The sequence below is a fragment of the Allobosea sp. GW822-FHT05A11 genome (assembly GCF_058800455.1).
Window position 1 is genome coordinate 168,928 of record NZ_JBXAMI010000003.1, and the last position, 56,100, is coordinate 225,027.

Below are 56,100 nucleotides of genomic sequence, written 5' to 3' on the forward strand. Positions count from 1 at the left end.
GAGCAGGCCAAGCAGGAGTGGAAGACCGGCCGCTTCGACACCGTGCCCGGCGACGAGAGCGAGTTCATCCCCCTGCCCGAGGGCTGAGGCCGCCTCAGACGGCCTCGGAGATGTCCCGCAGTTTCGGGACCCGCGAGAAGCCGATCACCAGCAACTGGATCAGGAAGCCTGTGGCCGCGAGGCCCAGGCAGGCCGCGATGCCGAGTTGCGCGGCCACGGAAGCGCCGATGGCGGCGCCGATCGGCCTGGCGCCGAAGGTCGCAGTCATGATCAAGGCAGAGACGCGACCGAGCATGGCGTTCGGCGTCACCGCCTGACGCAATGTCATCGTCGAGATCGTCCAGATGATCGGCCCGACGCCGAACAGGAAGAAGCTCGCCGCGACCAGATAGACAGAGGGCATCCAGAGCGTCGCGAACATCACGCCGGCTGCGCACAGCCCCGCGAAGGGGCCTAGCAGGATCAGCGTCCCGAAGGTGACCTGCTTCGCGATGGCCGGCGCGAGGACAGCGCCGACGATCATGCCCGCGCCGTAGATTCCGAGCGTGACGCCGACCTGCGTGGCGCTCAAGCCCAGATTCTGGACGGCATAGGCGACGTAGACTGCCTGGAAGATGAACCAGGAGACATTGAAGAACACGGCCGTCATCAGGATCGGCCGGAGCAGATCATGGCCGGCGACGAAGCGGGCGCCCTCCTTCAGGTCATGCAGCAGGTCGCGGCGCGGACCGGACGGCGCCTCGTCCTTCGGCAGGCCGGAAAGCATGAGCACGGCTAGGATCGAGAGCCCGGCCGCCAGTCCATAGGCGGTGGAGACGCCGATCCAGCCGACGAGCGCTCCACCCAGCGCGGGCCCGCCGGCATAGGCGGCGCTACGCGCCAGTTCCAGCCAGCGATTGGCGTCGGCAAGCCGCTCGCGCGGCACCACGGAGGGAACGAAAGCCGGCGCCGCGACGCTGTAGCAGACCGTGCCGATGGCGCCGAGCGCGCCGAGCAGGGCGAGCCAGGTCAGGTTGAGGCCACCGGCGGCGAGCAGCAGCGGGATCGCCAGCAGGGAGACCGCGCGTAGCGCCTCCGTGCCGACCATGAGGCGGCGGCGCGAGGCGCGGTCGACCATCAGGCCGGCGGGAATCGACAGCAGGAGGAACGGCAAGGTCTGCGCTGTCTGCAGCCAGCCTGTCTCTGCCGGCCCGGCCGCGAGCAGGAGAACCGCGGCCAGAGGCGCTGCGGCGAGCGCGATCTGCTCCGAGAACTGGGCAAAGAGATTGGACCAGCCGATGCGGCGAAATGCCGTCGGCAGGGGCGTCATATCGGTCGATTGCATGACCTGGCGTCCTCGGAAACAGTCGTCAGCGTACTGAAACGCCTTGCGGGCACGGGAACCACCCGTTTCGTGGCAAGGCGGGGCGACCGCCGTCGGTCGACGCGGAAACGCAAGCACGGTTTGCCAGCACGCCACGCAGGCTCTATTTCGAAGCACCCCAGTGAAGGATCAGACAGCCTCGTGCCCCGTCCCGCCACGCCGCTCCTCGACACGATCCACGAGCCCGCCGATCTGCGCGCCCTCGACGACGCGAAGCTGCACGCGCTCGCCGACGAGCTCAGGCTCGAGACGATCGATGCCGTCTCGGTCACCGGCGGCCATCTCGGCGCCGGGCTCGGCGTGGTCGAGCTGACCGTCGCGCTGCATCATGTCTTCGATACGCCGCGCGACCGGCTGATCTGGGATGTCGGCCATCAGGCCTATCCGCACAAGATCCTGACCGGACGGCGCGAGCGCATCCGCACGCTGCGCCAGCCGGGCGGGCTCTCCGGCTTCACCAAGCGCACGGAGAGTGCCTACGACCCGTTTGGCGCGGCGCATTCCTCGACCTCGATCTCGGCCGGACTCGGCATGGCCGTCGGGCGCGATCTTGCGGGTGGCAAGAACAATGTCATCGCCGTGATTGGCGACGGCGCGATGTCGGCCGGCATGGCCTATGAGGCCATGAACAATGCCGGTGCGCTCGGCTCGCGGCTGATCGTCATCCTCAACGACAACGACATGTCGATCGCCCCGCCGGTCGGCGCGATGTCGGCCTATCTGGCGCGGCTCGTCTCGGGGCGGACCTATCGCTCGATCCGCGAGGTCGCCAAGCAGCTCGCCGAGAAGCTGCCGCGCTTCTTCCACGACAAGGCGAAGCGCACCGAGGAATATGCCCGCGGCTTCTGGACCGGCGGGACGATGTTCGAGGAGCTCGGCTTCTACTATGTCGGGCCGATCGACGGGCATAATCTCGACCATCTGCTGCCCGTGCTGCGCAATGTCCGAGACGCCGAGAGCGGACCGATCCTCGTCCATGTCGTGACGCAGAAGGGCAAGGGCTATGCTCCGGCCGAAGCCAGCGCCGACAAGTACCATGGCGTGGTCAAGTTCGATCCGGTCACCGGGCAGCAGGCGAAGGCGCCAGCGAATGCGCCGAGCTACACCAATGTCTTCGCCAGCGCGCTGATCAAGCAGGCGCGGGAAGACGACAAGGTCGTCGCCGTCACGGCCGCGATGCCGTCCGGCACCGGGCTCGACGCCTTCGGCAAGGAATTCCCGGGCCGCACCTTCGATGTCGGCATCGCCGAGCAGCACGCCGTGACCTTCGCGGCCGGCCTCGCCACGGAAGGCTACAAGCCGTTTGTGGCGATCTACTCGACCTTCATGCAGCGGGCCTACGACCAGATCGTCCATGACGTGGCGATCCAGAAGCTGCCGGTGCGCTTCGCGCTGGACCGGGCCGGGCTCGTCGGCGCGGATGGCGCGACCCATGCCGGCTCCTTCGATATCGCCTATCTCGCCTGCCTGCCGGACATGGTGGTGATGGCGGCAGCGGACGAGGCCGAGCTGACCCATATGGTCGCGACCGCGACCGCTTATGACGATGGCCCGATCGCGCTGCGCTACCCGCGCGGCGAAGGCGTCGGCGTCGAGATCCCGGATGTCGGCGTGCCCCTCCCGATCGGCAAGGGCCGCATCGTCCGCGAGGGCACCCGGATCGCGCTGCTTTCGCTCGGGACGCGCCTTGCCGAATGCCTCAAGGCCGCCGATCTGCTGGCGCAGCGCGGCCTGTCGACGACGGTCGCCGATGCCCGCTTCGCCAAGCCGCTCGACGAGGCGCTGATCCTCAAGCTCGCCCGCGAGCACGAGGTTCTGGTCACGGTAGAGGAAGGCTCGGTCGGCGGCTTCGGCAGCCATGTCCTGCATCTGCTGGCGCAAAATGGCGTGCTCGACGCCGGCTTGAAGATCAGGAGCCTGACGCTGCCGGACGTGTTCCAGGACCATGACAAACCAGACGCGATGTATGCCGCTGCCGGGCTCGATGCCGCCGGCATCGTCAAGGCCGTCGAGACCGCGCTGGGCCGACCCAGCGCCGTGAAGCTGGCCTGACGACTGGGGCATGAAGAGCCGAGCCGACCAATTGCTCGTCGAGCGCGGCTTCTTCGAGAGCCGTGCGCGGGCGCAGGCCGCGATCGCGGCAGGATTGGTCACCGTCAATGGCGCAGCCGTACGCAAAGCCTCGGAGATGGTGGCCGATGATGCGGAGCTGACCGCGCAGGCGCCGCATCCTTACGTCTCGCGTGGCGGGCTGAAGCTGGCCGGCGCGCTCGATGCCTTCGGCTTCGATCCTCGGGGGCTGACCTGCCTCGATGTCGGCTCCTCGACCGGCGGCTTCACCGACCTTCTCCTGAAGCGCGGCGCGCGCCATGTCGTGGCCGTCGATGTCGGGCGCGACCAGCTCCATGCCTCGCTGCGAGGCGACCCACGTGTGACGAGCTTCGAGGGACAGGATATCCGCACGCTCGACGTTGAGGCCCTGCCGGAGCGGCCGAGCCTCGCTGCGATCGATGTCAGCTTCATCTCGCTCAAGCTCGTGCTGCCGGCGGTCGCTGCCCTGCTCTCCCCTGAGGCTGGCATCGCTGCGCTGATCAAGCCGCAATTCGAAGCCGGCCGTGCCGCGCTCAAGAAGGGCATCGTGCGCGACGAGGCGATCCAGCTTCAGGTCTGCGAGGAGATCGTCGCGGTGCTGAAGACACTTGGCTTTGCAGTGGATGGGCCGATCCCCTCACCGATCGAGGGCGGCGACGGCAATCGCGAGTTTTTGGTCGGGGCGCGTCGGCCAGCCTGATCAGCGCGCCAACAGCGCGTCGATCTCGGCTTGCAGGGCCGTATCCTCGAACAGCCCGATATCGATCGCGCCATTCGCGTTGATGAATTGGGTCGCGCGGGCGATCTGTCGGCGCAGCGCTTCACCAGCGACCTCGATGATCGCCGGCAATTCCGGCGGAGGCGGCGTTTCCGTGAGCAGCGCGGTGACCGTACGAATCAGGCGCGTCATCGCACGGCAAGCTTCGTCGAAGGCACGGGCCCTGTTCGGATTCAGCTCGTCATAGGCGGCGAGCGCAGAAGCAGCACAGCGCAGGGCGGATGTCGCGAAATGCTCGCGATAACCGACAGCCTGCCAGGCCTGGAGATCGGCGAGGATGCTCTCATCCATCGCGACCATCTCGATCAGCATCAGCGCTTCGCTGTAACGGTTGAGAAAGTCGGTCGACAGACGCGGATGGACACCGGCGTCGAGCCGATCGGCCGCCGTTCCAGCCAGCATCTCCGTCGCGATGACGCTCATCCGCTACCCCAAACCGGGGCGACTATGTTGGCCCAACCGCAAATAAAGTGTTGATTCCGAACGCTCGTCTCGACGTAAACAGCGGGCATGTGCGGACGCTATGCGATCACCCTGCCCCCCGAGGCGATGCGCGAGACCTTCGGCTATCGCGAGCAGCCGAACTTCCCGCCGCGCTACAACATCGCGCCGACGCAGCCCGTGCCGATCGTCCGGCTGCATGACGGAGCACGGCAATTCCTGCTGATGCGCTGGGGCTTCATTCCCGGCTGGGTCAAGGACCCCAAGGATTTCCCGCTCGTCATCAATATCCGGGTGGAGAGCGCCGCCGAGAAGCCCTCCTTCCGCAACGCCCTGACGCGGCGGCGCTGCCTGCTGCCGGCCGATGCCTTCTACGAATGGCGGCGCAGCGGCACCGGCAAGCAGACCCGCAGCGAAGCCTTCCTGTTCCGCAAGCCGGATCGCGGCCCCTTCGCCTTCGCCGGGCTGTGGGAGACCTGGCATTCACCGGACGGGTCCGAGATAGACACGGTCGCGATGATGACGGGACCTGCCAACGGCACGATGGCTCCAATCCATCATCGCAGCCCGATCATCCTCGATCCCCGCGATCACGACGCCTGGCTCGATCCGCAGGCGACACAGGAGCAGACCGGGCGCCTGCTGAAGCCGCCGCCCGACGATCTGCTCGAGGCCGTCGCCATCGGCAATGCCGTCAACAAGGTCGCCAACGACGCAGCCGAGATCCAGTTGCCCTTGGCCGAGCTTCCGCAAGAGGAGGTTCCCGACGAACCGAAGCGCCATGCGCGCAAAGCGACCCGGCCTCCCGCAGATGACGGGCAAGGCAGCCTGTTCTAGCGCCGGATTCGTGCTCTGATCGTCGCCAGAAGACGACGAGGAGGAGATTGAAGATGCACGGCCGCCGCCCCACGATGACCTCTCGCCACGGCATGGTTGCCGCGGCCCATCCCTTGGCGGCACAGGCCGGCGCAAAATTGCTGGCGCAGGGCGGCAACGCTTTCGACGCCGCCGCTGCCACGGCCGCCGCGCTGAACGTGGTCGAGCCTTTCATGTCCGGGCTCGCCGGCATGGGCCTCTCGACGATGTGGGTCGCGGCCGAGAAGCGGGTGCGCGTGCTCGATTTCGTGCCGCCGATTCCGGCGAGCTTCCCCGCCGACCGCTTCAGCAAGCGCACCGATCTGGAGCGCGGCGCGCTCGCCATCGCCTCGCCGGGCAATCTCGCCGGCTGGTGCGAGCTGGTGAAGACCTATGGCCGCAAATCGCTGGCCGAGGTCTTCGCGCCCGCGATCGCGCTGGCGCGGGACGGCTTCGCGCTGGCCGAGTTCGGCGCGGCGGAGTTCGAGGAGAATGACCCGCTGCTGGAAAAGATTCCCGCGCTCTATCCGGCTTGGTCGAAGAACTACCAGCCCAACGGCGCGATGCATCTCGGCTCCGTGCTCGTGCAATCCGATCTCGCGAAGACATTGAGCGAGATCGCCGAAAAGGGGCCGGACCATTTCTATCGCGGCGCGCTCGGCGAGAAGGTCATCGCCCATCTCCAGGCGCTCGGCGGCTCGCTGACCATGGCCGATCTCGCCGCGGTGAAGATGGTCTGGCGCGAGCCGATGGCCGTGAGCTTCAAGGGGCTGTCGGTGCATGTGCCGCCGCCGCCCTGCGAAGGCTTCCAATTCCTGCTGACGCTCAAGCTGCTCGACGGGGTCGATCTCGCGTCCAAGCCGAGGGACGGGGCGGATCATCTCGACCTCGTCTATCGCGCGATCCGCCTCGCAGCCGGCGAGCGCATCGCGCATAACAATCCCTCGCCGGAGAAGCTCGCCGAGATCATGTCGGAGGCTTCGGTCGCACGGCTGAGGCTGCGCCTGACCGACGGCAAGCCGGTGACCGGGCCGACCGAGCAATGGGTGGCGCAGGACAAGGAAGACCCGGCGCACACGACCTCGCTCTCGGTCGCCGACAGCGAGGGCAATCTGATCTGCATCACGCAGAGCCTCGGCAGCCCCTTCGGCAGCGGCGTCGTCGTGCCCGGCACGGGGCTCTGCTTCAACAACTTCCTGTACTGGGCCGATGTCCAGCCCGGCAGCCCGAACCGCTCGAAGCCCGGCGACGAACTGCCGATGTGCATGTCGCCCTCGCTCTCGACCCGTGACGGCAAGCCGGTGCTCGCGCTCGGCACGCCCGGCAGCTACGGCATCATGCAGACGCAGGCGCAGGCCATGGTCCAGCATCTCGTCTACGGCCTGCCGCTGCAGGAGGCGATCGAGGCGCCGCGCGCCCGGCTCTGGGATGGGCGTCTCGTCGAGATCGAGAACCGGATCGGGCCGGAGACGATCGCCGAGCTGGTGAAGCGCGGGCACGAGGCACGCGGCTTCGATGTCGGCTGGACGATGCGCTGCGGCGGCATGCAGGCGGTGGCGGTCGATCCGGTGACCGGCGTGTTCACCGGCGCCGCCGATCCGCGCCGCGATGGGTATGTCGCGACGCCGTAGTCGAGAGCCGTCATGCTCGGGCTTGACCCGAGCATCTCGGAAACGAGTGCCTTCTCGTCATGAGATTCTCGGGTCGAAGCTCCGCTTCGCCCGAGAATGACGGTGCCCTACGCCTGAAGCACGGCTCCGGGATTCAGAATCCCCTTCGGATCGAGCGTCTTCTTCAGCGTCCGCATCAGATCGAGCTCGACCGGGTCCTTCACGCCCGGCAGCAGGTCGCGCTTGAGCCGGCCGATGCCGTGCTCGGCCGAGATCGAGCCGTGCAATTCGGCGACGATGGCGTGGACCGCCTCGTTCATCTCGCTCCAGCGCGCGAGGAAGCCCGCCTTGTCGGCCCCGACCGGCTGGCTGACGTTGAAATGGATGTTGCCGTCGCCGAGATGGCCGAAGGGCACGGGGCGGCAGCCCGGCACCATCGCCTCCACCGCCGCGATGGCGCGTGCCAGAAACTCGGGCGTCGCGTGGATCGGCACGGAGACGTCGTGCTTGATCGAGCCGCCCTCATAGGTCTGCACCTCCGAGAGCATCTCGCGCAGCTTCCAGAAATCGGCGCGCTGGGTCAGCGAACCCGCCAAAGCCGCATCGGTGACGATGCCCTTCTCCAGCGCTTCGCCAAGGAAGGTCTCGACATGCTCGTCGAGCCCCGTGGCCTGCTGGGCAGAGACCTCCATCAGCACATACCAGGGCGACGGCTCGGAGAGCGGATCGCGCGTGCCGGACGCATGGCGCAGAACGAAGTCCATGCCGATGCGCGGCATCAGTTCGAAGGTGGTGAGCGTGCCACCGGCGCCAGCCTTGGCGGCGTTCAGCAGTTCCAGCGCCGCCGCCGGATCGGGCACGGCGAGGAAGGCAGTGGCGCGGGCCGCCGGCGCGGGGAAGAGCTTCAGCACCGCGGCGGTGATGATGCCGAGCGTGCCCTCGGCGCCGATGAAGAGGTTCTTCAGGTCGTAGCCGGTGTTGTCCTTGCGGAGCTGGCGCAGGCCGTTCCAGATGCGCCCGTCCGGCAGCACGACCTCCAGCCCCATGCAGAGTTCGCGGGCATTGCCATAGGCCAGCACGGCAGTGCCGCCGGCATTGGTCGAGAGATTGCCGCCGATGGTGCAGGAGCCTTCCGAAGCCAGCGAGAGCGGGAAGAGCCGGCCGGCAGCTTCCGCCGCATCCTGCGCACGCTTCAGCGTGACCCCAGCCTCGACGATCATCGTGTCGCCATCGGTATCGACGGCGCGGATCTTGTCGAGGCGCTGCAGCGAGAGGATGATCTCACGGCCCTCGGAGATCGGAATCTGGCCGCCGACGAGCCCGGTATTGCCGCCCTGCGGCACCAGCACCGTGCCGGTCTCGGCCGCGAGCTTCACCAGCTCCGCGACCTCGGCGGTCGAGCCGGGGCGGACGATGCCTTGCGCCTTGCCGCGGAAGAGATCGCGCCATTCCTTGAGATAGGGCACCATCGCGTCGGCATCGGTGATGACGTTCTTCGCGCCGACAATGCCGGCCATGCGATCGAGAATTGCGCTCATCCTGAAGCCCTAGCCCTTCCTGCCCCGCCGGAACACGCCGACGAGCTCGACATGAGCGGAATAGCGGAACTGGTCGACCGGCGTCACGGCCTCCAGCGCATAGCCGCCCGCGATGAGGGTCGCGGCGTCGCGCGCGAAGCTCGCCGCATCGCAGGAGACGTAGATCACGTCCTTGACCTTGGACGCCGCCAAGCGCTTGACCTGCGCCTCCGCACCGGCGCGTGGCGGATCGAGCACGACGGCGTCGAAGCCGTTGAGCTCATGCTCCAGCAGCGGGCGGCGGAACAGGTCGCGCGTCTCGGTCGCGATCGGCTTCAAGCCTTGCGTCGCGCCGGCCCCCTTGGCCAGCGCCAGCATCGCCGCCTTGTCGCTTTCGATGGCGAGCACCTGCATCTTCTCCGCGATGCGGAAGCTGAACGGGCCACAGCCGGCGAAGAGATCGGCCGCGCGCTTGCCCTTGGGCAGAGCCGCCATGACGAGCCCGGCGAGCGTCTCCTCGCCTGCCGCCGTCGCTTGCAGGAAGCCGCCCGGTGCGGGGGCCACAACTGCCTTGCCCATGCGCTGCAAGGGCGGGCGACGCTCGACGACGATCTCGCCATGGTTGGAGAGCCGGGCAAGGTCGAGCCGTTCGGCGAGCTGCGTCAGGGCGAGCCTGAGCTTGTCACCGAGCGGGCCGTGGCCACGGATATCGACATCGAGCCCGGCTTCCGAGGCGGTGACCTGGATATCGAGCGGCTTGTTGGCACCGCCCATGCGGTTCGCCAGCATCAGCGCGACGGCAGGCGCGCGATCGAGCCCCGAGGCCAGCACCGGGCAGGCTTCGACCGAAATCAGGTCATGGCTGCGCGCCGCCATGAAGCCGACGACCATGGTCTCGCCCTGCCGGCGGGCATGGAAGGTGACGCGGCGACGGCCGGCGCCATGGGCATTGACGAGGTCGCCGACCGGCGCCTCGATGCCGGCGCGGCTCAAGGCGGTGACGACCTGCTGGCGCTTCCATTCACGATAGAGGCCGGGTGCCATGTGCTGGGCAGCGCAGCCGCCGCAGCGGGTGAAGAGCGGGCAGATCGCAGCGATGCGGGATTCGGACGGCGCGATGATCTCGACGAGCTGGCCGCGCTCGCCATCGACCACGGCGCGCACGGTCTCGCCCGGCAATGCATAGGGAATGAAGATGCTGCCGGAGGCGGCCTGCACGATGCCATCGCCGCGCTGGCCAAGGCGATCGACGGTCAGGATTTCATTCATGGCGAGCTTCGGAGAAGAATTTTCTCCGGCTTGCGGCTTGGCGACTGGCATTGTTCCGAACTCGGGGCGCAGAGCCCGCTCACTGATGACCTAAGCAAGGCTTTCGCCTATCAGGTCAGGGACAAATTGGGAAATCCGGCCATGACCATCCGCGCAAGCAGCGCCATCAAAGACGGCGTCATCGAAGCCATCGGCAACACTCCCCTCATCAAGCTCGAACGCGCCTCGGCGGAAACCGGCTGCACTATCCTCGGCAAGGCCGAATTCATGAATCCCGGCCAGTCGGTGAAGGACCGCGCCGCACTCGCGATCATCCGCGACGCCGAGGCGAAGGGACAATTGAAGCCCGGCGGCGTCATCGTCGAGGGCACGGCCGGCAATACCGGCATCGGCATCGCGCTCGTCGGCAACGCGCTGGGCTATCGCTCGGTCATCGTCATCCCGGAGACGCAGTCGCAGGAAAAGAAGGACATGCTGCGGCTGGCCGGCGCGACGCTGGTCGAGGTGCCGGCGGCGCCTTACGCCAATCCGAACAACTACGTGAAGGTCTCCGGCCGCCTCGCCGAGGAACTGGCGAAGACCGAGCCGAACGGCGCGGTCTGGGCCAACCAGTTCGACAATGTCGCGAACCGGCAGGGCCATGTCGACACGACCGGCCCGGAAATCTGGGAGCAGACAGCGGGCAAGGTCGACGGTTTCATCTGCGCGGTCGGTTCGGGCGGAACGCTCGCCGGCGTCGGCATCGCGCTGAAGGCGCGCAATCCCAAGGTGACGATCGGGCTCGCCGATCCGATGGGCGCGGCGCTCTATTCCTTCTACACGGCGGGCGTGCTCAAGGCCGAAGGCTCCTCGATCACCGAGGGCATCGGCCAGGGCCGGATCACCGCCAATCTTGTGGACGCGCCGGTCGATATCGCCTTTCAGGTCCCGGATGCGGAAGCCGTGCAGATCGTCTTCGACCTGCTGGAGCATGAGGGGCTCTGCCTCGGCGGCTCGTCCGGCATCAATGTCGCCGGGGCGATCCGGCTCGCGAAGCAGATGGGACCGGGCCATACCATCGTGACGGTGCTCTGCGACTACGGCACGCGCTACCAGTCGAAGCTGTTCAATCCGGAATTCCTGCGTTCGAAGAACCTGCCGGTTCCCGGCTGGCTGGAACGGGACAGCTCGGCACTGAAGCAGGTCGTCAGCAAGGTAATGGCCTGAGGCCGCAGCCGCCCCAGGCCATTCGAGATCACGCCGCCCGCGGCGTCGCGTCGATCGCCTCGATATCGCCGGCTCGGTCGTACTGCGCCTGATCGAGCAGGCCCTGACGCTTGGCGACGAGGGTCGGCACCAGCGCCTGGCCGGCGACGTTCACCGCCGTACGGCCCATGTCGAGGATCGGGTCGATGGCGAGCAGCAGGCCGACGCCGGCGAGCGGCAGGCCGAGCGTCGAGAGCGTCAGCGTCAGCATCACCGTCGCGCCGGTGAGGCCGGCGGTCGCGGCCGAGCCGATGACCGAGACGAAGGCGATCAGGACGTATTCCTGGATGCCGAGCGGCACGCCGTAGAACTGCGCGACGAAGATCGCGGAGATCGCCGGGTAGATCGCGGCGCAGCCGTCCATCTTGGTTGTCGCACCGAGCGGCACGGCGAAGGCGGCGTATTCGCGGGGCACGCCGAGGCTCTTCTCGGTCACAGCCTCGGTCACCGGCAAGGTGCCGATCGAGGAGCGCGAGACGAAGGCGAGCTGGATCGCCGGCCAGGCGCCCGCGAAGAAGCGCGCCGGCGACAGGCCGTGAAGCACCAGCAGCGCGGGATAGACGAGGAGCAGCACGATCGCGAGGCCGAGATAGATCGCGAAGGCGTACCAGGAGAGCTGCTCCAGCGTCTGCCAGCCATATTGCGCGACGGCATTGCCGAGCAGGCCGATGGTGCCGATCGGCGTCAAACGGATCACCCACCACAGGACCTTGCGGACGATCGCCAGAAAGGACTCGTTCAGCGCGAGGAAGCTGTTGGCGCGCTCGCCGACCTTCAGCGCGGCGACGCCGACGACGATCGAGATCACCAGCAATTGCAGTACGTTGAAGCCGAGACGGGTGGTCGCGCCGCTACCCTCGACGCGCGTCGTCGCCTGCAGGCCGAACATGTTGGCCGGCACGAGGCCTTTGAGGAAATCGAGCCAGGAGCCGACATTGCTCGGCGCCTTGGCGCTGGCGGCTGCGACGCCGGCATTGATGCCGGGCTGGATCAGGAGGCCGAGCGCGATGCCGATCAGCACGGCGATGAAGGCCGTGATCGCAAACCAGAGCAGCGTCTGCCAGACCAAAGCGGCCGCGTTCGAGAGCTGGCGGAGGTTGCTGATCGAGGCGACGATGGCGGTGAAGATCAGGGGCGGCACCAGCGCCTGCAGGAGCTGCACGAAGATCGAGCCGGTCGTCGCGAGCGTGACGGTGAGCCAGTTCGGCTGGCCCGGCGCGACCGGGCCCATGTTGCGGGCGACCCAGCCGAGGACGAGGCCGATCACCATGGCCGCCAGGACCTGGGAGCCGAAGCTGGAGTAGAACGGTTTTGAACCGGCTCCGGCTGTGCCGGTCCGGGGAATTGCGGTGGTCATGACAGGATCTCTTCTGGCTCGGCCCATGGCCGTAGACGAATATTTCTATACACCTCCGGAACCAGCCTCCGCAAAAGCGGATATTTTCGTTTTTTGACCACCGCGCGATAAAAATATTCTTTTTCGTACCCCTCCCAAGCAGAAGGCCGGCCGCCGGGCGAATGATGTTCTCGGCAGGACCAAAACTGCCGCGCAGCAGCGCTCTCGCTTGTCGGAAAAGTGATTTCCACGGAGATCGAACAGTTCTAGCCTGCACTTCGATGATCCAGCGATCGGCGAGGTGGTCGCATGTCAGTCTCGGAAGTCCGGTTTACCTCCTCCGCCACGCTGGAAACGGCGCCTGCGGCTGTTCCGCTCGAGCAGGACCACCAGCCGCAGGACGGCGTCATCGCATCGGGCGTCTATGTCCATGGCGTGCGCGTCGCCGACATCCCCGTCACCGAAGCCGGCGAATGGGCGCGCAAGGATGACCATGTCGTCTGGATCGGCTTGCTCGAACCGGAACCTGCGCTGCTGCGCTGCGTGCAGCAGCAGTTCAACCTGCACCCGCTCGCGGTCGAGGACGCCACCAACGCGCATCAGCGGCCCAAGCTGGAGCAATATGGCGACGCGCTCTTCGTGGTCGCCCGCACGGCACAGTTGACCGACGGGCGCATCGCCTTCGGCGAGACGCATATCTTCGTCGGCCGCGGTTATATCGTCAGCGTCCGGCACGGCGCCTCGACCTCGTACAAGTCGGTCAGGCAGCATTGGGAGACCTGCCCGACCTCGCTGGCGAAGGGCGAGGATTTCATCCTCTATGCGATCCTCGATTTCATCGTCGACAACTACATGCCGGTGCTGGAAGCGATCCATGACGAGGTCGAGGAGATCGAGGACAAGGTCCTGGCCAAGCCGATGGCGCGCTCCGATATCGAGCGGCTCTACATGCTCAGGCGCGACCTGCTGCGCCTGCGCAATGCGGTGGCGCCGCTGGTCGACGTCTGCCAGCGCCTGATGAACGGCACCGTCCCGCAGGTCCGGCCGACGCTCGCGCCGATGTTCCGCGACGTGACCGACCATGTCCGCACCGTGCAGGAGAAGATCGACAGCCTGCGCGAAGTGCTGGCCTTCGCCTTCGAGGCGAGCCTGCTGGTCGGGCAAAGCCAGGAAAGCCTGATCACCAAGCGCCTGGCCTCCTGGGCCGCGATCCTGGCGGTGCCGACCGCGCTGGCCGGCATCTACGGCATGAACTTCAAGAACATGCCGGAACTGGAGATGCAGTACGGCTATTTCGCGGTCATCGGCGTGATCGTGTGCACCTGCTCGATCCTGTACTGGCGCTTCAAGCAGAATGGCTGGCTGTAGCTATCTCAGCGGCCAGACCAGCAGGATCATCGGCACGGCGAGCAGGATGACCAGCAGCGAGAGCGGTGCGCCCAGCCTGGCATAGTCGCTGAAACGATAGCCGCCCGGCCCCATTACCAGCGTGTTGCACTGGTGCCCGATGGGCGTGAGAAAGTCGCAGGCCGCGCCGATTGCGACGGCCATCAGGAAGGCATCGGGATTGTAGCCGAGGTTTTTCGCGAAACCGGCACCGATCGGCGCCATGACCAGCACCGTCGCGGCATTGTTGAGGAACGGCGTCACCGCCATCGCTGCCACCAGGATCAGCGCGACGGATGCCCAGCCGGGCAATCCGCCGCCGATCATCGCCAGCCACGAGGCGAAGAGATCGGTGGCCCCGGTCGTCCGCAGAGAGTCGGAGACCGGGATCAGCGCGGCCAGCATCAGCAGGATCGGCGCATCGATGCTGTGATAGGCCTCGCGCAGGGGCACGCAACGGCAGGCGATCAGGAGCACGGCGGCTGCGAAGAAGACGAGCGGCACCGGAGCCAGCCCCGCGGCCAGCGCGATGATGGCCGCCAGCACGATCGTCACGGTCAGGACCACGCGACGCGTCGAACCCAGCGGTACCAGCCGGTCGGCGAGCGGCAGCAGGCTGAGTTCGGACAGCTTCTCCGGCAGCAGCTTTTCGTCGCCCTGGATCACGACGATGTCGCCGGCCCGCAGGCGGATATCGCGCAGCCGCTGGCTGAAGCGCTCGCCCGAGCGGCTGATCGCGATCATGTTGACGCCGAAGCGGCTGTGCAATGCGATATCGCCGGCCGACTGGCCGATCAGCGTCGAATCCGGGCCGATGATCGCCTCGGCGATGCGGTCGGGGTCGAGCGCATCCTCCTTCTGCGTCGGCCGGTCCTTGCCGGTGAGATCGAGCCCGCCTTCGGCGACGACCCGCTCCAGTACGGCGGCGTCGCCGCGCAGCAGCAGGATGTCGCCGGCCTTCAGCGAGGCATCCGGAAGGGGCGCCTGGACGCGGCGCTCGTTGCGCAGGATCGAGACGATCTCGATGGCCTCGCCGCCGATCGCCTTGAGATCGGCAACCGTCTTGCCGGCGAGCGGAGATTTCTCGCGGAGCTTGGCCTCGGTCAGATAGTCCTTGATGTCGATCGCCTGGTCGAGCGAGACGGCGCCGCGACGGTCGCGCGGCAGCAGGCGGTAGCCGACGCCGAGGAAGAGGCAGCCCGCCAGCGCCACCACGATGCCTACGGGTGCGAAATCGAACATGCGGAACGGCTCGCCGCCGAGTTCCTGCCGGACGCGCGCGACGATGACGTTGGGCGAGGTGCCGACCAGCGTGACGATGCCGCCGAGCAGCGAGGCGAAGGCCATCGGCATCAGGAAGACCGAGGGCGATTTCCCGCTCTTGCGCGCGAGCTGATAGGCGATCGGCAGCATCATCGCGAGCGCGCCGATATTCTTGATGATCGCCGACATCACCGCGACGACGAAAACGAGCAGAGGCACCTGCAGCTGCGTCGAGGTCAGGCCCGTGCCCAGCTTCGAGAACAGCCGCTCGATGATGCGTGAGCGCGCGACCGCAGCGCTGAGGACCAGAGCACTGCCGACGATGATGACGATGTCGTCGGAAAAGCCCTTGAAGGCATCGGCCGCAGGCACCAGCCCGACCGCGACGGCGACGAGCAGCGCCAGCATCGCGACGATGTCGTAACGCAGCCGCCCCCATAGAAACGCCGCCATCATGCCGGCGACGACAAGAACGGAGAGAATCTGCGGCTGGGTCATCCGGTCTTCGACGTGTCGCGCACGCTTCTCATCTCACAGCCACTTCTTCCAGCGGAAGAACAGATAGGGCAGCACCGCGAACAGGATCATCAGTCCGATCGCCAGCGGATAACCCCACTGCCATTCCAACTCCGGCATCGTCTTGAAGTTCATGCCGTAGATCGAGGCGATCAGCGTCGGCGGCATCAGCGCGACAGAGACGACGGAGAAGAGCTTGATGATCTTGTTCTGCTCGATCGAGACGAGGCCGAGCGTGGCGTCCATCATGAATTGCAGCTTGTTCGACAGGAAGGCGGCGTGCTCCTCGATCGCCTGCACGTCGCGGACCGCCGAACGCCATTCGGCCGAGAAACCGGTCTGCGCCTTTTTCGGGCGCGTGTAGTTGGCCGAGAGGAAGAGCAGCACGCGCTCGACCGAGACCATGCTCTCGCGGACGTTGGAGATGATGTGCTCGTACTGGCCGATCTTCTGGATGACAAGCTGATAGACGCCGCCGCGCTCGACATCCTGGCCGCGCCCGGCGAAGACGCGGCGCGAGGCGATGTCGATCTTGTCGCCGACGCCGCGCAGCACCTCGGCGGCGCGGTCGACGATGGCCTCGATCAGCCCGTCCAGCACCGCTTCCGGCTGCTGGCCGCAGCCGCCGGGCTTGGTCGCGCGGTTGAGGAAGATGGTGAAGGCGCCCGGCTCGTCATAGCGCACCGTCACCAGCGCCTTGTCGGTCAGGATGAAGGTGACGTCCGCCAGCACCGGCACGATGGTGTCTGACTGGCAGATCACCCGCGCCGTCATGTAGCGCGCGCCGTTCTCGGTATAGATGATCTCGGACGGCTCGAGGTCGTGCATTTCCTCGCGTGTCGGGATCGAGATGCCGAGATGCCGCTCGACCCGCTTGTCTTCCTCGGGCGTCGGATTGAGCAGGTCGATCCAGACGATATCGTCGGGAAACGCGCCCTCCGTACCGAGCGTGCCGGGGCGGAGCTTGTCGCGCGAATCGGGGCATGTGCCGTGGATCGTCAGCATGGGCGCGAATCTCGCTGCACGGTCGGGATGGAAACCGGCAGGAACTCCGATATGGGGCGCGTGTCAAACCGATGACGACGTGGTCCTCTTTGGAAACCTCAGCCCTCATCCTGAGGAGCGCCGCAGGCGCGTCTCGAAGGATGGTCCAGATGCCTCGGAGCCTCCTGAAGCATCCTTCGAGACGCCATTCCGAGGGAATGGCTCCTCAGGATGAGGGCTGAGGAATACCGGGGGTTTCACACCCCGCCCTTCACGCCCTGCGGCGGCAGGCTGTCGGCCGGCACGAAGAAATCCGGCATCAGCGGCACCGACGGGTCGACGCGATAGGGCGTGAAGTCGGTGACGCCCTCGCGGGCCATGAAGCTGTCGTCGATCAGGAAGTTGCCGGAGAACGTGCGGGACGGTTTCGAGAAGATCATATGGGCGGCGTCCGCGAGAATCTCCGGCGTGCGGCTCGCCTGGACCATCTTGTCGCCGCCGAGCAGGTTCTGGACGGCCGCGGTCGCGATGGTCGTGCGCGGCCAGAGTGCGTTGACCGCGATGCCCTTGCGCGCCAGCTCGCCGGCAAGCCCCAGCACGCACAGGCTCATGCCGTATTTGGCGATGGAATAGGCCAGATGCGGCGCGAACCACTGCGTCTTCATGTCGAGCGGCGGCGAAAGCATCAGGATATGCGGATTCTCCGCCTTCTCCAGATGCGGAATGGCGTATTTGGAGACCATATAGGTGCCGCGCGTATTGATCTGGTTCATCAGATCGTAGCGCTTCATGTCGGTCATCTCGGTATTGGTCAGCGAAATCGCGCTGGCGTTGTTCACGACGATGTCGATGCCGCCGAAGGTCTCGGCAGTCTTCGCGATCGCATCAGCGACGCTCTGCTCGTCGCGGACATCGACCATCAAGGGCAGGCATTTGCCGCCGGCCGCCTCGATCTCGGCGGCGGAGGTATAAATCGTGCCCGGCAGCTTCGGATGCGGCTCCGCGGTCTTCGCGGCAATGGTGACGTTGGCGCCGTCCTTCGCTGCCCTGAGCGCGATGGCGAGGCCGATGCCGCGCGAGCCGCCGGTGATGAAAAGCGTCTTACCCTTGAGCGACATCCCCACCTCCCTGTTCATTGCTGATGACATAGCGGGCCGGCTGCGAACCGTCCCGGTCGGTAAAGCCATAGGCGCGCGCGAGATCGGCCACATGCAGCATCCGGCCGGCATGGCGTGCGACGTCGGGGTCACCAGCCAATGCCGCGACGGCACGGCCGGCATAAAGCGGCGTCTCGGTGGTCTCGGCGCCGAGACCCGCATCGCGGACGCGCTCGGTCAGGACATGGCCCGGCGACAGGCCGAGCGCGGTGACGCCGAAGGGCGTCAGCTCTTCGGCCATCGCGAAGCTCAAGCGGTTCATCGCCGCCTTGGCGAGGTCGTAGAAGACATCGCCGAGATAACCCCCGGCCATGTCGAAGCTCAGCGTGACGATCAGTCCTGAGCGCGCCTGCACCATGGCCGGCGCCACCGCTCGCGCCAGCAAAAGCTGGGCATAGACGCCGCTTTCGAAGCTCTCGCCCAGCCTTGCGACGGGACGGCGCCAGAACGGCGTGCCGAAGCCGGAGCCATCGGGATAGCGCTCGCCGTCATAGCCTTCATTGCCGCCCCAGACCGCATCGACGACGCAGTCGAGCCGGCCGAAACGGCGTAACGACCAGGCCACGAGCCCGTCGACCTCGCGCTCGCTGGTATGGTCGCAGCGATACGGATAGCCCTTGCCGCCGGCCGCCTCGACCTCGCGGGCGGCATCCTCGAAGGTCTCCAGACGCTGGTCAGTGCGGGGACCCGCCTCGCTGGAGCGGCCGGTGACGATGACGGTTGCGCCGGCATCGCCCAGGGCCTTGGCGACGCCGCGCCCAAGCCCGCGCGAAGCGCCCGCGACGAGGCAGATGCGGCCGGAGAGCGATGGTTGCATGGGGGTCATGAGCATTCCCGGCGAATCGCCGCTGGCCAGAGCCGGCCCCCTGCTCTATAGCCCCGCTCCCCTCGCAACGGAGCCGCACCATGGACAGCACCGATGTCGCCGCCTGCTGGGAGGCCAATGCCGAGATCTGGACCCGGCATGCGCGGGCCGGCTACGACCTTTATCGCGATGCGCTGAACACGCCGGTCTTCCTGGCGAACCTGCCGGATATCACGGGACTGAACGGTCTCGATATCGGCTGCGGCGAGGGCTCGAACACGCGCAAGCTGGCCGAAGCCGGCGGGAGCATGGTTGCCGTCGACATCGCCCCGACCTTCATCCGCCATGCGCAGGAGGCGGAAGCCGCAGCGCCGCTCGGCATCGACTACCGGTTCGGAGACGGTACCGCCCTGCCCTTTCCGGATGCTCAGTTCGACTTCGCCACCGCTTTCATGTCGATGATGGACATGCCCCGGCAGGACAAGGCGCTGGCGGAAGCGGCGCGCGTGCTGAAGCCCGGTGGCTTCCTCCAGTTCTCGATCCTGCATCCCTGCTTTGCGCCGCCCTATCGCAAGGTTCTGCGCGACGACGCCGGCCAAATCCGTGCGATCGAGGTCGGCCGCTATTTCGACGGCGTCGACGGCGAAATCGAGACCTGGCGCTTCGGCGCCGCCCCGGCCGAGATCAAGGCCAGCGTCGAGCCGTTCCGCGTGCCGCGCTTCCACCGCACGCTGAGCGAATGGGTGGCGATGATCGTTGCGGCGGGGCTCACGATCGAGCACATGGCCGAGCCGCATGTCGATGCGCAGACGGCGCGGGCCATCCCCTATCTCGCCGATACACATATCGCCCCGCTGTTCCTGCACATTCGCGCCCGCAAGGGCGCGGCCGCCTGAACGGGGCGCCACTGCCTTCACGCGGCGAAGACCGCAACCGCGTCGGCGATGGCGCCGGCACCTTCCGTGACCGCGAGTTCCAAGGCCGGAGCCTCGGTCGCGATGCATTCGGCATAGAAGCGGGCGGTGGCGAGATCGGCGGTGCCGTCGGCTTCCGAACGGGTAGCGAGCGCCTTCTTCGCGAGACCCGTGCCGCCCTGCGCCAGCGCGAAGAGCTTGAGATAGGGGGTGGCACCCGCCAGCGCGTCGGCCGGCTTGCCGCCGAGTGCGCCGAGCATCCACTCGGTCGCGCGCTCCAGCGCATCGACAGCCGCGCCAAGCCGGGCGGCAGCATGGCCGAAGCCCGGCGTGTTGGCACGCTCGACTTCCATGACGATGCCGCGCATCTCGTTGATCAGAGCATGCACCGCATCGCCCTGCGACAGCGGCAGCTTGCGGGTGACGAGATCGATCGCCTGGATGCCGTTGGTGCCCTCGTAGATCGCGGCGATACGGGCGTCGCGCAGATGCTGGGCTGCGCCGGTTTCCTCGACGAAGCCCATGCCGCCATGGACCTGCACGCCGGTCGAGGCGACATCGATGCCGATATCCGTCGCATAGGCCTTGGCGATCGGCGTCAGGATCGCGGCGCGTTCGGAAGCGGCCTTGCGCCTGGCCTCGTCGCTCTCGCGATGCGAGCGGTCGAGCGCCTCGGCGACCTGATAGGAAATGGCGCGGGCACCTTGCGTCTTGGCGCGCATGTCCATCAGCATGCGGCGCACATCCGGATGGACGATGATCGGGCTCATCGGCGCACCCTTGGGCGCATCGAGCGCGGCGCCCTGCTTGCGCTCATGCGCGAAGGCGAGCGCTTGCTGATAGGCACGTTCCGCGATGGCAACGCCCTGCAGCGCGACGTTGAGGCGGGCGTTGTTCATCATCGTGAACATGCAGGCGAGGCCGCGGTTCTCTTCGCCGATCAGCCAGCCGATCGCCCCGTCCTTATCGCCGAAGGCCATCGAGCAGGTCGGCGAGGCATGGATGCCGAGCTTGTGCTCGATGCCGGAGCAGCGGAGATCGTTGTGTTCGCCGAGCGAGCCGTCGGCATTGACCAGGAATTTCGGCACGAGGAAGAGCGAGATGCCGCGCGTGCCGGGAGGGCCATCGGGCAGGCGCGCCAGCACGAGATGGACGATGTTTTCGGTCAGGTCGTGCTCACCATAGGTGATGAAGATCTTCTGGCCGGTGATGCGGTAGGTGCCGTCACCGACGCGCTCGGCCTTGCTGCGCAGCGCGTTGAGGTCCGAGCCCGCCTGCGGCTCGGTCAGGTTCATCGTGCCCATCCATTCGCCGGAGACGAGCTTGGCGAGATAGGTCTCCTTGAGATGCTCCGAGCCATGCGCATGGATCGCCTCGATGGCACCGACGGTCAGCAGCGGGCCGAGCGCGAAGGCGAAGGCGGCGGAGTTCCACATCTCGATGCAGGCCGATTGCAGCAGGGTCGGCAGGCCCTGCCCGCCATAGGCTTCCGGCGCCGGCAATGCGTTCCAGCCGGCCTCGGCCCAGGCCTTGTAGGCCTCCTTCCAGCCCGGCGGCGTGGTGACGGCACCGTCCTTGAGCTTGGAGCCGTGGGCATCCCCCACGCGGTTCAGCGGTGCGATCACATCGGCGGCGAACTTCGCAGCCTCGTCGAGCACGGCCTCAGCGACCCCGCCTTCGAGCTCCGGTGCCAGTCCGTCAGTGATCAGTCGATCGAGGCCCGCGACATGGCGCATGGTCGAGAGCATGTCCGAAACCGGGGCGCGATAGCTCATCTCTCTCTCCTCAAGGCCGGCCTTAACCCGCAAGGGCAGCCGCAACCTGCATTTGCCATTGCCGCGATGGTAGCGAGGAACTATCGCCTAAGCCACGCGCAAGCGAGCGCGACCTTCGTCCGAAGGCCTGCTCGCCGATTAGTTTATATATAAACTATCTTCGGTCAATCTCGTCGTGAACCATCAGATGCTCGCCTCCCGCCCGACCAAGCTGCTCGCCGCCGATGCCTCCGGCATCGCCGATGCGGCGGCGCTGCTGCAGGCGGGCGGGCTCGTGGCGCTGCCCACGGAAACCGTCTACGGGCTTGCGGCCGACGCGACCTCCGGCACCGCCGTCGCCGGCATCTACGCCGCCAAGGAGCGGCCGAGCTTCAACCCGCTGATCTCGCATCTGCCCGATCTCATGAGCGCGCGCCGGCAGGGCCTGTTCGATGCAAACGCGCTGGCGCTGGCGCAAGCTTTCTGGCCGGGGCCGCTGACGCTTGTCGTGCCGGCCTCTGCCGGCTGCACGGTGAGCGATCTGGCGCGGGCGGGACTTCCCTCCGTCGCCTTGCGCGTTCCGGCCCATCCGGTCGCACATGCAGTGCTGGAGGCGGCCGGGCGGCCGATCGCGGCGCCCTCCGCCAACCGCTCCGGCCGGATCAGCGCAACCAGCGCGGCCCATGTGATGGCCGATCTCGATGGACGCATCGACGCCATCATCGATGCCGGCCCCACCGAGGTCGGCGTCGAATCGACCATCGTCGCCTGCCTCGACGGCGCGCCGCGGCTGCTGCGCCCCGGCGGGGTGCCGCGCGAGGCGATCGAGCATGTGATCGGCCGGCCGCTCGTCATCGCGGGCGATGCCGGCCATGCGCCGATCTCGCCCGGCATGCTCGCCTCGCATTATGCGCCGGCGGCACGCGTGAGGCTCGACGCCGACGCTCCTCATGACGGCGAGGCCTGGCTCGGCTTCGGCCCCGAGGAGCGCGAATACCCTGCCTCGCTCAATCTGAGCCCCACCGCCGACCTCCGCGAGGCAGCCGCCCATCTCTTTGGATACATGCGCCGGCTCGATGAGATCGGGCGGAAGACCATCGCGGTCGCCCGCATTCCCGAGCATGGGCTCGGCGAGGCGATCAACGACCGTTTGCGGCGCGCCGCCGCGCCACGCTGAGCCCTGCTCTCCGGGATTTGAATTCCTCCAGCTTGCAACGATGCAAGATATCGGCTTGCGTGCCGGCTGGAGGACGCCTTGCCGATGAATGCCAAGCTTGCCTGGGACGATTTCCGGCTGATCAAGGCCATTGCCGATCATGACGGGCTGACCGGGGCGGCAGCGGCGCTCTCCGTCAACCATTCCACCGTGTTCCGGCGGCTCGGGCAGATCGAGGAGCTGGTAGGACTGCCGCTCTTCGAGCGGCGCAAGACCGGCTATGTCGCGACGGTCGCCGGCGCAGAGATGGCGGCGCTGGCCAGCCGCATGGACGAGGATGTCACCGCCTTCGCCCGGCGCCTCGCCGGGCGCGACGTCGCTCCATCCGGCGAATTGCGGATCACGACAACGGACACGCTCTACCAGAACGTGCTGCTGCCGATCTTCGCGGCGTTTCGCCGGGCGCACCCGCTGATCCGGCTCGATGTCGTCATCGGCAACCAGGCGCTCAACCTGTCGAAGCGCGACGCCGATATCGCGATCCGCGCCAGCGACACGCCGGGCGAGACATTGGTCGGCCGGCGTATCGCCACCATCGCCTGGGCGATCTATGGCCGCGCGCAGGACGGCATCACGACGGAGGAGGAGGCGAGCCCGGCGCTGCTCTACCAGCGCGACTGGGTCGCGCTCGGCGACCAGCTCTCGCATGTGAAGGCGGCCCGCTTCGTGCGCGAGCATGTCGCGCCGGAACGGATCGCGCTGAAGAGCTCGGCCGTTCTCGGCATCGCGGAAGCGGTCGCGCAGGGGCTCGGCATCGGGCCTTTACCCTGCTTCATCGCCGACCAGCGGCCGGACCTGATCCGGCTCCTGCCGCCCAATCCGGATTTCGCTACCGGCTTATGGGTGCTGACCCATCCCGATATCCGGCATGTGCCGCGGGTGCGCGCCTTCATGGATTTCTGCAGCAACGAGCTCGCACGGCAGCGCGCGCTGTTCGAGGGGTAGCCTCAGCCGATCTCGACGACGACGCGGCCCTTGACCTTGCCCTCGACGATCGCTTTGCCGGTCTCTATCACGGCGTCCAGCGGAATCGTCGTCGTGATCAGGCCGAGCTTGTCGCGGTCGAGGTCGCTGGCGAGGCGCGCCCACGCCTCGATCCGGCGCGGCTTCGGGCACATCACGGAATCGACGCCGAGCAGCGCGACGCCGCGCAGGATGAAGGGTGCGACCGAGGCCGGCAGGTCCATGCCCTGGGCGAGGCCGCAGGCGGCGATGGCCCCGCCATATTTCGTCATGGCGAGCAGGTTCGCGAGGGTGTGCGAGCCGACGGCATCGACGCCGGCAATCCAGCGCTCCTTGCCAAGCGGACGGCCCGGCGCGGAAAGCTCGTTGCGGTCGATGATCTCGGCGGCGCCGAGGCTCTTCAGGTAATCGGCTTCCTCCGCCCGCCCGGTCGAGGCGATGACATGCCAGCCGGCCTTGGCCAGCAGCGCGATCGCGACCGACCCGACACCGCCAGCCGCGCCGGTGACCACGACGGGACCGTCGGCGGGCTTGAGACCGTGCCTCTCGAGCGCGAGCACGCAGAGCATCGCGGTATAGCCGGCAGTACCGATCGCCATCGCCTCAGCGGGCGTCAGCCCTGCCGGCAGCGGCACCAGCCAGTCGCCCTTGACCCGGCTCTTCTGCGCATAGGCGCCGAGATGGGTTTCGCCGGTGCCCCAGCCATTGAGCACGACGAGGTCGCCCGGCTTGAAATCGGGATGGCCGGACGCTTCGACCCGGCCGGCGAAGTCGATGCCGGGGATCATCGGCCAGCGGCGCACCACCGGGGCCTTGCCGGTAATGGCGAGGCCATCCTTGTAGTTCACCGTCGAATGGGTGACGCGGACGGTGACGTCGCCCTCCATCAGGTCACTCTCGGCGAAATCGGTGAAGGCGAGATTGGTTCCCGTCTCGCCCTTGGTCGCCACGAGAGCCTTGAACGTCGTCATCACCATCTCCGAAATGCACAAACACGAACGCCGACAAGGTTGCAGCGGCGTGGCGCCACCGCAACCCCATCGGCCGTGTGTAGATCAGTCTTCCCGATCAGGCCGGCTGCGCTTCCGGCCTGTTCACCGGCTTCTCGACGATCGGCAGGTTGATCAGGGCCGAGGCGACGCCAAGCGCAACCGAGAGCCACCAGACGAACTGATAATTGCCCATCGATTCGTAGAGCACGCCGCCGAGCCAGACGCCGAGGAACCCACCAACCTGGTGCGAGAAGAAGGCGAAGCCATAAAGCATCGCCATGTATTTCGTGCCGAACATCAGCATGACCAGCGAGGAGGTCGGCGGCACGGTCGAGAGCCAGAACAGGCCGATCACGACGCCGAAGGTGATCGCCGTCGTCGGACTGGGCGGCAACAGGATGAAGGCGGCGATCGCCACCGCCCGGCCGAGATAGATCCAGGCGAGGAGATGGCGCTTCGGCATCCGTGTCGAGAGCCAGCCCGAGGAGAGCGAGCCGACGGCATTGGCGAGGCCGATCACGGCCAAGGTCCAGCCGCCGACCCAGGCCGGCAAGCCGGCATCCTTGAGATAGGCCGGCATGTGCACGGTGATGAAGGCGAGCTGGAAGCCGCAGGTGAAGAAGCCGAGCACGAGCAGCACGTAGCTGCGATGCTTGAAGGCCTCGCCCAGCGCCTGAACGATGGTCTGGTTGGGCAGATTGGCCGCGGCGGCACCGGCCGCAGCGCCGGTCTTGCGCGTCGCCATGACGATCGAGATCGGCAGGATCGGCAGCAGCGTGAAGGCGAAGACGACGAGCGCCTGCTGCCAGCCCAGCGTGTCGATCAGGATGTTGCCGATCGGCGGGAACAGGAACTGGCCGAAGGAGCCGGCGGCCGTGCCGGCGCCGAAGGCCATCGGCCGCCACTGTTCCGGCAGGAGCTTGCCGAAGGCAGCGAGCACGAGGTTGAACGAACAGGCCGAGAGGCCGAAACCGATCAGCACGCCGGCGCCGAGATGGAGCTGCAGCGGCGTCGTCGCATAGGCCATCATGACGAGACCGCCGGCATAGAGCAGCGCGCCGACGCAGAGCACACGCACCGTGCCGTACCGGTCCGCGATCGCCCCGGCAAACGGGGCTCCGAGGCCCCAGAGCAGGTTCTGGATCGCCAGTGCCAGGCTGAACGTATCGCGGCCCCAGTTGAACTGGACCGTCATAGGAATCTGGAACAGGCCGGCGCTGGCCCGTGGGCCGAAGGTGATCAGGGCGATCAGGCAGCCGGCCGCGACGATGATCTCCGGAGCATAGCTGCGCGCTGGAGTGGACGTCATGGATGTCTCCGAAGCATCGAATGTGTGCCTACACGTTAGCGCCCTGCCCGCACGGCAACCAGCGCGATTTCGTGAAATCTCGCATCACGGCGACAGATGAAAGGCAAGAGGCGCGGCGGCCGTTAACCGGCGCTCAACCTTACCGAGGCGATAACGGAATCCAACGAAGGCGCGCGGGTTCGGCTGCGCTTTTCGTTCCGTGCGATCGGGACGGGTTTTGTCGCTTTGAGTCATTGGCGTGTCCACAGGCATGGGCGGAATGCGCGCCCCCTCGGCATCAGATGGGCCGCGAGCACCGTCGCGCCCTGGGCCCTGTCCGTCGGCATGCTCGTGTCCTTCACCGCCTCCGCCGGCCAGAATTTCGGGCCCAACGGCCTGCCGTCGAGCGCCATTGCCCGGGTCGCGCCCGGCCCCGTCTCGGAACTGGCCGAGGGTCCGTCCATGCTGGTCGCCGCCAGCGCTTTCCGGCTGCCGGGTCTCGCCCTGACCTCGGCCGTCACGCAGGCGAAGCTCTCCTTCGAAGATCCGGAGCGCCGCATCGTCGTCGACCCGCGCGCGCCGCGCGAGGACATGAAGCGCTCCGCCGCGGCGACCTTCCCCGAGGTCGACCGCACCGCCAAGGGCGACATGCTGCCGAGCCTGCGGCCGGGCCTCACCGAACATCCTTCCGTCGAGCTGGAGCGCGTGGTCTTCGGCGAGACCCAGCCGAAGCTGATCTCGGGCGGGTTCTCGATCGACGCCATGCGCGCCGCCGAAGCCGTCGACGGCCCCCAGATCGGCTTCGAGCTTGATGCCAATGACGAGGGATTGACCGATCCGGCCCTGTCGGATTCCTCGCCGGTATCGCCATTGAAGCCGAAGATCCATTCGGCGCGGCAGGCCGAGCTGCATCTGGAAAGCATCGACGGTTCCTCGCCCCTGGTGCCAGCGGCAAGCCAGGTCTCGTCGTCGACACCGCTCGTCGGCTCCGTCATGGGCACGCTCACGCCGCCGGCCCTGCCCGCTCATTCCGCACCCCAGCAGCAGCGCGCACGCATCGCGCTCGCCTCGGCGCCGGCCGGTCGCGACCTGCGCCTGGCAGAGCCCGGCGTGAAGCAGGACTATACCCAGTTGATCGCGCCGGAGAGCATGGCGAAGGAGCAGCGCTGCCTCGCGGAAGCCGTCTATTTCGAGGCCCGCTCGGAATCGCTCCTCGGCCAGGCGGCCGTGGCGCAGGTCGTGCTGAACCGGGTCAAGAGCGGGCTCTATCCGAGCAGCGTCTGCGGGGTGGTCTACCAGAACAGCAACCGCTATCTCGCCTGCCAGTTCACCTTCACCTGCGAGGGCAAGTCGCTGCGCATCACCGAGCCCGCCTCCTGGCGCGATGCGGTCAGGATCGCGCGCGAGGTCTATGACGGCACGACCTACCTGCCGGATGTCGGGGCCTCGACCCACTACCACGCGAACTACGTGCGTCCGTACTGGGCGAAGAAGCTCAAGAAGATGGACACGATCGGCCAGCACGTCTTCTATCAGCTGCGGCCGGGGCAGACCTGATCGCCCCGAACGGCCGCTGCCGGCCATCGGCGCGCCCGGGCCATCGCCTTCCCTGAAACGGTACGGCAGGCGATGAGCTATCCGAACAGGAAATGCCAGACGCCGTAACCGACCACACCGATCCAGCCGAGCGTCACGATCGCAGTCAGGCACAGGCAGAGCGCGACGAACGCGTTGTCCTTGAGATCGTCCATGTGACCTTCCGGCAAAAGCGACGCGGCGACCTTTTCCCTCAACGGGCCAGCCCGAGGCTGCGGCATGTGTCTGGGCCACGCCTTTCGGGTGTCATAGCGAGACGATCACGGGCCCGGCATCCTTCGTTCGAAGGGCACGGGATCGAGCAGGCCGCGAGCCGTTTGGATCGCCGCCGTTAATGCCATGAGCGCTCCCAACCGCCCCGCGCACCGCCCTCAAAATTCCTAAAAATCGAGCGTTTACCTTTACTTGGACGCAATCTGCATGAATGCGCGGGCCGCGCCGAACTGGTTAATTTTACCTTGTTTTAGCGTTTACCTTGCGTTCATCACTTCGAGCGGGCTTCCTGTCCTCACGAATGGCGCCTGGCGCCGAAACCGACAGGTCAGGTCCAACATGGTGCGCTCGCTTTCCTCAGGGTTCATCGCCGCTTCCAGCCTCGCGACGGCGCTTCTGCTCGGCGCATCAGTCGCCCAGGCCGGTGGCGGCTGCCGCGGCTCCGCCTGCTACAACCTGGTTACCGCGCCGCCGGTCTATGGCTCGATCAACGAGACCTACCAGGTTCGCCCGGCACAGGTGCAGCGCCGCGTCGTCCCGGCCGAATACGAGACCGTGACCGACAATGTGATGATCGCTCCCGAGCGCCGCATCCCGCATCACCGTGCCGCCGTCTACGAAACCGTGACGGAGAAGGTGCTGATCTCCGCTGCCGGCCGCCGCTGGGAAGTGACCCGCGACGCCTATGGCAATACGGTCGGCTGCTGGGTCGATGTACCCGCCCGCTACGGCTACCAAAGCCGCCGCGTCGAGGTATCGCCGGCCACCATCGATTACGAGACGGTCCCCGCCGTCTATACGCAACGTCAGCGCCAGGTGATGGTGCGTCCGACCCAGGTCGTGCGGGAAGAGATCCCCGCCGTCTACGAGACGAGGCAGCGCCAGGTGATGGTCAGCCCCGGCTCGCAGTATTGGTCCCGCTCCCGCTACTGAGCGGATCGGGACAGAGTTTCGCGCAGACCCTTTTTTACCACGGAACGACCACTTTCACCCCGGCCCTCGCGCCGGGGTTTTTTCTTGGGCGGCTTTGCGGGGAAGGGGCCGTCATTCTCGGGCGGAGCGAAGCGCAGACCCGAGAATCTCTCGCAGGATCGGGGGCCTTTTGGCCGGAAATGCTCGGGTCAAGCCCGAGCATGACGCAAGGAGCGCCTCGCGCCCTGCCCGCTCAGGCGAACTTGCCGCCGAGCAGGACAACGCAGACGCCGACGACGAAGGCAAGGAAGCGGGCGGGCATGCCGACCAGCGTTCCGGGCGAACGGCCCGTTGCATAGCCGACGAGCAACTCGACGAAGCCCAACCCGAGCAGCACGATGGCGAAGGGCGGCAGGGCTCCGTCGGATGCAACGAAGCCGGCCTTGACCCCATAGGCGACCACGGCGCCGAGGGCAGCGCCCAGCGCGACGAACAACAGCTCGTTTCGCGACGGGCGCATCAGTAGGGTCTACCCTGATTATGGACGCGGTTTTGACGCAGGGCATTTTGGTTGGCGGGCAGGAGCGTGGCCACGGCAAACTGTCCGGTTTGCAAGGCCGCGCGACGCACCAGCCGACCAAAAGGCCCGCGCCCCTTCGGGGTCGGGCGAAAACGGACGATAGCTGTGTCGGTCCCTTGCCCGATGCCGAGGGCATCGGGCGGCGGGCGCCTCCTGGCTCTCGGCCGTTTTGGCCCGATCAAAACCGCGTCCATAATCAGGGTAGACCCTTCGATCAGCGCCGGCGGAAGTTCTGGCGCGGCGGGCCGCCCGGAGCGGGACCAGCCGTCTTCTGACGGAAATTGATGCGGCCGCGATCGAGGTCGTAAGGCGACATCTCGACGATGACGCGATCGCCCGCGATCGTGCGGATGCGGTTCTTCTTCATCTTGCCGGCGGCATAGGCCAGGATGATGTGCTCGTTATCGAGCTTCACCCGATAGTTGCCGTCCGGAAGCACCTCGACCACGGTGCCGTCGAATTCAAGCAGTTCTTCTTTCGCCATCTGTCGTCCTTCGTGAGCCCTAGGGCGCGTGGGCGAGCCATCGTCAAAGAGGCTCGCCCTGTTCTGGCCGATCGCGCGTCAGCGCGCGCGCCGCCGGGCGCCGTTGGTGCGTGGTTGCTGTGTTCTTTGCTGCAAGAACGCGACGCCGCCAAGCCCTTCTTTTGCGGAAACGCCGTCTTTTCGCTGTGCGGCCTGCTCAGGGCGCGGCGCACGCTCGGGATGACGCGGGCGTTCGTGACGCTCCTGGCGCGGACCGCCATTGGCAGGCTGGCTACGCTGGCCGCCCTCACCGGGCTTGCCGCCGCGCGGCTGTTGTCCTTGCGGACGAGCCTGCTGCTGGCCCTGCGGGCGGGCACCTTGCTGGCCCTGCGGGCGGCCTGGACCGCCGCGTCCGCCGCCGTTCTGCTGCTGGCCGCGCCCGCCACCGCGCTGGTTCTGCGGCGGCTTCTTCGGCGTACGGCCGTCCCAGTAGGGAACCTCGCCGATCGGGGTGATCGCGACCTTGGTCAGCTTCTCGATCGCGGCGAGATCGCCGCGCTCTTCCGGGGTGCAGAAGGCGATGGCGATGCCCGCCGCACCGGCGCGCGCCGTGCGGCCGATCCGGTGGACATAGGTCTCCGACACGTTCGGCAGGTCGAAATTCACGACATGGCTGATGCCGTCGACATCAATGCCGCGGGCGGCGATGTCGGTGGCGACGAGGATGCGCAAGCTACCGTCGCGGAAGGCGCCGAGCGCCCGCTCGCGCTGGCTCTGGCTCTTGTTGCCGTGGATCGCGGCCGCCTCGATGCCGGACGCACCGAGTTGGCGCACGACCTTGTCGGCACCGTGCTTGGTGCGGGTGAAGACAATGGCGCGCTCGAGTTCGGGCACGTTCAGCGTCTTCGCCAGCAACGCCGGCTTGTCGTGGGCTTCCGTGAAGATGACGCGCTGGTCGATCTTCTCGGCGGTGGTCGCGACCGGCGCCACCGCGACCTCGACCGGGTCGGTGAGATAGGCGGAGGCGATCTCGCGGATCGGCTTCGGCATGGTCGCCGAGAAGAGCAGCGTGTGGCGCTCCTTCGGAATCAGGGTCGCGATACGGCGCAGCGCGTGGATGAAGCCGAGATCGAGCATCTGGTCGGCCTCGTCGAGGACGAGGAACTCGATCTCGCGCAGCGAGACGGCACGCTGGTCGACGAGGTCGAGCAGGCGGCCGGGCGTGGCGACGAGGATGTCGACCTTGTCGCCGAGCGCGCGGATCTGCTTGCCGACGGGCACGCCGCCGAAGATCACCGTCGAGCGCAGCGTGGTGAACTGGCCGTAGGTGCGGATGCTCGCCTCGATCTGGGCGGCGAGTTCACGCGTCGGCGACAGAATGAGCGCCCGCACGGCGCGGGCCGGCATCTGGCGCGGCTTGCCGAGCAGCCGATGCAGCATCGGCAGCGAGAAGGCAGCGGTCTTGCCGGTGCCGGTCTGGGCGGCACCGAGCAGGTCGCGGCCCTGGAGAATGGGGGGGATGGCCTGCGCCTGGATGGGCGTGGGCGTCTCATAACCTTCGGCTGCGAGCGCCTTGAGAAGGGGCTCGGCAAGGCCGAGATCGGTAAACTTGGTCAAGAAAGGGCTTTCTGGGCGCCGTGATCGCGGGGGGCGCATGTGGAATCGGCTGCGCCGCAGGCCCGCATCCGGCCTGAATTCAAAGATAGTCGGACCTGCCGGCGAACCGCTAGCCACAGCGCCGGCAGGCTTGTCGTGGACCGGGATGGCTCAAGGCCCGCCCGGTCGATCAGGTATTGGCTCAGGCGACGACGAGGTTGCCGGCCGAGGTCTTGCCGGTCTTGCGATCGGCAACGAGTTCGAAAGAGACGACCTGGCCGTCATGCAGCTCGCGCAGGCCGGCGCGCTCGACGGCGGAGATGTGGACGAACACGTCCTGGCCGCCGTTCTCAGGGGTGATGAAGCCGTAGCCCTTGGTGGCGTTGAACCACTTCACGGTGCCTTTTTCCATGGCGTAGAATCCTTACGTTTCAGATCCGCGTATCGTTGCGACCCAGAGCTCGACGCGCGGACGCCTTGCAATGGTCTTGTAGCGATGTGTGGTGGATCTGAATCGTGCCCGCCGACCGGATTGCCCGCGCGGAGGATTGGCCAGAACCCGGCCGCATCTCGTCATACATCGGCATGGGTAGCACGAAATGCAAGAACCGTCCAGCAAGGGGCCATCGCCGCTTGGAACCGAGCCGGCAAGCAGATGGTTTGCAGGAAAAGGAGGCCACATCATGCCGATCACGCTCAAGGGCTCCTGCCGCTGCGGAGCCGTGCATTTCTCGGTCGAAAGCCATGCCCCGGTCCCCTACCAGCTCTGCTACTGCTCGATCTGCCGCAAGACGGCGGGCGGCGGCGGCTTCGCGATCAACCTCTCGGCCGACGCCGCGACGCTGAAGGTCGAAGGCGAGGACAAGATCGGCAGCTTCAGCGCGGAGATCGAGAGCGATGACGGGGCTTGCGAGCGCTCAAAGGCGCAGCGCCGCTTCTGCACCAGCTGCGGCACCGCTCTCTGGCTGTTCGACCCGCGCTGGCCGGAGCTGCTCCACCCCTTCGCTTCCGCAATCGACAGCCATCTGCCGCGCGCACCCGAAAAGACGCATCTGATGCTGCGCTTCAAAGCCGGCTGGGTCGAGCCGGCGATCGGGCCGAACGACCAGAGCTTCGACGAGTATCCCGAGGAATCGATCGAGGATTGGCACCGCAAACGCGGCCTGTGGGTCGATTGATCCCACGGCCCGCCGAGGTAGCTTGCTACGAACAGATTAGCGAACGAGCTGTTCGATGAGACTGCGCAGCGGGCCGAGATTCGGGATCGCGTGGTAGCGGCCATGTCCCACGGGCTCCGCGGCATGTTCCAGCACCCAGGTCAGTTCATGCGGCACATGCACCGCCCATGACCCGGCCTCCAGCGCCGGCAGGATATCGGACTTCAGCGAATTGCCGACCATCATCGCCTGCCCTGCCCCATCGCCATGGCGAGCGAAGATGCGATCGTAGGTATCCGGCTTCTTGTCGCTGACGATCTCGACCGCGTGGAAGAAATCACCGAGGCCGGACTGGGCGAGCTTGCGCTCCTGGTCGAAGAGGTCGCCCTTGGTGATCAGGACCAACCGGTAATCGCCGGAGAGTGCCGCCAGCGTCTCACGGGCATGCGGCAAGGTCTCGACCGGATGGGCCGCCATCTCGCGGCCGGCGGCGAGGATCTCGCCGATGACGGAAGCCGGCACCTGCCCTCGCGTGACCTCGATCGCCGTTTCGACCATCGAGAGCACGAAGCCCTTGATGCCGAAACCGTAGAACCCGAGATTGCGCTTCTCGGCTTCCAGAAGGCGCCCGGAAATCTCGGCCGCCTCGCCGTGCTCGCCGAGCAGCGCGACGAAGCGATCCTCCGTCATCCGGAAGAACTGCTCGTTCTGCCAGAGCGTGTCGTCGGCGTCGAAGCCGATGGTGGTGAGCTTCGGCATCGCTCGCGCCCTCAGCCGGAGGCAAAGCAGGACGGAGGGAGCGTTTGCCCCTCCCATTCGGCATAGGCATCGGGCGGCAGCACCCGAACCGCCACCGGCTTCTCATCGCCCGCGGGCGCCGCGGCCTGGTCGCCGACCTCACCCGGCGGCAGCTTGATGATCTTGTCCTCGATCCGGCCGGGGATCCCGGTCAGGTCCAGATTGAACTGCGGCAGCCGCCACGGGCGGATGATATCGCTCGCCGTCACCGAGAGACGCACGGCCGTGTCGGCCGGAAGCACCAGCGCTCCGCTGACGACACACTCATCGTCGGAACCCACCCCACCCGGCTGAAGATAGTCATAGCGCCAGCCTTCCGGAGTACCGGTCGCCAGAATGCGGCGCGCCGGTTCCGGCTCCTGCCTGCCGCCCTGGACAAGCAATTCCAACGCTTCGCGGCAAGACTTCTGCATCCCGGCAGGCTGCCCGCTGCAGAGATCCGGCGCCTGCGCCAGAGACGGGACAGCAAAGCCACAGCTCAAAGCGAGCAGCAGCCCGCCGAAGCCGATGAGCCGCCCGCCCGCCACGGCTCAGCCGTCCTTCGGCTTGATCGCGCCCAGCGCCGCCTGCGCAGCGGCAAGGCGGGCGATCGGCACGCGGAAGGGCGAGCAGGAGACGTAATCGAGCCCGACGCTCTCGCAGAAGCCGATCGAGGCCGGGTCGCCGCCATGCTCGCCGCAGATGCCGAGCTTGATGCCCGAACGGGTCTTGCGGCCGCGCTCGGCGGCGAGCTTCACCAGTTCGCCGACGCCGTCCTGATCGATGGTGACGAAGGGATCGGCGTCGAGCAGGCCCTTGGCGGTGTAGGAACCGAGGAAGGAGGAGGCGTCGTCGCGGCTGATGCCGAGCGTCGTCTGGGTCAGGTCGTTGGTGCCGAAGGAGAAGAACTCGGCGCTCTCCGCGATCTCGGCGGCGCGTAGCGCCGCGCGCGGCAGTTCGATCATCGTGCCGACCTGATAGTCGATCTTCGTGCCGCTCTCCTCGATCACCGCTTTGGCCATGGCGTCGATGCGGGCCTTGACCAGGTCGAGCTCGGGCTTGCCCATGACGAGCGGCACCATCACCTCGGGGATCACCGGCTTGCCGGTCTCCTTGGCGGCAATGACCGCCGCCTCGAAGATGGCGCGGGCCTGCATCTCGGCGATCTCGGGGAAGGCCACCGCCAGACGGCAGCCGCGGAAGCCGAGCATCGGGTTGAACTCGTGCAGCTCGGCGGCGCGGTGCTTCAGCGCCTCGGGGGTGACGCCGAGCGCGGCTGCGACCTCGCCGATCTCCTTCTCGCCATGCGGCAGGAATTCGTGCAGCGGCGGATCGAGCAGGCGGATCGTCACCGGCAGGCCGCTCATGATGCTGAAGAGCTGGACGAAGTCCTGGCGCTGCACCGGCAGGAGCTTGGCGAGCGCAGCCCGCCTGCCCTTGTCGTCCTGCGCCAGGATCATCTCGCGCACCGCCTGGATGCGATCCCCTTCGAAGAACATGTGCTCGGTCCGGCAAAGACCGATGCCCTCGGCGCCGAATTCACGCGCGGTCCTGGCGTCCTCCGGCGTCTCGGCATTGGCGCGGACCTTGAGGCGGCGGACCTTGTCCGCCCAGCCCATCAGCGTCGCGAACTCGCCGGAGAGTTCCGGCTTCTGCATCTTGATCTCGCCGAGCAGAACCTGGCCGGTACCGCCGTCGATGGTGACGAAATCGCCGGCCTTCAGCGTGTTCGGGCCGACGGAGAGCGCGCCCTTGGCATAGTCGATGCGGAGCTGGCCGGCGCCGGAAACGCAGGGCTTGCCCATGCCGCGCGCCACGACCGCCGCATGCGAGGTCATGCCGCCGCGCGAGGTCAGGATGCCCTCGGCGGCATGCATGCCATGGATGTCCTCAGGGCTCGTCTCGACGCGGACGAGGATGACCTTGCGGCCCGCCTTCTTCGCCGCCTCGGCATCGTCGGAATTGAACACGATCTCGCCGGCGGCGGCGCCGGGCGAGGCCGGCAGGCCGGTGGTCAGCACGCGGCGCTCGGCCTTGGGGTCGATGGTCGGGTGCAGCAGCTGGTCGAGCGCGCCGGGCTCGACGCGGCCGACGGCCTCCTCCTGCGTGATCAGGCCCTCGGTCGCGAGCTCGACCGCGATGCGCAAAGCCGCCTTGGCGGTGCGCTTGCCGGACCGGGTCTGCAGCATCCAGAGCTTGCCCTCCTGGATGGTGAACTCCATGTCCTGCATGTCGCGATAGTGCTTCTCGAGGATGCCGTAGATTCGGCAAAGCTCGACATAGGCCTCCGGCATCTCCGCTTCCATCGAGGGCTTGTCGGAGCCGGCCTCCTTCTTGGCGGCCTCGGTGATGTCCTGCGGCGTGCGGATGCCGGCGACGACGTCCTCGCCCTGGGCATTGATCAGGAACTCGCCATAGAGCGCGTTCTCGCCGGTCGAGGGATTGCGGGTGAAGGCGACGCCGGTCGCGGAGGTGTCGCCCATGTTGCCGAACACCATCGACTGGACGTTGACCGCCGTGCCCCAGCTCGCCGGGATGCTGTTCAACTCGCGATACTTGATGGCGCGGGCGTTCATCCAGGAGGAGAAGACGGCGCCCACCGCGCCCCAGAGCTGCTTCTCGGGGTCCTGCGGGAAGTCGGAGCCGAGCTCCTTCCTGACGATCTCCTTGTATTTCCCGACCAGCAGCTTCCAGTCGGCGGCCGAGAGATCGGTGTCGAGATGCAGGCCCTTGCGCTCCTTGTAGTCCTCCAGCGCCTCCTCGAAGAGGCCGTGGTCGATATCGAGCACGACGTTGGAATACATCGTGATGAAGCGGCGATAGCTGTCCCAGGCGAAGCGCTCGTCACCCGAGGCCTTCGCGACAGCCTCGACCGTTTCGTCGTTGAGGCCGAGATTGAGGACGGTGTCCATCATGCCCGGCATCGAGGCGCGGGCGCCGGAGCGAACCGATACGAGCAGCGGATTGGCGGGATCGCCGAAGGTCTTGCCGGTGAGCTTGCCCATGCCCGCGAGCGCGGTCCGGACCTGCCCATCGAGCTCGGCCGGGAAGCTCTTGCCGTTGTCGTAATAGGCGGTGCAGACCTCGGTGGTGATGGTGAAGCCGGGCGGAACGGGCAGGCCCAGATTGCTCATCTCGGCGAGGTTCGCGCCCTTGCCGCCGAGCAGGTTCTTCATGCCTGCCTCACCCTCGGCCTTGCCGTCGCCGAAGGTATAGACCCACTTCCCACCTGCCATCACATAGCCTCTTCTGTTCAACCGGACAGGGCAAACGCCGCGCCGGCTTGAAAGTTTCGTGTGCGTGCCGTCGATGGCCATTGGTCATCGGCAGCGGGGATGAGGCGCTCATGCCCAAACCGACATGAACGATCAATGAGCGTGTGCAGCATCGACTGATGCAGCGCAATAGCACGGCCGGGTTGCGTCAGGCTCCCTTCCCGCGCGCAGCCCGCGGCCAGCGCAGCGGCCAGTTGACGATGCGCTCGGCGACCTCCTCCTCAGGCACCTCGTCCTCATTGGCGAAGACACGGCCGCGCACGGAAACACCGGCCGCGACCACCGTCTCGGGGTCGCCGGAGACCAGCGGATGCCACCAGGGCAGGTCCTTGCCTTCGGCGACGAGGCGATAGGCGCAGGTCGGCGGCAGCCAGGGCAGCGTGCGCACATCCTCCGGCGTCAGCGTCACGCAATCCGGCACTTTCACCGAGCGGTTCGGATAATCGCGGCAGCGGCAGGTGCCCGCCTCGAACAGGCGGCAGCCGACATCGGTCGCGAAGATGCGCCCGGTATCCTCGTCCTCGAGCTTGACGAGGCAGCAGCGGCCGCAGCCGTCGCAGAGCGATTCCCATTGCTCCGTCGACATCGCCTCCAGCGGCGTCGTCAGCCAGAACGGCTGCTGTTTCGGCGGGGTTTGCGTCATGGCAGGCTTATGCGCCCGCAGGCGACAAGATGGAAGGCCGTTGCCTGCCGCCCGTTCATGTCTCGGGCCGGCACAGCCTTTATGGCGGACGTCCCCGCCTTCCCCACGAAATTTACCGTCTCGCCTCTTATCCGGCAGCGAGACGTCCTTATGTGTCCATTCCCCGGCGCTCTTCTGTTGCCAAGATGGCAAGCACGCGGCAGGACTAAGCCCGGGGGCCATTCAGGAAGCCTGGATAAGGCCATGGAGTTCAGGAAGGCAGGCTGGAGGACGCGGCTGAAGCGCTTCGCGCTCGCCGCAGACTCATGGCTCGATGCCGGCCTGTGGGGCGCCGGGCGCCGCGCCGGTGAAATCCATGAACGCATCCGCAGCACCGCCGACCGCCTGACCGTCACCGGCGGCAAGCGCATCGCCGCCGAATTCGCCAGCGAGGGCCTGAATATCGGCATTGTCAGCGCGCTGGTCCTGCTGATGCTGGCCCTGCCGGCCTTTCGGATCGGCAATGACGAGGCGCTCAGGAACCAGGTCTTCGCCGTCACCTTCCTCGACCGCTACGGCATGCCGATCGGCCATCGCGGTGCCCGGCACGACGATTCCCTGAAGCTGGAGGAGATGCCGGACCATCTGCTCAAGGCGGTGCTCGCGACCGAGGATCGCCGCTTCTACGACCATTTCGGCATCGACGTGATCGGCACCTCGCGGGCCCTGCTGGTCAATACGCGGGCCTCGGGCGTCGTCCAGGGCGGCTCCTCGCTGACCCAGCAGCTCGCCAAGAACCTCTTCCTCAACAACGAGCGCTCGCTCGACCGCAAGATCAAGGAAGCCTTCCTGGCGCTGTGGCTCGAGGCGAGGCTCAGCAAGAACGAGATCCTCAAGCTCTATCTCGACCGCGCCTATATGGGCGGCGGCACCTTCGGCGCGGCCGCCGCGGCCGAGTATTACTTCGGCAAGTCGGTGAAGGACGTCTCGCTGGCCGAGGCCGCGATGCTCGCCGGCCTGTTCAAGGCGCCGACGAAATACGCCCCGCATGTCAACCTGCCGGCCGCGCGGGCGCGGGCCAACGACGTGCTCAACGCCATGGTCGATGCCGGCTTCATGACCGCCGGCCAGGTCGACAGCGCCAAGCGCAATCCGGCGACGCCGGTCGACCGCAAGCGCGATTCCAGCCCCGACTACTATCTCGACTGGGCCTTCGACGCGGTGAAGGAGCTTGCGGCCGAGGGCAAGCTCGGCGCCGACCGTGTGCTGACCGTGAAGACCCCCCATGACACCGCGATCCAGCAGCGCGCCGACGAGGCGATCGAGACGATCCTGCGCCAGCACGGACCGGCCTATCGGGTGAAGCAGGCGGCGACAGTGGTCATGGACCCGGACGGGGCCGTGCGCGCCATCGTCGGCGGCAGGGACTATGGTGCGAGCCAGTTCAACCGCGCGACCGCGGGCCTGCGCCAGCCCGGCTCCTCGTTCAAGCCCTTCGTCTATGCCGCCGCGCTCTCGGCCGGGCTCTACAAGCCGAATACGATCGTCACCGACCGGCCGGTCTGCATCGGCAACTGGTGCCCGAACAATTACGGGCGCTCCTATGCCGGCTCGATGCCGCTCACCGTCGCGCTGGCGAAGTCGATCAATACGATCCCGGTGCAGATGTCGATCGCCATCGGCCGCGCGACCGGCGAGACCCACGAGGCGCGCGCGGCCGCGATCGGGCGCCGGAAGATCGTCGAGACGGCCCGCGCCATGGGCCTGACGACGCCGCTGACCGATACGGTCTCGCTGCCGATCGGCGCGGCCGAGGTCACCGTCATCGACATGGCCGCCGGCTATTCCGTGCTCGCCAATGGCGGGCGCCGGGCAAAGCCCTATGCGGCGATCGAGATCGCCAATTCGCAGGGCGAGGTGATCTATCGCCATGACCGCGACGAGCCGGAGCCGAAGCAGGTGCTGAGTTCCCAGGTTGCGCAGGACATGAACTTCATGCTCTCGAAGGTGCCGACCGAGGGCACCGGCCGGCGCGCCGCTCTCGACGGCGTCGTTACCGCCGGCAAGACCGGCACCACCAACGGCTACAAGGACGCCTGGTATGTCGGCTATTCCGGCAACCTCGTCGGCGCCGTCTGGTTCGGCAACGACAACTCCACCGAGACCGCGAACATGACCGGCGGCTCGCTGCCTGCGATGACGTGGAAGGAGATCATGCAGTTCGCCCATCAGGGCCTGGAGCTGAAGCCGATTCCGGGCGTGCCCGTAACCGACCCGAAGGGTGCGGCGGTGGCCAAGGCCGGCAGCGCCACGAGGCCGGCTGGCGCGACCGCCGGCCATATGCCGCGCCAGTCCTTCGAGGTGCTCTCGGCCGTCGGCTCGATGTTCAAAGCCGTCGAGCCGCGGCGCAGCGCCGGCCGCCCCGTCCAGGTCGGCATCCGCGAGATCTCGGGCAGCGAACCACGGCTGCGCTGAGAGGCAGGCGATTGACGACGACCGGTGCGGTGGCTCAACTCCGCCCGGAACTCCTCTCCCAGGCGGAAGGGCAGCGTGCGGATTCTCGACCTCGCCTATATCCTCGCCCTCGGCGCCGGCCTCGGGCTGGGCTCGGCCCATTGGGCGGTGGCCGGGCGCCCGGCTATCGGCCGGGTCGAGGTCGGCGCCTGGACGGCCTGGCCACGCAGCGGCAGCCGCGAGGTCGATCCCTATATGCGCGCCTATCTCGCCCGCGGCGTCCATCTGCCATTCGGCTCCGGCGAAGGGCTCGAGCTGATCGCCGAGCGGGACGACGCGGGGCAGGCGCTGGACGGGCGTTGCCGCTACCGGCTGTCCGGCGCGACGCCGCCGACGCGCGGCTGGACCATCGGCGTCACCGATGGCGACGGCCTGCCGTTCCGCCTGCCCCTGGAGCGCACCGGCTTCACCGATTCGGAGATCGTCCGCCCCGAGGATGGCGGGCTCGCCATCATCGCCGCAGCCACCCCTGAAGCCGGCAACTGGCTGCCCTTGCCGGCAAGCGGGCGCTTCCAGCTTCGCCTGCGGCTCTACGATACGCCGATCTCGAGCCAGACCGGCGAGACACGGGCCACCAACCTGCCGCGCGTCACGCGCCTCGATTGCCGATGAGCGCCCTCAGCCACGATCCGACGGAAAAGCGCAGCGCGCCCTTCGCCGGCTGGCGGCCGCGCCTGCGCACCGGCTTCGCGCGCTTCGCGATCACGACACTGGCCGGGCTGATCCTCGCGGGAATCGTCCACATCGTCACGATCCTGGCGATCCCGGCGCTCTCTCTGCGCGACGCTGCTCATGCCTATCGCGAACTTGGCATCGAAGGGCATGCCGAGCCGATCCCCTCTCCCGGCAATGCCCGCGGCCTGCCCGCCCTGCGCGAGGCCGATCCCAATGTCGTCACCGCGATCTGCAGCTACGATCTCTCCGCCGGCCCGATGCGGGTGGTTGCCCGCACGGGCACATTGCCGCTCGGCCTGACGCTGCACCGGCAGGGCGGCGGCGTGCTCTATGCCATCACCGACCGGGCGGCGATCCGCGGCACGCTCGAATTCCTGGTGATGACGGAGACCCAGCGCGACGAACGCATCGCGGCCGACGAGGAGGGCGAGACCAGCCGGGAGCTGCGCATCGTCTCCGATACCGAACAGGGGCTGATCGTGGCGCGCGTGCTGATGCGCCTGCCCTCCGACCGGGCCGACGCGGAGGGCCTCGCGACGGGCGTCGCCTGCGGCGCGGCGAATTGAGTTAGCCCTTGTAGACGACCGGCCGCTTGCCGCCTTCGCCGAAGGTACCGATGAGCGGCATCTGGCAGAGGGGCCTTGCTTCCATCTCCAGCGCCATGATTGCACGCTCGGCCTTCACGGCTTCGCGCGAAGGCATCTCGACGACCAGGTTGACCAGCGCGTGACGGTAGCTGCGGAGGCGGAAATCGAGGCGCTCGCAGACCCAGAAGACCAGCCCCTCGTTTTCGACGACGCGCGCATAGGCCGGCTCCTGCTTGTCGACGGGCACATCGGGAGAGGCCTCGACGGTGCGCATCCGCACCCGGTCCATGCTCACCACCCGTGCCGCATTGGCACGGAACGGGCCGATCAGCAGGCGATCGGCATTGGCATCCTCCGCCAGCCGGTTGTAGCGCGAGGCCTGGGAGGCGAAGGATATCGAGGTCAGCCCGCGGAAATAGTCGCCGACATCGGTCGACTGGGCCGCGACCGGCAGGATGCGCGTATGGGCAAGGTTGGAGACCTCGCCCTGGAAGACGCTGTTCGGGCTTGCCGGCATAACGAAGCGCCAGGCGCGGTCGCGCATCTGTTCCTCGTCGTCGGTCAGGCGGAAATAGGAACTCTGCTCGCCGCGGGCGGTCGCGGACCAGAAGCCCGTTTCGGGGGCGATGAGCTGCGACCAGACCGTCGGGCGCGGCCGGCCGAGATCGCCCGTGGTGGCGGTGCAGGCGGAAACGGACACAGCCGCCAGCGTGGCGAGCAGCAGCTTGGCCGGGCTTCGTGTCACGCAGGCTGCCTGCGGGCACTTTTCCGCGCAGCGACCTTCCGGGGCCGGGCATTGGCGGATGATTTTGCGCCCGGCAGCCGGGCTTCGGGCGGGCGCTCGTAGCGCACGCCCGTGAAGAACAGGATGTCCGCCGTCCGTGGCGGAAGGGAACAGGCCGAGGCCTGCTGCAGGCGCCGCTGCGGCGCAAAGGGGATGACGATGGCCATGATGCGCCTCCTTATCCAGCGCCAGAGTTGCAACGCGAGGGGCGGCGAGGTGCGGGCAGCACCGAGTCGCAGGCCCCGCAGGCCCATCAGGCCCGGACATGGTTAACGCAGCCTTAACGGTCGGGGATTAATGCTGATTCATTATCAGTTTCCCGGTCCCCGAGTCCGTCATGCCTGCATCCGTCTCCAAGGAACTCGCCGATCTCGCTCGCCTGGCGCGCGAGGGCGGGCTCGACCTCAGCCCGATCTCGCTGCGCGTCAAAGCGGACCTGCTGCTCTCGACGTCGCATCCCTCGCCCACCGATCTCGCCGCTTTCAACGAGATGGCCGAGGCGCTTCTGCCGGGCATCGACGAGGCGACGGCGCTCATCCTGGCGCGCAAGCTTGCCGGCTGGGCGCATACGCCCGCGTCGGTCCTCGCCGGGCTTGCCGCGAAGGGCGGCGCCGTGCTGGCGGAGCTGCTTCGCCATGGCATGCCGGTATCGGCGACCGAGCTCGAAGGTTTGGTCGAAACCGGCGACGAGGCGATGCGCGCGGCCCTGGCCGTCCGCAGCGACCTCACCGCCCAGGCCGTGATCATGCTGGTATCGGGTGCGAATCGCGCGCTCGACCTTGCCCTGATCGCCAATCACAGCGCCCCGATGCCGCGCGCCGCCGTCGACAGCCTGATCGCGCGGGCCCGGACCGAGCCGACCTACCGGCCCGGCCTGCTCGCGCGCCCCGACCTGTCCAACCTCGAACTCGCGCCGCTTTTCCTCCATGCCGGGCCGGAACGGCGCCTCGCGATCCTCGAATCGCTGATGGCGCGCGAAGCTCTGCATCCCAGCGAGAGGCGCCCCGCCCTGTCCGCTGCGACGTTCGCCGGCTGGCTCGACCTCGCGGCCGAGGATCGGGACATCGCCTTCGCCGCCATCGCCGACCATCTCGGCGGTGGTGCGGCGCTGGCCGGCGCCATAGCGGCCGACGCGTCGCGGGATCTGGCGGCGCTCGTCCTCACGGCGAGCGGCACGACGGTCGAGGAAGCGACGCGCTTCCTGATCCGGCTCGGCGACGATACGGCTCATTCGGTCGAGCGCATCTTCGCTCTGGTCGCGCTGATGCGCTCGGTCAGGCCTGCCATCGCCTTCCGCCTGGCCATGCATATCGCCGGCACGATCGTCGCGGCACCGCAGCGGCGCGGCCAGCACCAGCCGTCCATGGACCCGAGCGGGACGCCCTCGCGCGCCGGTCATGCCCGGCCGGAAGCGCAACCGGCGATGTCGGACATTCTCGGAAAGATCGGCGCCAAGCGCGAGCGCGGCTGAGCCACCCCGCCTCGCTGGAGCGGTATCAGCCGCTCACGAGTGCGAGCCGCGGATCGCCGGCCTGGTTCTCGATCTCAACCAGCCAGAGATCGCTGTCGAAGCGCAGTTCCCGCGCGACACGATCCTCGATCGCCAGCGGATCGGAATCGAGCAGAAGCTGGAAGCGGCGCTCGCCATCCTCCTCGGCCAGCGCCTGCGGCGCCGGGGCGTAGAGCGCGGCAGTGCCGTCCAGCCGGTCGAGCTTGACGAAGATGGCGCCGGCCTCACGCGCGCCACGGCGGCGCAGCACGGCGACGAGGCCATCGAAGGCCGCCTGCCGCAGATAGGCGGAAACCCAGAAATCGCTGGTCAGCCGCGCCATGTCAGGCGCCGCCGATCAGGTGCGCGGGGCTGTGGCTGAACGGCTGGCCGCTCTGACATCCGCAGGCGGGCGCAGGTCGCCGTTGATCAGGTCGGCGATCGGATCGCGCGCGGGAGCCGCCGCAGCGCGCGGCGCAGGTGCAGCGGCCCGCGGCGCGGCCTGAACCGGCGCCGGCGGCCGGGGTTGCGCTTCGCGCGTGGCTTGCGCCTGGGACAGATCGTTCGGTCGCGCCGGCGGGCGGATCGGCTGCGCTGCGGGAGCCTCGACGGCGGGAGCAGGCACCGGTTCGGTGCGGCGCTCGGTCGTGGCCCGCGGCTGCGAGGCCGGCGCTGACGAAGAGAGGATCGGGGCCGGATGGCGCGCCTTCTGGAACAGCAGCGCATTGGCGACGATGGCGATCGAGACGATACCGAAGGTCAGCAGGACAAGCGCCCTGCCCGGCCGCTGCCCGGCGGTGCGGGCGACCCGGCCAAGCCAGGATGTCTTGCGTCGCGCCGGTTGGGCACGGCGCACCGGGGCGGACAGGGAAGCGCCTGAATGGGCGCGGGCGGCCATGGTCACGGACATCGGTCAGCTCGTCTTCAGGCGGTCAGGCGGAGAGGTTCTTTGGTATCGATGCCCCGGCGCGGAGCCCGGGCGAAAGTCACGATCTTGGCCGGCTGTTCGACGCCCTCGATGCCGCCGACCGGCAGCCGGACCGAGACGCGCGTGCCGATGTCCGGCGCGCTCTCGACCGTCAGGCGGCCGCCATGCAGGCCGACGAGCCCGCGCACCACGGACAGCCCGAGGCCGGTGCCCTCATGGCTGCGATCATAGGCGCCCTTGGCCTGGAAGAAGGGATCGCCCAGCCGGGGCAGGTCGGCAGCGGCGATGCCGATGCCGGTGTCGGATACCGAGAGATCGATCGTGTCGCCGTCGCGCACGACGGCAAGCGTCACGCGACCACCGGCCGGCGTGAACTTGATCGCGTTCGACAGGAGGTTGAGCACGACCTGCTTCAGCGCGCGCCGATCGCCTTCCATCGCAGGCAGGGCCGGCCCGGTCACGCGCTCCAGCGCGATGCCGCCGGCCTCGGCCCGCAGCGCCATCAGCGCGCAGCAATCCTGCACCATCGCGGCGAGATCGAGCGGCTCGCGCTCGATGGTCATCGCGCCGCTCTCGATCTTGGAGATGTCGAGCAGGGTGTTCACGACATCGAGCAGGTGATGGCCGGAGGCGTGGATGATGCGGGCATATTCGAGACGCTTCTGCGCATCGAGCCAGCCATTGTCCTCGGCGCTCAGCATCTCGGAGAAGCCGATGATCGCGTTCAACGGCGTGCGCAGCTCGTGGCTCACCGTCGCCAGGAACTGGCCCTTGATGTCGTTCGCGCGCAGCGCCTCGGCATGGCCGCGCTCGCGGGTTTCCTCGGCGGCCCGGCGCTCGGTCACGTCGCGCATCACGCAGACCACGGCCGCGCCATCGGCGGCAGCGGCGCCGGCAACGCGGCAGGCCTGCATCTCCAGCCAGAGCGAGACCGGCAACCTGGCCTCGCCCGCACCTTCGCGCGGCACGAAGAGTGTCCGGAAGCAGGCGGTCACGCCCTCCCCGCCATGAGCGGCATCGCTCAGCGCCTTCAGGAAAAGCGGCCGGTCGGCAATGTGGACGCGCTCGAACAGGCCGCGCCCGAGCAGTTCACGCGGATCGGCACCAGCCAGCGCCCGCGCCGCGGCATTGGCGAAGACGACCGCGCCGTTGGCGTCATGCCAGGTGACGAGATCGCCGACATGATCGAGCAGAAGCTGAGAACGCGCATCCGAGACGCGCTGCTCGCGCTCCTCGGCATGGCGCCGGCGCAGCAGGACCGCCGTCACGACCAGGGCCTGGGCCAGCGCGGACATCGCCAGAAGCGGCATCGCCTCGCCGGCCCACACCATCGTTTCGGAGAAAAGGCCGAGCCATTGCAGCCCGATGGCGGCGAACAGCGCGCCGACCGCGATCCAGCCGGCCCGCAGCATGAAGCCGCGCGAACCGAAGAAGGCCGCCTCGACCGGCACGACCGCCAGCCAGAGCAGCAAGGGGGAGGACAGACCGCCGGTCGCGCCCGCAAGCGCCACGATGAAGAGGGACAGCGCGGCGGAGGACAGCGCATGCGCCCGATCGAGACGGCCCGTGCGGGAAACCAGCGCCACGGAGAGAACAGCAAGCGCGGCAGCGACGATCATGGCCGCCTCGAAGGCGCCAGGCGCGCCGCGCCAGGCGAGATAGGCCGGAGCAAGGCCGAGCATGCCGCCACCGACGAGCAGGCGCGACAGAACGAAACGTTCGTGACGCCGCCTTTTCGCCGGGTCCGACTGCACCGATGCATGCACCAGTGCTGCCGCCTGTGTCCTCAATGCTGTCATCGCCATACGGAACGCAACGCCTTGCTTTCGCGGATACCCGATCCGCTTGGCCCAATCTCGCCATGGCCGGTTTAAGCGGGGCTTAAGGCGAAGCGCGGCGAAAGCCCGGGCCTGCGGCGGAAAGCGATTTTTCTGTAGAATTTTCATATAGTTATATAAAATCTTCGCGTTTTCTCGGCACGAGCCGATGTTCGTGGCAAGGTGAACGGAAGCTGAAGATCACTTGCGGCATTCGACTCGCATTTGAGCGTTTGGAATGACGCGATTTTTCGATATCCCGGTCTAGGTTGTTCTCGCGGCGCAAGAGAGGCGCCGACGATGGAGACCGACATGGCCTACCTGCTGCGCAAGATCGCGATCATCGGCCTGATCGCCGTGAACTCGCCCGTGCATAGCGGCAAGCCGGCCGACGCCGCATTGCCGCAGGCCATGTGGCAAGCAGCCGAAACGGCCCGGACCGAGACGCGCACGGTCGCAGGCAGCCTGACCGCCGCGCGCGAAGCGGCCGAGATCCTCGCGGGAATGGACCCGGCCTTGCGCGAGCGCATCCTGCATGCCGCGGCGACGGCGGTGATCGGGAAGCAGGCGCCGCAGCGCTGAACGCTTGACGCTCCCCCGCAATCGCGGGAAGACGCCGGTCATGACGACAAGCCTCGACGACATCGTCGCGAATTTCGAACTGCTCGACGAGTGGGACGATCGCTATCGCTATCTCATCGAACTCGGCAAGGGCCTGGAGCCCCTGCCCGAGGAAGCGCATGTCGACGCCAACAAGGTGCGCGGCTGCGCGAGCCAGGTCTGGCTCGTTGCCCATCGCGATGGCGGCAGCGGCCCGCAGACGCGGCTTCGCTTCGTCGGCGACAGCGACGCCCATATCGTGCGCGGGCTCGTCGCGCTGGCGCTGGCGATCTTCTCCGGGCGGGAAGCGGCGGAGATCCTCGCGACCGACGCCTTCGCCATCTATGAGCGCCTTGGCCTTGCCGCCCATCTCACGCCGCAGCGCTCGAACGGCGTGCGCGCCATGATCGACCGGATCAAGCGCGACGCCCAGGCTGCCGCCGCAACCTGAGCCGCTTCAGCCGGCGGCCGGGAATTCGCTCGGCCGGGCATCGGCTGCCTGCCAACTGCGCACCCCGCTCTGCCGTGTGCGGCGGTCCAGGCCGTAATGCGTCACCAGGGTCGCCAGCGCGACGCGCAGCACGACCTTGGCCGAACGCGGCGGCCAGCGGCGCTCCTTCTCGACGAGATCGAGCCCCTTGAGAAAGCCGCAGATATCGATCGCGAGACCTGACAGCTCCGGCCCCAGCCGGTCACAGGCGAGCCTGACGCGCTGACGCGCGGCGAGCGCCGTGTCGGACGAGCCGGCGACGTCGCGCGGGCCCGCCCCCGCCTGCTCCGGGGTGAGTGCCGCATCCCAGTTCATCGTCACGCGTGGCAGCATCCCGGCCAGGGTGATATCGGCGCGGAAGCGCTCGCCGGCCGCGAATTCCTCGTCGCCGATCTGCGGCGTGCCGTCCTTGCCCGGGCGGCGATAGAGCCAGAGCAGTGGACTTTCGCGATCGTCCATCGCGGGAGCCGGCGGCTCGCCCGGCTCGGCTCGGGCCTTTTCCACGACCGGCGCGTCCGGCACCGATGGAGCGAGGCCGAGGCGGGCCGCTTTGGCATCTTTCGACCAGGCGACGAGCCCTTCCGCCGCCAAGGCCTGCACGGTTTCCGACGCGACATAACCGGCACCCAGGCTTGTGCCGTTCACGGTCCGGTAGAGCGCGATGCGCCCACATCCCAGCGGGGAAACCAGGCCATAACATCCGGGCGCAGCGAGATGCCTCAGGAGCCGGCCGCGTTCCTTGCCTTCGATTTCAGCGCTCATCGGCGGGCCTCCGCCAGTTGGTCGACCAGCCTCGTCATCGTGACCAGAAGTGCGGCTTCCAGGGCGGTCAACCCGAACTCCAGCCCCGGGTCGTCGCGGCGATCCTCGATCAGGGCACAGGCATGGCGAACGGTGGTGCGGTCCCGGCCGAAGCAGATGCCGACACGGGTGAGGCTCAGGCCGAAGGCGACATGGGCGAGATACATCGCCGTCTGGCGAGCCACCGCAATCGACTTCCGGCCTCGATGCGCGGCCCGCAGGCCGGCCAGCGGAATCCGGGTCGCGGCTGCGATGGCCACTTCCGCCAGACGCGCAACGGCGCTGGCACGCAGGGCAGTTTGGGATTGGTCGCGCTCTTTGTTCATGATATGTTCCTATTCAGAGTCAGCCGCCCCTCCCCGCGAGGCGTGACCGATATAGGATTATATTCTTATATTCCGACTAGCAACCCCGCAGCCGGCTTTATCCCCGCCCCTCCCGACGAGACGCATGAAAAAAGCCGCCGAGATCATCGGCGGCTTTTTCCGGGGGCGGCGTAGCCAGAGCATCTTCTTCCCGCAAACCGAAGTTCACGTCGCTCGAAAATGCTCTATCGCACGCGGCTCAGCGGCGCTTGCGGCGCTGCTGGCCGAGGCCCATCTTCTTCGCAAGCTGCGAGCGCGCCTCGGCATAGTTCGGCGCGACCATCGGATAGTCCGGCGGCAAGCCCCACTTCTCGCGGTACTGCTCGGGCGACATGTTGTACTGCGTACGCAGATGCCGCTTCAGCGACTTGAACTTCTTCCCGTCTTCCAAGCAGATCAGGTAATCGGCCGTGATCGACTTCTTCACGGGGATGGCGGGCTTGGGAGCCTCGGCCTGCACCACAGGCGCGGCGCCACCAATGACCCGGCTCAGCGCCGAATGCACTTCGCTGATCAGTGCCGGCAAATCCGAGGCAGGCACGGAATTGTTGGAGACATAGGCGGAAACGATATCCGCCGTCAGCTCAATGAAGTCCGCTCCGTCGTTCTCGGCCATGGCGATGTTTCTCCTTATCGTTCTTGCTGGCGTTATGCGCTGACCGTCCACCGCCTTGCGCCCGATAGCCTGATGAATATTACCAATAGTGGGTCAAGCACCATCGGCCCAGAATCAGACAACGCGGACTGATCGAGATATGCGTTTATTCCATGCTGTTTAGTTACGCAAGTCAGCAAATTCCAACAATTATTGTAGTGAAGCGTCAATATTTCGCCACCCGGATGCTGCGTTGCACTGAATGCAAAAAATCAAAGCCGCAGATGGCCTCGATGTCTTGCAAGCTGATCCCGCCGCCTCTACGTGTCAGCGCCCCAGATCGGAGATCGTCATGCGCCTGGATCAGGATCGCCACTCCCCAAGCGCCGCGCCACGCAGGTCCCACCGGATACCCCCGCCGCCGCGCGCCGAGATCCGGACGGCGGAAACGCAGGTCCACGGCGTCACCTTGCGCGACGACTATGGTTGGCTGCGCGCGGACAACTGGAAGGATGTGCTGCGGGAACCCAACGTCCTGCCGGCCGATATCCGCAGCTATCTCGAAGCCGAGAACGCTTTTTGCAAGGCCTTGATGGCGCCAACGCGCGCATTGCAAAAGGAACTGGTCAAGGAGATGCGCGGCCGGATCAAGGAGGACGATGCGAGCGTCCCGCAGCCGGACGGGCCGTTCCTGTACTATTCGCGCTACCGCAAGGGAGCCGAGCATCCGCTGATCTGCCGCAAGCCGCGCAGCATGGCGGGAAAGACCGGCCGGGCGGGCGAGCAGATCATGCTCGATGCCGATGCCCTTGCTGAAGACAAGGATTTCTTCGATCTCGGCGACGCCGCGCATAGCCCGGATCATCGCCTGCTCGCCTGGAGCGCCGACGAGGCCGGCTCGGAACTGCATACGATCCACGTCAGGGACCTGGAGAGCGGGGACGATCTGCCGGACCTCGTCAAGGACACGACCGGCGAGATCATCTGGGCCAGCGATTCCCGCTCGTTCTTCTATGTCGCGCTCGATGACGATCACCGCCCGTCGCGGGTGAAGCGCCACCGGCTCGGCGAGCAGGCCGAGCTGGACGCGTTGCTGCATGACGAAGCTGATGCCGGCATGTTCGTCGATATCGACAAGACCCAGTCCGGGCGTTTCCTGCTGATCACGGTTGGCGATCACGAGACCTCAGAGACGCGCATCCTCGACCTGGACCGGCCGGAGGCGAAGCCCGTCCTCGTCGCGGAACGCGAGCCTGGGCGCCAGTACAGCCTGGAGCACCACGGCGACGTCTTCGCGATCCTGACCAATGCCGGTGGCGCCGAGGACTTCAAGATCGTCACGGCCCCCGTCGACGCGCCCGCTCCGGCGAATTGGCGCGACCTGATCGCACACAAGCCGGGCCGTCTCATCCTCGATCATGTCTGCCTGAAGGGGCGGCTGATCCGGCTGGAGCGCGAGGACGGGCTGCCGCGCATCGTCATCCGCGATTTCGCCGATGGCGCAGAGCGCAGCATCGCCTTCGACGAGGAAGCCTATGGGCTGGGCATGGATGCGGGCTACGAGTTCGAGACCGATACGCTGCGCTTCATCTATGCCTCGATGGCGCGGCCGGCCGAAACCTATGACTACGACCTTGCCACCGGCGCGCGGACCTTGCTGAAGCGGCAGGAGGTGCCCTCCGGCCACGATCCGGCCAGCTACCGCGTGCGCCGGATCTTCGCCACCGCCTCGGACGGCGCGCGCGTACCGATCTCGATCCTGCATCGGGCCGATCTTAAGCTCGACGGCAGCGCGCCCTGTCTGCTCTACGGCTACGGTTCCTACGGCTCGGCGATGTCAGCCTCGTTCCGGACGCGGCCGCTCAGCCTGGTCGATCGCGGCTTCGTCTATGCGATTGCGCATGTGCGGGGCGGCACCGACAAGGGCTGGCGCTGGTATCTCGACGGCAAGCGCGAGAACAAGCGCAACACCTTCACCGATTTCATCGCCGCCGCCGGGGCGCTGGCCGATGCCGGCTTCACGACGCGCGGCCGCATCGTCGCAGAAGGCGGCAGCGCCGGCGGGATGCTGATGGGCGCGGTCGCCAACATGGCCCCCGAACTCTTCGCCGGCATCGTCGCAGAGGTTCCCTTCGTCGACGTGCTCAACACGATCCTCGACGACACCCTACCGCTGACGCCGCCGGAATGGCCGGAATGGGGCGACCCGATCCGCGACGTGAAGGCCTTCGAGACCATCCGCAGCTATTCGCCTTATGACAATGTCACGGCACAGGCCTACCCGCCGATCCTCGCCATGGCCGGGCTGACCGATCCGCGCGTGACCTATTGGGAGCCGGCGAAATGGGTCGCGCGCCTGCGCGCCACCATGACCGGCGGCGGGCCGGTCCTGCTGCACACCAACATGGAAGCCGGCCATGCCGGGTCGGCCGGGCGCTTCGACTCGCTGAAGGAGACCGCCCTGGCCTATGCCTTCGCCATCCATACGGTGGGCGAAGGCTGGGACGCGGCGAAGGGCGCCTGATCAGACGCCCAGCCGGCTCTTCTCGCTGGCGAGATAGACCTTCAGCTCGTCCATCGAGGCGAAGCTGTATTCGCCATCGGGGGTCCGTGCCCGGATCGAGCCATCGGCGAAGATGGTGAAATGCGCATCGCCGACCTGATAGGCGCCGACGATACCCTCGTCGGAGGCAGGACGGCTGTCGGTTGCGGCCGGAGCCGCCTCGGCCTGTGGCTCGACCGTCTCGACGGGCTCGGCCGCCGATTCCGGCTCGACGTTCCCTGCGTCGGATTCGTCATCCTGAAGCGGCGGATCGTCGGCATCGGAAACAGCCTCGGTTTCGGCATCGCCAGCCGCAGGCTCGGCCGGTGCATCGAAGGCGTGAGGCTCCGTCCGCGGCGGCCAAAGCGGAGCCTGCACTTCGGCGGACACCTCTTCGGCGGCGGCGGGAGACGTATCGAGCCAGGGCTCCCGGCGCGGCGAAGCGCGGTCCATCCAGGTCTCGGCTTCGGCGAAGGGGTCGGGCTCCTGCGAGAAGGACGGCTCGACGCGCCCGGTTGCGGGCTCCGGCTCGTTCAGGTGGCCCGCCAGGCTCTCGCGCAGGGCGCTGAACTCGTCACGCTCGGCTTCGTCGCCGGCTGCCGCGATGGCCTCCCCCGCCTCGGCAGGAGCCGCCGCGGGCTCGTCGGCCGGCGGCTTGACCGAAGGCCGGTCGCCGAAGGGAACCGGCGCGTCATGCGCGGCGAAGGCTTCCTCATCGGCCAACGGCTGGACATCGGCCGCAGCGGGCTCTGCCGGCTCATGCTCTTCCGCTTCGAAGGCGACCGGCTGGGGAGATGCGGTCGGCTGCGCCTCCTCGAACATGTCGGGCAGCGGCTCGGCTTCCTCAGCCTGGGTCTGTGCCGTTTCAGATGCCGCCTCGGGCTCGCTCTCCGCAGCCGGTTCCGGCTCCTGCAGGTCATGCGCGACGGGCGCGCCGAACAGGTCCCGGTCCCCGGATGAAGCGGGCACCTCGGCGGGAGACGTTGCGTTTTCGTCTTCGGGCCCGGTCAGGGCCTGCGCTACGGCGCTCGTCGCCGCAGCGCCGGCTACCGCGCCGATCGCAACCGGGGCCACGGAGTGCGTGAATGCGGCGGCGTCGTCGCGCGGGAGCGACACGGGCGGGGCTTCCACCGCCGAGGCCGCAGGTAACGGCATGGCGGAACGAAGCTCGATCGCCTCGACCAACGCGCGCCGGGTCGCCCTGACTTCCCTGAGTATCCAGGCGAGCGAGAGCATGATCAGGCCGGCGCTGCTCGCGATCGAGCCCATGATGACTTCGGTGAAGCCGCGTTCCAGCACCAGATAGGGCCAGCCGTCATAGATGGCATAGGCGCCACCACCGAACAGGAGCAGACCCAGAATGGTAAAAATCGCGATCAAATCGGTATCCTTGGCAGGGCCGGACCAGAGCCGGCCTTTGCGTCACTATCTAACGTATTGAATAAGAGAGAGTTTCCAATCCGGACCGCTTAGAGGGAGAAATCTGGCGCGATTGTGGCGGCCTGTCGAGAAGACATATGCTTTTCGCGATGGCAGCGGTTGTCGACCGGCGCGGAGGCGCTTAACTATCGCAGGGAATGACAGGGCCTCCGCGGCTCCGCCTGTCCCGTACAGGCCATTCTCATTTCAAGCGATTTCACAGCCCAAGGAGAGGCCTCATGTCCTTTACCCTTCCCGATCTTCCCTACGCCCATGATGCGCTCCAGCCCTTCATGTCGAAGGAGACGCTCGAGTACCATCACGACAAGCATCACCTCGCCTATGTGACCAACGGCAACAATGCCATCAAGGGCACCGAGTTCGAGGGCAAGTCGCTGGAGGAGATCGTCAAGGGCTCCTATGGCAAGAACCCCGCGATCTTCAACAATGCCGGCCAGCACTACAACCACCTCCATTTCTGGAAGTGGATGAAGCCGAATGGCGGCGGCAAGATCCCGGGCGCACTGGAGAAGGCGATCGTCGATTCGTTCGGCTCGGTCGACAAGTTCAAGGAAGACTTCGTCGCCGCCGGCGTCGGCCAGTTCGGCTCGGGCTGGGCCTGGCTCGAGGTCAAGGGCGGCAAGCTCGCCGTCAGCAAGACCCCGAACGGCGAGAGCCCGCTCGCCCACGGCGCGACCCCGATCCTCGGCGTCGACGTCTGGGAGCACTCCTACTACATCGACTACCGCAACCGTCGCCCCGACTATCTCAAGGCCTTCCTGGAGAGCCTGGTGAACTGGGACTACGTCGCCGAGCGCTTCGACGCCGCGAAGTAATTCGGCGGTCTTCCGGATACGAAAACGGGGCCTCGCGGCCCCGTTTTTTTGTTCGCGGATGTCTTCGCGCACGCGCTGCGGCGCGAAGTGCCGCTGCGCAGATGCGGGACCGCCATCCGGAAAGGGCGCCTTCTCGTCGCACGGTCCCGTGTCTGCGGCGCATCGCTGCGCGCTGCGCCGCGCACGGGATGACCCGCACCCTCAAAAAGAGCGCGCCCCGGCGCTCAGGCGGCAACGTTGCGCAGGAACTGGTCCACGGTCGAGTCGAGACGCTGGGCCTGGTCGGCGACCTCGCCGGCCGCGCCGCGCACCTGCTCGGCCGAGCGCCCGGTCTCCTCGACGCTGTCGGCGAGCACGCTGAGATCGCTCGAGACCGAGAGGGCCGAGGTACTGGCCATGGCGACGCCGCTGGCGATCTCGCCGGTCGCGATGGCCTGCTGCTCGATCGAGGTCGCGACCGAATTCGCGAATTTCTCGATGGCGTTCATCCGCTCGGCGATGTTCTGGATCGCGCCGACGACCTGGCCGGTCGCACCCTGGATGGCGGCGACCTGCGCCACGATGCGGTCGGTCGCATCCGCGGTCTGCGCCGCCAGCGACTTGACCTCGGAGGCCACCACGGCAAAGCCGCGGCCCGCTTCGCCGGCACGCGCCGCCTCGATCGTGGCATTGAGGGCGAGCAGGTTGGTCTGCGCGGCGATGTCGCGGATCAGGTTGACGACCTCGCCGATGGCGCGGGCGGTCTCGTCGAGCGCCTGCACGGAGCCTGCGGTATCGCGCGAGACGGAGGCCGCCTCGACGATCTCGGTGCGGACGCGCCGCACCTGGAACTCGACCTCGCGGATGGCCGCGCCCATCTCTTCGGCAGCCTGCGCGGCACTCTCGACATTGCCGGAGGCACCATGGGCATTGTCGGCGGCGCGGGCGGCACGGCCGGACGATTCGGCGGCGACGCGGGCAAGCCCGTCGGAAGCCTCGCGCATCCGCTCGGCATTGCTCTTGAACGCTTCGAGCGCCAGGCCGACCTCGCTGCGGAAAGAGGTGATCGCATGGTCGACGCCCTGCTGGCGCGAGCGCCGTTCGACCTCGGCCACGCTCTGCTGCTCCTCGAGCGTCGCCCGCTCGGCGAGACGAATCTTGAGGACGCCGAGCGCACGCGCGATCGCGCCGATCTCGTCACGCCGGCCCAGCGCGTCGATCGGCGTCGAGAGATTGCCGTCGGAAATGCTGACGATCGCCTTCGTCATGCTGCGCAGCGGCCGCATCGCCCGCGACAGCGAGAGCCAGAGCAGCGGGCCGAGCACCAGCAGGATCAGCAGGCCGAGCCCGATCGTCACGAACTGCTCCCAGGCGGCACGCGCCACGAGGCGCGTCTTGTCGAAGCGCAGCGCGACATAGCCGATCTGCTTCTGCTGGCTACCGACGCTAACAGCGTGAATCTTCGTTAAATAGACATCGTCCTCGACCTCGATCTCGGTGCGCGCCTGCAGCGCCTTCCAAGGCTCTTCACCTAGCCTCTCGGCCAGCCAGCGCGGCGTCAGCGACAGGCGCGCTTCCACGGTACGCCCGGCAGAAGCCAGGGCAGCCATGTCGTCTCCGACGATGCCGGCATCGAAATCGGGGTCGCGCTGCAACGAAGCGAGAATGGAACCGAGCGTGCTGTTGTCCCGCGACAGGATCAGGGACGGCGCGGCGTTGACCACCATCAAGGTCAGCGCCGTGACCTTCTGATCGAGATCGGCGCGCGTGCGGGCATCGTTGTAGCGGGCGATCGCCAGCACGACGAAGACGATGGCGACAGCGACGATCGCCACGGCTGCGGTTGCGATCTGCCGGCTGAGTGAGCCAAGGGCCTGCCTGCCCGGCTGCGCCGGCTCTCCCGCGCCGGCTGCGCGCCTGAACACCTTCATCGAGCCGACCATCTCCAGAACCGGCGCAAACTGCTGCGAAGAGCGGCGCCTCCAACCAGACGCCACAATGGCCGGTTCCGGTAAACAAATCGCTTGCGGCGCGCCGTCTCGCGATCAGTCCTCCAAGGTGGCGAAGCGGCGCAGCGGCAAGCCGGGCGGCGGCACGAAGGCAGCGATGGCGGCGTGCTCGACAGGCCGTGACGCGACCACCGGATCGAGCGCGGCAAGCTCGTCATCGACGAAGCCTGGATGGCACATGACGAGATGGCGCGGCCCCGGCTCGATCAGGAAACGGGCCAGATCCGCAGCGAAATCCCGTTGCGGATCGAAGGGCGCCACGCCGGAAAAGCCGCGATTGACGCGCAGGCCCCGCTTCAGCGCCGCGCTGCGGAAGCCGGCGGCAAGACCGGCGATGACGAGCGCCTTGCCGACCGCGACGCCGCGCGCGCGAATTGCGGCCAGACGATCCGCCGGATCGCGCACATAGAGCGTCCCCGCCGGATAGCGCCGTGCCAGGACATCGAGCAGCGCCCGCCGCACGCCAGGCAGAACATGCACATGCTGGTGACCGTCGACGAAATCCGGCCGCCGGCCGAGCGCGTCCTCGAAGGCATCGAGCTGGCACGCGATCTCGGTCGCGATCTCGGCCCGCGCCGCCGATGACATGGAGGCGGCGCGCGCAACCTCCTTCAGCTTCGGCAGGGCACCGCCAGGCGCCAGCCGTGGCATCGCTGACAGCGGCGCCGCGCAGGTGAGGTTGAGATGCAGGCCGAGATCGGCCTCGCCCGCGAAGACGGCGAGCTCCGGCGCCAGC

52 protein-coding genes (2 of these 52 cut by a window edge) are annotated in these 56,100 nt (G+C 67.5%); 21 read left to right on the plus strand and 31 right to left on the minus strand.

Translation table 11 applies throughout. The annotated features are described in order from the left end of the window. A protein-coding gene (locus AC1RLU_RS10350) for a pirin family protein (RefSeq protein WP_492795425.1) crosses the window boundary here: on the plus strand, window positions 1-87 show its end. It extends 834 nt beyond the left edge of the window; only the last 87 of its 921 coding nucleotides appear in the window; its start codon lies beyond the left edge, outside the window; the stop codon is at window positions 85-87. A gap of 7 nt (window positions 88-94) precedes the next feature. Here AC1RLU_RS10350 and AC1RLU_RS10355 read toward each other — a convergent pair whose 3' ends face one another. Further along, a complete protein-coding gene (locus AC1RLU_RS10355; RefSeq protein WP_492795427.1) occupies window positions 95-1,324 on the minus strand; it encodes an MFS transporter in 1,230 nt (409 codons plus the stop codon). A gap of 180 nt (window positions 1,325-1,504) precedes the next feature. Between AC1RLU_RS10355 and dxs the strand changes: the two genes are divergently transcribed. Beyond that, on the plus strand, window positions 1,505-3,415 hold the full coding sequence (dxs, locus tag AC1RLU_RS10360; protein ID WP_492795429.1) for a 1-deoxy-D-xylulose-5-phosphate synthase: 1,911 nt from the start codon (window positions 1,505-1,507) through the stop codon (window positions 3,413-3,415). Window positions 3,416-3,425: 10 nt separating this feature from the next. Then, a complete protein-coding gene (locus AC1RLU_RS10365; protein WP_492795431.1) occupies window positions 3,426-4,154 on the plus strand; it encodes a TlyA family RNA methyltransferase in 729 nt (242 codons plus the stop codon). On the opposite strand, the gene AC1RLU_RS10370 is transcribed toward AC1RLU_RS10365, so the two are convergent. Further along, window positions 4,155-4,655: a hypothetical protein gene (locus AC1RLU_RS10370; protein ID WP_091855812.1), complete on the minus strand. Its 501-nt coding sequence runs from the start codon at window positions 4,653-4,655 to the stop codon at window positions 4,155-4,157. An 87-nt stretch (window positions 4,656-4,742) separates the two neighbouring features. Between AC1RLU_RS10370 and AC1RLU_RS10375 the strand changes: the two genes are divergently transcribed. Together AC1RLU_RS10375 and AC1RLU_RS10380 are read left to right on the plus strand one after the other, a co-directional pair. Then, window positions 4,743-5,510 (plus strand): SOS response-associated peptidase, encoded by a 768-nt coding sequence (locus AC1RLU_RS10375; protein WP_492795432.1) that lies wholly within the window; start codon window positions 4,743-4,745, stop codon window positions 5,508-5,510. Window positions 5,511-5,563: 53 nt separating this feature from the next. Beyond that, entirely contained in the window at window positions 5,564-7,159 is a 1,596-nt protein-coding gene (locus AC1RLU_RS10380; RefSeq protein ID WP_492795433.1) for a gamma-glutamyltransferase family protein, read from the plus strand. 107 nt (window positions 7,160-7,266) lie between these two features. Here AC1RLU_RS10380 and AC1RLU_RS10385 read toward each other — a convergent pair whose 3' ends face one another. Together AC1RLU_RS10385 and AC1RLU_RS10390 are read right to left on the minus strand one after the other, a co-directional pair. Continuing rightward, on the minus strand, window positions 7,267-8,676 hold the full coding sequence (locus tag AC1RLU_RS10385) for an FAD-binding oxidoreductase (protein WP_492795435.1): 1,410 nt from the start codon (window positions 8,674-8,676) through the stop codon (window positions 7,267-7,269). Window positions 8,677-8,685: 9 nt separating this feature from the next. Then, a complete protein-coding gene (locus AC1RLU_RS10390; RefSeq protein ID WP_492795436.1) occupies window positions 8,686-9,924 on the minus strand; it encodes a class I SAM-dependent RNA methyltransferase in 1,239 nt (412 codons plus the stop codon). A 141-nt stretch (window positions 9,925-10,065) separates the two neighbouring features. Between AC1RLU_RS10390 and AC1RLU_RS10395 the strand changes: the two genes are divergently transcribed. Beyond that, entirely contained in the window at window positions 10,066-11,130 is a 1,065-nt protein-coding gene (locus AC1RLU_RS10395; RefSeq protein ID WP_492795438.1) for a cysteine synthase A, read from the plus strand. Between the two features lie 28 nt (window positions 11,131-11,158). On the opposite strand, the gene AC1RLU_RS10400 is transcribed toward AC1RLU_RS10395, so the two are convergent. After that, on the minus strand, window positions 11,159-12,526 hold the full coding sequence (locus tag AC1RLU_RS10400) for a dicarboxylate/amino acid:cation symporter (protein WP_492795439.1): 1,368 nt from the start codon (window positions 12,524-12,526) through the stop codon (window positions 11,159-11,161). A 288-nt stretch (window positions 12,527-12,814) separates the two neighbouring features. Here AC1RLU_RS10400 and AC1RLU_RS10405 point away from each other — a divergent pair, with 288 nt between their 5' ends. After that, the gene (locus tag AC1RLU_RS10405; protein WP_091855818.1) at window positions 12,815-13,873 is read left to right on the plus strand and encodes a magnesium and cobalt transport protein CorA; all 1,059 of its coding nucleotides are present in this window, start codon (window positions 12,815-12,817) and stop codon (window positions 13,871-13,873) included. Here AC1RLU_RS10405 and AC1RLU_RS10410 read toward each other — a convergent pair whose 3' ends face one another. The 4 genes from AC1RLU_RS10410 to AC1RLU_RS10425 all read right to left on the minus strand — a co-directional run bounded on the left by AC1RLU_RS10410 (window position 13,874) and on the right by AC1RLU_RS10425 (window position 18,628). Beyond that, entirely contained in the window at window positions 13,874-15,652 is a 1,779-nt protein-coding gene (locus tag AC1RLU_RS10410) for an SLC13 family permease (protein ID WP_492795440.1), read from the minus strand. A gap of 33 nt (window positions 15,653-15,685) precedes the next feature. Further along, a complete protein-coding gene (locus AC1RLU_RS10415; RefSeq protein WP_061964667.1) occupies window positions 15,686-16,675 on the minus strand; it encodes a magnesium transporter CorA family protein in 990 nt (329 codons plus the stop codon). Window positions 16,676-16,911: 236 nt separating this feature from the next. After that, window positions 16,912-17,772: an SDR family oxidoreductase gene (locus AC1RLU_RS10420; RefSeq protein WP_492795442.1), complete on the minus strand. Its 861-nt coding sequence runs from the start codon at window positions 17,770-17,772 to the stop codon at window positions 16,912-16,914. Then, a complete protein-coding gene (locus AC1RLU_RS10425) occupies window positions 17,756-18,628 on the minus strand; it encodes an SDR family NAD(P)-dependent oxidoreductase (RefSeq protein WP_492796201.1) in 873 nt (290 codons plus the stop codon). Before AC1RLU_RS10425 ends, AC1RLU_RS10420 begins: the two co-directional genes overlap by 17 nt. 89 nt (window positions 18,629-18,717) lie before the next feature. Between AC1RLU_RS10425 and AC1RLU_RS10430 the strand changes: the two genes are divergently transcribed. Further along, a complete protein-coding gene (locus AC1RLU_RS10430; protein WP_492795443.1) occupies window positions 18,718-19,512 on the plus strand; it encodes a class I SAM-dependent methyltransferase in 795 nt (264 codons plus the stop codon). 17 nt (window positions 19,513-19,529) lie between these two features. On the opposite strand, the gene AC1RLU_RS10435 is transcribed toward AC1RLU_RS10430, so the two are convergent. After that, window positions 19,530-21,305 carry an acyl-CoA dehydrogenase family protein gene (locus tag AC1RLU_RS10435; RefSeq protein ID WP_492795444.1) on the minus strand — a complete coding sequence of 592 codons (1,776 nt, stop codon included), beginning with the start codon at window positions 21,303-21,305 and terminating at the stop codon, window positions 19,530-19,532. Between the two features lie 187 nt (window positions 21,306-21,492). Between AC1RLU_RS10435 and AC1RLU_RS10440 the strand changes: the two genes are divergently transcribed. Then, complete coding sequence (locus AC1RLU_RS10440; protein ID WP_492795445.1) at window positions 21,493-22,461, plus strand: L-threonylcarbamoyladenylate synthase; 969 nt, start codon at window positions 21,493-21,495, stop codon at window positions 22,459-22,461. Window positions 22,462-22,545: 84 nt separating this feature from the next. Then, on the plus strand, window positions 22,546-23,445 hold the full coding sequence (locus tag AC1RLU_RS10445; RefSeq protein WP_061964675.1) for a LysR family transcriptional regulator: 900 nt from the start codon (window positions 22,546-22,548) through the stop codon (window positions 23,443-23,445). 2 nt (window positions 23,446-23,447) lie between these two features. On the opposite strand, the gene acuI is transcribed toward AC1RLU_RS10445, so the two are convergent. After that, window positions 23,448-24,434, minus strand: a complete 987-nt coding sequence (acuI, locus tag AC1RLU_RS10450; protein ID WP_492795446.1) for an acrylyl-CoA reductase (NADPH) — start codon at window positions 24,432-24,434, stop codon at window positions 23,448-23,450. A gap of 97 nt (window positions 24,435-24,531) precedes the next feature. Next, window positions 24,532-25,764, minus strand: coding sequence for an MFS transporter (locus AC1RLU_RS10455; protein ID WP_492795448.1), 1,233 nt, complete (start codon window positions 25,762-25,764; stop codon window positions 24,532-24,534). Window positions 25,765-26,094: 330 nt separating this feature from the next. On the opposite strand from AC1RLU_RS10455, the gene AC1RLU_RS10460 reads away from it, so the two are divergent. Together AC1RLU_RS10460 and AC1RLU_RS10465 are read left to right on the plus strand one after the other, a co-directional pair. Further along, the gene (locus AC1RLU_RS10460; RefSeq protein WP_492795449.1) at window positions 26,095-27,300 is read left to right on the plus strand and encodes a cell wall hydrolase; all 1,206 of its coding nucleotides are present in this window, start codon (window positions 26,095-26,097) and stop codon (window positions 27,298-27,300) included. Window positions 27,301-27,891: 591 nt separating this feature from the next. Beyond that, entirely contained in the window at window positions 27,892-28,485 is a 594-nt protein-coding gene (locus AC1RLU_RS10465) for a hypothetical protein (protein WP_091855826.1), read from the plus strand. A 232-nt stretch (window positions 28,486-28,717) separates the two neighbouring features. Here the strand turns inward: AC1RLU_RS10465 and AC1RLU_RS10470 are convergent, their stop codons facing one another. From AC1RLU_RS10470 to AC1RLU_RS10485, 4 genes are all read right to left on the minus strand, one after another. Continuing rightward, window positions 28,718-28,984 (minus strand): hypothetical protein, encoded by a 267-nt coding sequence (locus AC1RLU_RS10470; RefSeq protein ID WP_061964685.1) that lies wholly within the window; start codon window positions 28,982-28,984, stop codon window positions 28,718-28,720. A gap of 274 nt (window positions 28,985-29,258) precedes the next feature. After that, on the minus strand, window positions 29,259-29,528 hold the full coding sequence (gene infA, locus AC1RLU_RS10475) for a translation initiation factor IF-1 (protein WP_061964687.1): 270 nt from the start codon (window positions 29,526-29,528) through the stop codon (window positions 29,259-29,261). A gap of 78 nt (window positions 29,529-29,606) precedes the next feature. Then, window positions 29,607-31,124: a DEAD/DEAH box helicase gene (locus tag AC1RLU_RS10480; protein ID WP_082617058.1), complete on the minus strand. Its 1,518-nt coding sequence runs from the start codon at window positions 31,122-31,124 to the stop codon at window positions 29,607-29,609. Window positions 31,125-31,305: 181 nt separating this feature from the next. Then, on the minus strand, window positions 31,306-31,515 hold the full coding sequence (locus AC1RLU_RS10485) for a cold-shock protein (RefSeq protein WP_061964689.1): 210 nt from the start codon (window positions 31,513-31,515) through the stop codon (window positions 31,306-31,308). A 271-nt stretch (window positions 31,516-31,786) separates the two neighbouring features. On the opposite strand from AC1RLU_RS10485, the gene AC1RLU_RS10490 reads away from it, so the two are divergent. Continuing rightward, window positions 31,787-32,281 (plus strand): GFA family protein, encoded by a 495-nt coding sequence (locus AC1RLU_RS10490; protein ID WP_492795450.1) that lies wholly within the window; start codon window positions 31,787-31,789, stop codon window positions 32,279-32,281. 36 nt (window positions 32,282-32,317) lie between these two features. Here the strand turns inward: AC1RLU_RS10490 and AC1RLU_RS10495 are convergent, their stop codons facing one another. The 4 genes from AC1RLU_RS10495 to AC1RLU_RS10510 all read right to left on the minus strand — a co-directional run bounded on the left by AC1RLU_RS10495 (window position 32,318) and on the right by AC1RLU_RS10510 (window position 36,955). Continuing rightward, the gene (locus tag AC1RLU_RS10495) at window positions 32,318-33,019 is read right to left on the minus strand and encodes an HAD family hydrolase (RefSeq protein ID WP_492795452.1); all 702 of its coding nucleotides are present in this window, start codon (window positions 33,017-33,019) and stop codon (window positions 32,318-32,320) included. Window positions 33,020-33,030: 11 nt separating this feature from the next. Beyond that, the gene (locus tag AC1RLU_RS10500) at window positions 33,031-33,585 is read right to left on the minus strand and encodes a cupredoxin domain-containing protein (RefSeq protein WP_492795453.1); all 555 of its coding nucleotides are present in this window, start codon (window positions 33,583-33,585) and stop codon (window positions 33,031-33,033) included. Between the two features lie 3 nt (window positions 33,586-33,588). Then, the gene (ppdK, locus tag AC1RLU_RS10505; protein ID WP_492795454.1) at window positions 33,589-36,273 is read right to left on the minus strand and encodes a pyruvate, phosphate dikinase; all 2,685 of its coding nucleotides are present in this window, start codon (window positions 36,271-36,273) and stop codon (window positions 33,589-33,591) included. 187 nt (window positions 36,274-36,460) lie between these two features. Beyond that, the gene (locus tag AC1RLU_RS10510; protein WP_061964701.1) at window positions 36,461-36,955 is read right to left on the minus strand and encodes a YcgN family cysteine cluster protein; all 495 of its coding nucleotides are present in this window, start codon (window positions 36,953-36,955) and stop codon (window positions 36,461-36,463) included. Window positions 36,956-37,198: 243 nt separating this feature from the next. On the opposite strand from AC1RLU_RS10510, the gene AC1RLU_RS10515 reads away from it, so the two are divergent. The 3 genes from AC1RLU_RS10515 (at window position 37,199) to AC1RLU_RS10525 (ending at window position 40,689) form a co-directional block, all read left to right on the plus strand. Beyond that, window positions 37,199-39,409, plus strand: coding sequence for a transglycosylase domain-containing protein (locus AC1RLU_RS10515; RefSeq protein WP_492795456.1), 2,211 nt, complete (start codon window positions 37,199-37,201; stop codon window positions 39,407-39,409). Window positions 39,410-39,484: 75 nt separating this feature from the next. Then, window positions 39,485-40,060: a DUF1214 domain-containing protein gene (locus AC1RLU_RS10520; RefSeq protein ID WP_492795457.1), complete on the plus strand. Its 576-nt coding sequence runs from the start codon at window positions 39,485-39,487 to the stop codon at window positions 40,058-40,060. Beyond that, window positions 40,057-40,689, plus strand: coding sequence for a DUF1254 domain-containing protein (locus tag AC1RLU_RS10525; RefSeq protein ID WP_142114980.1), 633 nt, complete (start codon window positions 40,057-40,059; stop codon window positions 40,687-40,689). The genes AC1RLU_RS10520 and AC1RLU_RS10525 overlap by 4 nt, the downstream gene beginning before the upstream one ends. 1 nt (window position 40,690) lies before the next feature. Here AC1RLU_RS10525 and AC1RLU_RS10530 read toward each other — a convergent pair whose 3' ends face one another. Then, window positions 40,691-41,455, minus strand: coding sequence for a hypothetical protein (locus AC1RLU_RS10530; protein WP_061964707.1), 765 nt, complete (start codon window positions 41,453-41,455; stop codon window positions 40,691-40,693). Further along, a complete protein-coding gene (locus AC1RLU_RS10535; RefSeq protein WP_091855834.1) occupies window positions 41,452-41,661 on the minus strand; it encodes a hypothetical protein in 210 nt (69 codons plus the stop codon). Before AC1RLU_RS10535 ends, AC1RLU_RS10530 begins: the two co-directional genes overlap by 4 nt. Before the next feature lie 170 nt (window positions 41,662-41,831). Between AC1RLU_RS10535 and AC1RLU_RS10540 the strand changes: the two genes are divergently transcribed. Continuing rightward, window positions 41,832-42,965, plus strand: a complete 1,134-nt coding sequence (locus tag AC1RLU_RS10540) for a DUF2336 domain-containing protein (RefSeq protein WP_142114979.1) — start codon at window positions 41,832-41,834, stop codon at window positions 42,963-42,965. 25 nt (window positions 42,966-42,990) lie between these two features. Here AC1RLU_RS10540 and AC1RLU_RS10545 read toward each other — a convergent pair whose 3' ends face one another. From AC1RLU_RS10545 to AC1RLU_RS10555, 3 genes are read right to left on the minus strand one after another with little or no spacing between them, the layout of a single operon-like run. Further along, window positions 42,991-43,326 (minus strand): DUF1491 family protein, encoded by a 336-nt coding sequence (locus tag AC1RLU_RS10545; protein WP_142114978.1) that lies wholly within the window; start codon window positions 43,324-43,326, stop codon window positions 42,991-42,993. Window positions 43,327-43,341: 15 nt separating this feature from the next. Further along, window positions 43,342-43,893 (minus strand): hypothetical protein, encoded by a 552-nt coding sequence (locus tag AC1RLU_RS10550; RefSeq protein ID WP_142114977.1) that lies wholly within the window; start codon window positions 43,891-43,893, stop codon window positions 43,342-43,344. A gap of 14 nt (window positions 43,894-43,907) precedes the next feature. After that, window positions 43,908-45,716 (minus strand): PAS domain-containing sensor histidine kinase, encoded by a 1,809-nt coding sequence (locus AC1RLU_RS10555; protein WP_492795461.1) that lies wholly within the window; start codon window positions 45,714-45,716, stop codon window positions 43,908-43,910. 324 nt (window positions 45,717-46,040) lie between these two features. On the opposite strand from AC1RLU_RS10555, the gene AC1RLU_RS10560 reads away from it, so the two are divergent. Beyond that, a complete protein-coding gene (locus AC1RLU_RS10560; RefSeq protein ID WP_492795462.1) occupies window positions 46,041-46,310 on the plus strand; it encodes a hypothetical protein in 270 nt (89 codons plus the stop codon). 40 nt (window positions 46,311-46,350) lie between these two features. Beyond that, entirely contained in the window at window positions 46,351-46,779 is a 429-nt protein-coding gene (locus AC1RLU_RS10565) for a SufE family protein (protein ID WP_061965578.1), read from the plus strand. A gap of 6 nt (window positions 46,780-46,785) precedes the next feature. Here AC1RLU_RS10565 and AC1RLU_RS10570 read toward each other — a convergent pair whose 3' ends face one another. The 3 genes from AC1RLU_RS10570 to AC1RLU_RS10580 all read right to left on the minus strand — a co-directional run bounded on the left by AC1RLU_RS10570 (window position 46,786) and on the right by AC1RLU_RS10580 (window position 48,600). Continuing rightward, window positions 46,786-47,580 (minus strand): DUF6456 domain-containing protein, encoded by a 795-nt coding sequence (locus AC1RLU_RS10570; RefSeq protein WP_492795464.1) that lies wholly within the window; start codon window positions 47,578-47,580, stop codon window positions 46,786-46,788. Beyond that, complete coding sequence (locus AC1RLU_RS10575; protein ID WP_492795466.1) at window positions 47,577-47,945, minus strand: helix-turn-helix domain-containing protein; 369 nt, start codon at window positions 47,943-47,945, stop codon at window positions 47,577-47,579. Before AC1RLU_RS10575 ends, AC1RLU_RS10570 begins: the two co-directional genes overlap by 4 nt. Before the next feature lie 238 nt (window positions 47,946-48,183). Then, complete coding sequence (locus tag AC1RLU_RS10580) at window positions 48,184-48,600, minus strand: Ros/MucR family transcriptional regulator (RefSeq protein ID WP_061964725.1); 417 nt, start codon at window positions 48,598-48,600, stop codon at window positions 48,184-48,186. Window positions 48,601-48,931: 331 nt separating this feature from the next. Between AC1RLU_RS10580 and AC1RLU_RS10585 the strand changes: the two genes are divergently transcribed. After that, the gene (locus AC1RLU_RS10585; RefSeq protein ID WP_492795468.1) at window positions 48,932-51,103 is read left to right on the plus strand and encodes a S9 family peptidase; all 2,172 of its coding nucleotides are present in this window, start codon (window positions 48,932-48,934) and stop codon (window positions 51,101-51,103) included. Here the strand turns inward: AC1RLU_RS10585 and AC1RLU_RS10590 are convergent, their stop codons facing one another. Continuing rightward, window positions 51,104-52,501: a hypothetical protein gene (locus AC1RLU_RS10590; RefSeq protein ID WP_492795469.1), complete on the minus strand. Its 1,398-nt coding sequence runs from the start codon at window positions 52,499-52,501 to the stop codon at window positions 51,104-51,106. It lies immediately after the preceding gene. A 278-nt stretch (window positions 52,502-52,779) separates the two neighbouring features. On the opposite strand from AC1RLU_RS10590, the gene AC1RLU_RS10595 reads away from it, so the two are divergent. Further along, entirely contained in the window at window positions 52,780-53,376 is a 597-nt protein-coding gene (locus AC1RLU_RS10595) for a superoxide dismutase (protein ID WP_492795470.1), read from the plus strand. A 224-nt stretch (window positions 53,377-53,600) separates the two neighbouring features. Here AC1RLU_RS10595 and AC1RLU_RS10600 read toward each other — a convergent pair whose 3' ends face one another. Both AC1RLU_RS10600 and AC1RLU_RS10605 read right to left on the minus strand, forming a co-directional pair. Continuing rightward, complete coding sequence (locus tag AC1RLU_RS10600) at window positions 53,601-55,286, minus strand: methyl-accepting chemotaxis protein (RefSeq protein WP_492795472.1); 1,686 nt, start codon at window positions 55,284-55,286, stop codon at window positions 53,601-53,603. Window positions 55,287-55,400: 114 nt separating this feature from the next. Next, window positions 55,401-56,100: the 3' portion of a ChbG/HpnK family deacetylase gene (locus AC1RLU_RS10605; protein WP_492795474.1), read on the minus strand. The gene runs 134 nt beyond the window's last position; only the last 700 of its 834 coding nucleotides appear in the window; the start codon falls outside the window, past its right edge; its stop codon occupies window positions 55,401-55,403.

Coding starts and splice junctions, on each gene's coding strand:
- AC1RLU_RS10355 (WP_492795427.1), bottom strand. CDS start 1,324: ATGCAATCGACCGATATGACGCCCCTGCCGACGGCATTTCGCCGCATC.
- AC1RLU_RS10365 (WP_492795431.1), top strand. CDS start 3,426: ATGAAGAGCCGAGCCGACCAATTGCTCGTCGAGCGCGGCTTCTTCGAG.
- AC1RLU_RS10370 (WP_091855812.1), bottom strand. CDS start 4,655: ATGAGCGTCATCGCGACGGAGATGCTGGCTGGAACGGCGGCCGATCGG.
- AC1RLU_RS10375 (WP_492795432.1), top strand. CDS start 4,743: ATGTGCGGACGCTATGCGATCACCCTGCCCCCCGAGGCGATGCGCGAG.
- AC1RLU_RS10380 (WP_492795433.1), top strand. CDS start 5,564: ATGCACGGCCGCCGCCCCACGATGACCTCTCGCCACGGCATGGTTGCC.
- AC1RLU_RS10385 (WP_492795435.1), bottom strand. CDS start 8,676: ATGAGCGCAATTCTCGATCGCATGGCCGGCATTGTCGGCGCGAAGAAC.
- AC1RLU_RS10390 (WP_492795436.1), bottom strand. CDS start 9,924: ATGAATGAAATCCTGACCGTCGATCGCCTTGGCCAGCGCGGCGATGGC.
- AC1RLU_RS10395 (WP_492795438.1), top strand. CDS start 10,066: ATGACCATCCGCGCAAGCAGCGCCATCAAAGACGGCGTCATCGAAGCC.
- AC1RLU_RS10400 (WP_492795439.1), bottom strand. CDS start 12,526: ATGACCACCGCAATTCCCCGGACCGGCACAGCCGGAGCCGGTTCAAAA.
- AC1RLU_RS10405 (WP_091855818.1), top strand. CDS start 12,815: ATGTCAGTCTCGGAAGTCCGGTTTACCTCCTCCGCCACGCTGGAAACG.
- AC1RLU_RS10410 (WP_492795440.1), bottom strand. CDS start 15,652: ATGACCCAGCCGCAGATTCTCTCCGTTCTTGTCGTCGCCGGCATGATG.
- AC1RLU_RS10415 (WP_061964667.1), bottom strand. CDS start 16,675: ATGCTGACGATCCACGGCACATGCCCCGATTCGCGCGACAAGCTCCGC.
- AC1RLU_RS10420 (WP_492795442.1), bottom strand. CDS start 17,772: ATGTCGCTCAAGGGTAAGACGCTTTTCATCACCGGCGGCTCGCGCGGC.
- AC1RLU_RS10425 (WP_492796201.1), bottom strand. CDS start 18,628: ATGCAACCATCGCTCTCCGGCCGCATCTGCCTCGTCGCGGGCGCTTCG.
- AC1RLU_RS10430 (WP_492795443.1), top strand. CDS start 18,718: ATGGACAGCACCGATGTCGCCGCCTGCTGGGAGGCCAATGCCGAGATC.
- AC1RLU_RS10435 (WP_492795444.1), bottom strand. CDS start 21,305: ATGAGCTATCGCGCCCCGGTTTCGGACATGCTCTCGACCATGCGCCAT.
- AC1RLU_RS10440 (WP_492795445.1), top strand. CDS start 21,493: ATGCTCGCCTCCCGCCCGACCAAGCTGCTCGCCGCCGATGCCTCCGGC.
- AC1RLU_RS10445 (WP_061964675.1), top strand. CDS start 22,546: ATGAATGCCAAGCTTGCCTGGGACGATTTCCGGCTGATCAAGGCCATT.
- acuI (WP_492795446.1), bottom strand. CDS start 24,434: ATGACGACGTTCAAGGCTCTCGTGGCGACCAAGGGCGAGACGGGAACC.
- AC1RLU_RS10455 (WP_492795448.1), bottom strand. CDS start 25,764: ATGACGTCCACTCCAGCGCGCAGCTATGCTCCGGAGATCATCGTCGCG.
- AC1RLU_RS10465 (WP_091855826.1), top strand. CDS start 27,892: ATGGTGCGCTCGCTTTCCTCAGGGTTCATCGCCGCTTCCAGCCTCGCG.
- AC1RLU_RS10470 (WP_061964685.1), bottom strand. CDS start 28,984: ATGCGCCCGTCGCGAAACGAGCTGTTGTTCGTCGCGCTGGGCGCTGCC.
- infA (WP_061964687.1), bottom strand. CDS start 29,528: ATGGCGAAAGAAGAACTGCTTGAATTCGACGGCACCGTGGTCGAGGTG.
- AC1RLU_RS10485 (WP_061964689.1), bottom strand. CDS start 31,515: ATGGAAAAAGGCACCGTGAAGTGGTTCAACGCCACCAAGGGCTACGGC.
- AC1RLU_RS10490 (WP_492795450.1), top strand. CDS start 31,787: ATGCCGATCACGCTCAAGGGCTCCTGCCGCTGCGGAGCCGTGCATTTC.
- AC1RLU_RS10495 (WP_492795452.1), bottom strand. CDS start 33,019: ATGCCGAAGCTCACCACCATCGGCTTCGACGCCGACGACACGCTCTGG.
- ppdK (WP_492795454.1), bottom strand. CDS start 36,273: ATGGCAGGTGGGAAGTGGGTCTATACCTTCGGCGACGGCAAGGCCGAG.
- AC1RLU_RS10510 (WP_061964701.1), bottom strand. CDS start 36,955: ATGACGCAAACCCCGCCGAAACAGCAGCCGTTCTGGCTGACGACGCCG.
- AC1RLU_RS10515 (WP_492795456.1), top strand. CDS start 37,199: ATGGAGTTCAGGAAGGCAGGCTGGAGGACGCGGCTGAAGCGCTTCGCG.
- AC1RLU_RS10525 (WP_142114980.1), top strand. CDS start 40,057: ATGAGCGCCCTCAGCCACGATCCGACGGAAAAGCGCAGCGCGCCCTTC.
- AC1RLU_RS10535 (WP_091855834.1), bottom strand. CDS start 41,661: ATGGCCATCGTCATCCCCTTTGCGCCGCAGCGGCGCCTGCAGCAGGCC.
- AC1RLU_RS10540 (WP_142114979.1), top strand. CDS start 41,832: ATGCCTGCATCCGTCTCCAAGGAACTCGCCGATCTCGCTCGCCTGGCG.
- AC1RLU_RS10545 (WP_142114978.1), bottom strand. CDS start 43,326: ATGGCGCGGCTGACCAGCGATTTCTGGGTTTCCGCCTATCTGCGGCAG.
- AC1RLU_RS10550 (WP_142114977.1), bottom strand. CDS start 43,893: ATGTCCGTGACCATGGCCGCCCGCGCCCATTCAGGCGCTTCCCTGTCC.
- AC1RLU_RS10555 (WP_492795461.1), bottom strand. CDS start 45,716: ATGGCGATGACAGCATTGAGGACACAGGCGGCAGCACTGGTGCATGCA.
- AC1RLU_RS10560 (WP_492795462.1), top strand. CDS start 46,041: ATGGCCTACCTGCTGCGCAAGATCGCGATCATCGGCCTGATCGCCGTG.
- AC1RLU_RS10565 (WP_061965578.1), top strand. CDS start 46,351: ATGACGACAAGCCTCGACGACATCGTCGCGAATTTCGAACTGCTCGAC.
- AC1RLU_RS10570 (WP_492795464.1), bottom strand. CDS start 47,580: ATGAGCGCTGAAATCGAAGGCAAGGAACGCGGCCGGCTCCTGAGGCAT.
- AC1RLU_RS10575 (WP_492795466.1), bottom strand. CDS start 47,945: ATGAACAAAGAGCGCGACCAATCCCAAACTGCCCTGCGTGCCAGCGCC.
- AC1RLU_RS10580 (WP_061964725.1), bottom strand. CDS start 48,600: ATGGCCGAGAACGACGGAGCGGACTTCATTGAGCTGACGGCGGATATC.
- AC1RLU_RS10585 (WP_492795468.1), top strand. CDS start 48,932: ATGCGCCTGGATCAGGATCGCCACTCCCCAAGCGCCGCGCCACGCAGG.
- AC1RLU_RS10595 (WP_492795470.1), top strand. CDS start 52,780: ATGTCCTTTACCCTTCCCGATCTTCCCTACGCCCATGATGCGCTCCAG.
- AC1RLU_RS10600 (WP_492795472.1), bottom strand. CDS start 55,286: ATGAAGGTGTTCAGGCGCGCAGCCGGCGCGGGAGAGCCGGCGCAGCCG.